This is a genomic window from Pseudomonas sp. TE6283, from assembly GCF_054060555.1.
On record NZ_JBSSDH010000016.1, the window covers coordinates 56080 to 112942 of the forward strand.

Genomic DNA, 56863 nt, shown 5'->3' on the forward strand with positions numbered 1-56863 from the left:
GCGCCCGCTGCCTTGGGTGAGGTCCTTGACCACTACCGGGAACAATGCGCCGAACAGTCCGGCGCCGATGCCATCGAGCAATTGCACGGCCACCAGCCAGAACGGATCGTCCGACATCACGTACAGCACGCCACGCAGCGGCAGGATCAGAAAGCCGGCGAGCAACAGCGGCTTGCGTCCCCAGCGGTCGGCCCTGGCGCCGGCCAGCAGCGCCATGGGCACCATCACCAGCTGCGCCGCGACGATGCACGCCGAGGTCAGCGGCGTGGCCAACTGCAGGTTGGCCTGAGCCAGTTTCTGGCCCACCAGCGGAAGCATTGCCGCGTTGGCCAGATGGAACAACGCGCAGCATACGGCGAACAGCAGCAAGGGGCGATTGTGCAACAGTACGGCAAGGCCGGCGGGGTGAGCGTGCTGGCCCGGCGGCCGCGGGTCAAGGCCGCGCGCGAGGTCATGATCGATGGCTGTCGCCGGCACTCGGCTGATGGCGATCAGGCTGGCCACAGTCATCGCCGCCATCAGGTAGAACACAGCCACCGGTCCGAACAGGTAGGCCAGCCCGCCGGCGAGCACTGCCGAGCAGGCATTGCCGGCATGGTTGAAGGTTTCGTTGCGGCCCATGCGCCGGGTGAATGCCCGCGGCCCGGTCAGGCCCAGTGAAATGGCAGCGATGGCCGGCGCGAACACGGAACCGGCGAGCGCGCTGATGGCTTGGGTCAACGTCACCAGCGCGACGCTGGTGACCCAGGGCAGCACCAGGCAACTGCCGGTCACCAGCAGCGCGGCGATGGCCATCACGGCGCGCTTGGCCGTGGTCCTGTCGATCAGCGCGCCAGCTGGCGTCTGGGTCAGCAATGCCGTGACGCTGGCCAAGGTCATGACCAGGCCGATACTGCCGGGCTCCCAATGGTGCACCGCCAGCAGGTAGATCGCCAGGTAGGGGCCAAGTCCATCACGGACATCGGCCAGGAAAAAATTCAACCCATCGAGCGAACGTTCATGAGCAGGCGAGGCCAAGGAAAACTCCGCAGGGACAAGTGAACAGAGCGCCCTGGATTTCAAGGGCGGTCAATAGCCGCATACGTTAGCACTCCGCGACGCAGGCGCTGATGAACTTTGCGCGGATCCGGCATGCCACCGGCCCAGGGGTCAGCGATTGGGCCATTGCTGCAACAGGATCGATACGAACTTTTCGGCCGCCGGCGACAGCGACGCACCGCGACGAAACACCAAGCCCAGCGTGCGGCTGACCTGCGGCTCGCCCAGCGGCACGCTGACCAACGTCGGATGGTCGGCGCTGGGCATGGCCAGGCTAGGCATTGCCGAGACCCCCAGCCCGGCCTCGACCATGCCCAGCGAGGTCGACAAGTGCTGGACCTCGTAGAACCATTGAGGACGAAGGTTCAGACCGGCCAGCGCATGATCGAGCAACATGCGGTTGCCGCTCAGGCGACCGACCCCGATCAAGCGGTAGTCGGCCAGTTCGGCCCAGGTCACCGACTCGCGCTTGGCCAACGGGTGGTCCCGGCGGCAAGCGAGCACAAAATGCTCCTGTACCAGCGAGACGAACTCGATGTCCGGATGCTGGCCACTCATCATGTTGATGCCAAAATCGGCCTCTGCGCGCAGTACGGCTTCCAGCCCATCGTTGGCACTGAGGTCCAGCAGGCGGATGCGGATCTTCGGGTACTGCGCGTTGTAGTCGCGGATCACCGAGGGCAGAAAGTAGAACGCTGCCGTGGGAATGCAAGCGAGGGTGACCTGCCCCGTCTGGCGCTCGGCCAGTTCGCGGATGCTCAGGATCGAATCCTCGAAATCATCCAGCAGGCGCCTGGCCTTGGGCAGGAAATCCCGACCCACGCTCGTCAGGCTGACCCGGCGCGTAGTGCGTTCGAGTAACGAAGTACCGAGCCCTTCCTCGAGCTTCTTGATTCGTCGGCTCAGGGCGGGTTGGGACAAGTGCAGCGCTTCTGCAGCCTCGTGAAAGCTGCCAAGTTCGGCGATTTTCACGAAAGATCTTATATCTTGCAGTTCATATTCCATCAGACATCGCTCAGTGGGCCGTACGATTATTGATGCTTTTATCGCAATAATGACTACGATATTTGCATTGGATTGATTTATCCATCCCTGTCACTCTTTTGCTCACAACATCAATGATGTCCATTGATCAACAAGAGTGCGAAATCATGCAACGAATTCCTTGCGTACTCATGCGCGGCGGTACCTCCAAAGGGCCGTTCTTCCACGCCTGGGACCTGCCTGCAAACGTGGTCGAGCGCGACGAGTTGCTGATCAACCTGATGGGCTCCGGGCACGAGCTGGAAATCGACGGCATCGGTGGCGGCAGCCCGCAGACCAGCAAAGTGGCGATCATCAGCCCGTCGTTGCACGCCGATGCCGATGTCGACTACCTGTTCGTCCAGGTGATGGTCGCCCAGCGGCGCGTCGACACCGCGCCCAACTGCGGCAACATGCTGTGCGCCGTCGGGCCGTTCGCCATCGAGCAAGGGCTGGTCAAGGCCAACGACGGCAAGACCCTGGTACGCATCCGCAACCTCAATACCGGAACCTTCGTCGATTCACTGGTGCAAACGCCTGGCGGCATCGTCCGCTACGAAGGGCGCACGGCGATCGACGGCGTCCCTGGCACGGCGGCCCCGGTGCACCTGACGTTCCTCGATGCAGTGGGCAGCAAGACCGGCAAGCTGTTCCCTACCGGCAAACCTCAGGATGTGATCGACGGCGTGCCGGTCACCTGCATCGACATGGCGATGCCCATGATGCTCGTCGACGCCCGGCAACTGGGCGTGACCGGCTCGGAAACCCCGGCCGAGCTGGATGCCGACAATGCCTTGCTGCAGCGCCTTGAAGCCTTGCGCCTGAAGGCTGGCAAGGCCATGGGCCTGGGTGATGTCAGCGGCATGGTGATCCCCAAGCCGGTGCTGGTCGCGCCACCTCGGCATGACGGTACGGTGCAGGTGCGCTATTTCATGCCGCACAATTGCCACCGGGCCCTGGCGATCACCGGCGCCGTCGGGTTGGCCACGGCTTGCGTCAGCGCCGGTACGGTGGTCGGCGACCTGCTCGGCGAGGGGGCACAGCACTTGGAGCAGGTGCGCATCGAACATCCCAGTGGTGGCATCGACGTGGCGCTGTCGCGTAGCGGCGTCGATGGCAAGACCCTGCAGGCATCGGTGGTGCGTACCGCCCGTCGGCTCTTCTCAGGGTTCGTCTATGCCCCGTCCTCGCGCAGGCTGGCGGGATAGACCCAGTCCGCCGCCACCATCAGCGCGGCTTCAGCAACAAGCGCATCCGCACAATTTCAACAATGGGTGATGCCTCATGAAACTTGCCAGATCCCTGTACTTCCAGATCCTCTGCGCCGTCCTGCTGGGCGTGGTGGTCGGCCACTTCTGGGCGCAACAGGCCGTTGCCCTCAAACCCCTGGGCGACGCCTTCATCAAGTTGATCAAGATGATGATCGCGCCAGTGGTGTTCTGCACCATCGTCACCGGCATTGCCGGCATGACCGACAAGCGCTCCCTGGGGCGCCTGATGAGCAAGACCTTGCTGTTGTTCCTGCTGCTGACCGTGATCAGCCTGGTAATCGGCCTGGCGGCGGTGTACCTGTTCCGGCCCGGCGCCGGCATGAACATCGATCCTGCCACCCTGAGTACAGAGGGCCTGGGCCAGTACGCCGCCTCGGCGGCGAAACTGGGCGTGGTCGACTTCTTCATGCACATCATTCCGGAGACATTCATCGGTGCCTTCAACAAGGGTGAGGTGCTGCCGGTGCTGTTCATCGCCGTACTCAGCGGCTTCGCCCTGTCGTCCATGGGCGAGAAGGGCCGGCCCGTCCTTGCGGTGCTGGAGTCGGTCTCGATCATGGTGTTCCGTATCTTCGGCTACCTGATGCGTTTCGCCCCGGTCGGTGCGTTCGGTGCGCTGGCCTTCACCGTCGGGCAATACGGCGTCACCTCCCTCGGCGCCCTGGCCAAGCTGGTGGGCACGCTGTACATCGCTTGCGCCTTCTTCGTCCTGGTTGTGCTGGGCGGCATCTGTCGCGCCCATGGCTTCAGCCTGTGGAAGCTGCTGCGCTATTTCCGCGAAGAATTTCTGGTGGTGCTGGGTACCTCGTCCACCGAGCCGGTGCTGCCGCGCATGCTCGAAAAGCTCGAGCGGCTCGGTTGTCGCAAAGGCGTGGTAGGGCTGGTGCTGCCAACCGGGTATTCCTTCAACCTCGATGGCACCGCCATCTACCTGTCGCTGGCGGCCGTGTTCATCGCGCAGGCCTGCAACATCGACCTGACCCTCGGGCAGACGGTGACCATGCTGGCAATCATGCTGCTGTCGTCCAAGGGGGCCGCCGGCGTGACCGGCAGCGGCTTCGTGGCGTTGGCCTCGACCCTCACGGTCATCCACGACATACCGCTGGCCGGGCTTGCCTTGTTGATCGGTATCGATCGCTTCATGTCCGAGGCGCGGGCCCTGACCAGCCTGGCCAGCAACGCCGTGGCCACCGTGGTCATCTCGCTGTCGGAGCATGCCTGCGATCGCGAAACCTTGCTGCGCCGCCTCGACGGCGCGCCATCGGCGGCCGACGAAGCCGTCGACGCTCACCCCGAGTGGTCCGCGCAGCCTCCCCGGCACGGCTGACCAACCGGTTATCGCTCCCATGTTGCAGTAGACTTCCTCCCAGCATCCCTGCGATGCCGGGTGGGGCAGGGGGCCGCCTGCGCGTCGGGCGGCCAAACACAGAATAAAAACAAGAGAAAAAACCATGCTCGCACTCCTGGGCCTGATCATGGTGGTGACGTTCACCTACCTGATCATGAGCAAACGCCTGTCGCCGATCGTCGCGCTCACAGTGGTACCCATCGTTTTTGCCGTGATCGGCGGTTTCGCTCCCGAGCTCGGCAAGATGATGCTCGATGGCCTGAAGATGGTGGCACCCTCGGCGGCGTTGCTGCTGTTCGCCATCCTGTTCTTCGGCCTGATGATCGATGCCGGCCTGTTCGACCCTTTGATCCGCAAGATTCTCAAGCGGGTGAACGGCGATCCGATCAAGATCGCCATAGGCACCGCGCTGCTGTCGTTGCTGGTTGCCCTCGACGGCGACGGCACCACCACCTACATGATCACCTGCGCGGCGATGCTGCCGCTGTACAAACGCATCGGCATGAACCCGATGATACTGGCCACGGTGTCGATGCTATCGCTGAGCATCATGAGCGGCATGAGCCCCTGGGGCGGGCCGGCGACCCGCGCGATCGCCGCCCTTGGCCTGGATGCGACCGAATACTTCATCCCGATGCTGCCCACCGTGATCGGCGGCGCGGTCTGGGTGGTGTTCACCGCCTACCTGTTGGGGCGCGCCGAGCGTCGGCGCATCGGCAATGTCACCCTGGCGTCAGGGGGCGGCAATTGCTACATCAAGGAAATCCTCGGCGACAACCCACACAAGCGTCCGCGCCTGGCCTATGTGAACCTGGTGCTGGTGATCGCCGTGATGACCGCGCTGGTGATGGGCGTGATGCATTCCGCGCTGCTGTTCATGATCGGTTTCGTCGCCGCGTTGATGATCAACTATCCGCAACTGGAGCTGCAGAAGGAGCGCATTCTCGCCCATTCGGGCAATGCCATGACCGTCGTGCTGCTGGTGTTCGCCGCCGGCATATTCGCCGGCATCTTCTCCGGCACCAAAATGGTCGACGCCCTCGCCCAGACCTTGGTGGACTGGATCCCCGACGCCTGGAGCCACTGGTTCCCGCTGGTGGTGGCGCTGACCAGCATGCCGCTGACCTTCGTACTGTCCAATGACGCCTACTACTTCGGGGTGGTGCCGATCCTGGCCAACGCGGCCGCGGCCTATGGCATCGACCCGGTGGAAATCGCCCGGGCCTCGGTACTGGGGCAGCCGGTGCACCTGATGAGCCCGTTGGTTGCCTCGACCCTGTTGCTGGTGGGGATGGTCGACCGCGATATCGGCGACTTCCAGAAAGCCACCGTCAAGTGGGCGGTGCTTACCTCGCTGGTGATCACCGCGCTGGCGCTGCTCACAGGTGCCTTGTCCTTCTTCGTGTGAATCACCGGGCGCCGCGCGGCGCCCACCCACCGCTCATCCAAGAACAACAACAGAGTACCGATCATGTTCCGAAGTGTTTTCCGTGGGGCCACCTGTGGCCTGCTCTGCGGCTGGTTGCCCGTTGCCGGCGCTGGCGGATTCGTCGACGACGGCAAGCTCAAGCTGCAGCTGCGCAACGTCTATTTCAACGAGAACTTCCGTGACGAGCAGGGCCTGTCCCCTCGCGCGGCGGCCTCCGCCAAGCATGAGCGGACCGAGTGGGCGCAGGGCTTTTTGCTCGACTACCAGTCCGGATTCACCCAAGGCACCTTGGGCGTTGGGCTCGATGCCCTGGCCCTGGTGGGCGTGCGGTTGGACTCCGGACGCGGTCGCAGCGGCAGCGGCCTGTTGCCGGTGCACGACGACGGCCGGGCCGCGGACGAGTTCAGCAGCGCCGGCCTGACCGCCAAGGCGCGCCTGGGCCAGACCGTGATCAAGCACGGCACCTTGCTGCCCAAGACCCCGGTGCTGGTCTACAACGACGCGCGGTTGTTGCCGCAGACTTACCAGGGCACGCAGCTGACCAGCACCGACATCGATGGGTTGAGCCTCACCGCCGGTCACCTGGACAAGTTCAAGTTGCGCGACTCCTCGGACAGCACCGGCTTGTACCTGGATGGCTACAGCGGCAACGCGTCCGGTGATTTCTCCTACGTCGGTGCCGATTATGCGGTGGGCAAGCCGCTGCGCCTGAGCTACTTCCACGCCCGGCTCGACGGCTTCTATCGCCAGGACTTCGCCGGCCTGGTGCATGACCTGCCGTTGGCCGGCGGGGTGCTGACCACCGACCTGCGCTACTTCAGGAGCCGCGACAGCGGTGCCGCCCATGGCGGCGCCATCGACAACGACCTGTACAGCGGGCAACTGGCGTATGCGCATTCCGGGCATACGCTCGGTGCCGGCTACCAGGTGCTTGATGGCGAGGCGGGGCTGCCCTATATCAGCGGCGCAACGGTGTATTCGTTCAGCAACGTCGGTATCGGCAAGTTCATCGAGGAGCAGGAAAAAACCTGGATGGCCAGCTATGCCTACAACTTCGCCGCCGCGGGGGTGCCCGGGCTGACCTTCATGACGCGTTACCTCAGCGGCGACAACGGTCGCGCCGGGGAGGCGGGTATCAAGGAGTGGGAGCGTGACGCCGAGCTGGCCTACGTGGTCCAGGGTGGCCCGCTCAAAGGCCTGGGGGTGAGGTTGCGCAACTATGTCTATCGTTCCGACTTCGCCCGCGGTCGCGACAGCAACCGTGTGTACCTGACCTACGACATCGCGCTTTGGTGAGTGTCCATCCTGGGTGGACGGTGCGCGTCCAGGCGTCGGTTGTGGGCATTGATGGCGGGCGTGCGGCGTCCCATCGGCTGGTATCAACGCGATCAATGTTGGCAGACGATGACCTGATGTCCCTCTAGATTGCAAAGGCGTGCTGGAAGCCCCGAACAACAATAACGAGGGACCCGACTATGCCCACCGCCACCCAAGCCTCCAACGCCTGGCGCATCCTGTTCCTGCTGTTCCTGGCCAACCTGTTCAACTTCTTCGACCGCACCATCCCCGCCATCGTCATCGAGCCGATCCGCCTGGAGTGGCACCTGAGCGACTTCCAGATCGGCATCATCGGCACCGCCTTCACCCTGGTCTACGCCATCGCCGGCCTGCCGCTGGCACGAATCGCCGACACCGGCTCGCGCAGCCGGCTGATGGGCTGGGGCCTGCTGGTCTGGAGCGGGCTGACGGCGGTCAACGGCATGGTCGGCAGTTTCTGGAGTTTTTTGCTGGTACGCATGGGCGTGGGCATCGGCGAGGCCAGCTACGCGCCGGCCGCCAACTCGCTGATCGGCGACCTGTTCCCGGCCGGACGGCGGGCGCGGGCGATGGGCATCTTCATGCTTGGCCTGCCGCTGGGCCTGCTGCTGGCATTCTTCACCATCGGTGCGATGGTCCAGGCCTTCGACAGCTGGCGCGCGCCGTTCTTCATCGCCGCCGTGCCTGGCGTGCTGCTGGCGCTGTTCATCTTCATGATCCGCGAGCCCGCGCGCGGCGCGGCGGAGACGGTGGCTACCGCCCAGGCCCCGCTGGACCGCCCCCTGCGCCGGGTGTTGAGCGTGCCCACCTTCGCCTGGCTGGTGCTGGCGGGGCTGACCTTCAACTTCGCCTCGTATGCCTGCAACTCGTTCATGGTGCCGATGCTGCAGCGCTACTTCGCGTTGCCGCTGCACGACGCTGCGGTGGCCACCGGGATGATCGTCGGCCTGAGCGGCCTGGTGGGCCTGACCCTTGGTGGCTGGATGGCCGACAAGGTGCACCAGCGCTTCGCCAACGGCCGCCTGGTGTTCGCCGCGCTGAGCATGCTGGTGGCCACCTTGTGTACCGCCTGGGCGCTGCATGCCGGGCGCATCGAACTGGGGGTGTTCGTGGCGGTGTTCGGGGTCGGCTGGCTGTTCTCCTACAACTTCTACACCTGCGTGTACACCGCCATCCAGGACGTGGTGCAACCGCGCCTGCGGGCCACGGCCATGGCGCTGTTCTTCGCCGGGCTGTACCTGCTGGGTGGCGGCCTGGGGCCGGTGGTGGTCGGTGGACTGTCGGATCATTTTGCCGTGTCGGCCATGGCGGCGGCGGGCGAGGTGGCGATGAGCGAAGCGTTCAAGGCCCAGGGGCTGCATGACGCGATGTACCTGATCCCCGTGGCCCTGTTGCTGACCATGGTGTTCCTGCTGGCGGCCTCGCGGTGTTTCAGCCGGGATGCGCAGCGGATGCGCGAGGGCATGGTGCTGGATGGCGCAGCGGTGGCGGGGCAAGCCGCGCAGGCTTGAGTCCAAGTGTATCGGCCTGGTCGCCAGCACTTGCTGGCATGTCCCTTGGTTTTCTCGCAGACTACCCATCTTTGCGCAAGAGCAGGAGAGCAACAGTCAATGCGCGTGGTGATGGATACCCGGACAGACGAAATACTTCGACTGGAGCATTTGTTGGATGGGATGAACTATACGCTCTGGTTGAACGCGTATGGTCCCTTTGCACTGGACAGACCACTCGAAGCGCAGTTGCGTCATTCGGTGGGCAAAGGTTGTACCGTGGGTGGTGATTCACCGATCTGTGCAAGCGATGCTCGCGGCGAAATCATCGAACACCTGCTGCACCCAGGGGACGGCGGCTACGGGCCGTTGGACCTGCCGGCCAAACGTCCCGAAGTGCTCAGGTTGGTAGAGGTGCTGCTCGGCCAGGTCCGTCTTGACCGGGCCGACATCATCCGCAGGTTCTGGCTTGCCGAAGGGCACCCTGCGTATCCCGTGTGGTGGGATTTTGCCTTCGACATTCAAACCCAGGGGCAGCGGTGGATACTGATGAGCAGCGCGAGTGATTGAGCGGATAGCTTGGTTTCTCAGTACTTGCTTGTCGTCGTGAAGGTTGGCACTGAGGTTCATCGAGACCTGACGCCGCGCCGGTTACTCAAGTCTTGGCGTTGCGGATTCCCCGTTGATAGGCTGCCGTCATGGTTTGCCATGTTTCATCGTCGGCCGGCACCAGATGTTCAATACGTAGCGATGCCACCGTGATGTCCTGCGGCATGCCGAAGGTGGTGAAGGTGGACAGGAACCTAAGTTCGCCCTCGGCAGCACGCACCCGGGTCAGCACCAGCGGTGACGGCGGTGTGTCCGGCGCCAGTGCGGGTGGCACGGGCAAGCTTTGCAGCCGCCGAGCCAATTCTGGATTGCCCACCGCCTCCCTGGCCGCCCGCTGCCAGGCGATCGCCCGTATCTCATCGGCATTGACCAGATGATCTCCCAGTCCGCCCGGGCGCAGCAGTGTGTCCAGCAGGTTGAGTTCCGATGTGCTGGTTGTCGCTACCCCGGCCATGGCGAACAGCAACCCGGCACTGGCATTGGCCGCAGTGATGTCCCAGTTGCTGGCGATGACGATGGCCGGTGCGGGGTTGTTGGCCTGCAGGATGTGCTCCACTGCGTCATGCACCATCTTCATGGCTGGGGCGTCCGGTGCAGAAGCCATGTAGCGCGGTGCGTAACCTGCCGCGAGGAATACTTCGTTGCAGTGCTCGAGTGGTACATCCAGCGCGCTGAGCAGGGCATGCAGGGTACTGGGGCTGGCTTTGGCGCGGCCGGTCTCCACACAGCTCAAGTGGCGTTGCGACAGGCCCGCCAACAGCGCCAGGTCGAGCTGGCTGAGCCCGGCCTGGCGGCGTAGGCGCCGCAGGTGCTCTCCGGCATCGGTGATAGCAGGTGTTTGCGTCGGGTGAAAGGGAGTGGGGCTCATGCGTCGACTCTGGCTGTCCTTGGCTGAAGCGTCCATGACCTGTGAGGTCATTGAGGCGGGGACGACTCTATCACTACCGTGACGGCAACATCGCCCCTGTAGGAATCGGACAATGAACGCACGATGGATCGCGCTGCCAGTTTTGCTGCTGTTTACCCTGTACACCGGTTGGACCCTGATGATTGTGGACCAATCACTTGTCGCCTTTGGCCTTGATCTGCTGTCCCGGCCAGATACGGCCCAGGTCGTTATCGACCTGTATTTGATGGCCGGGCTGGGCTGTTTGTGGATGGTCAGCGACCAGCGCCAGCGAGGCGGCTCGTTGCTCGGGGTCTTGCCCTATCTGTTGCTGACGGCGGTGTTTGTTTCCTTGGGGCCGCTGCTCTACATCGTGGTCAAGGGCTTTGCGCAGAGACGCGGGGCATGAGCGGCGCTCTCGCGGTCTACGCCTGCTGCGTAGTGGTGCTGTTCTTCAAGATGCTGGCGATTTCCTGCTACCAGGGTTACTTCCGCCTGCGCTTCCTGGCCTTCACCAACAGTGAGGATGCGGCGGTGTTCAAGCGCGCGGCGTGCCCTGCGGAACTGCCGCAGGTCACGCGGGCCATGCAGGCCTGGCGCAACGATCTGGAGAACATCCCGATGTTCCTCGCGCTGGGCGGCCTGGCGGTCGTACTGGAGGCGCCGGTTGCCATGACGGCTTGGCTGAGCGGGGTATTCACCGTGGCCAGGGTGTCGCATACGGTGACTTACCTGGCGGGTATCCAGCCGTGGCGGACGGTGAGTTATGGCGTGGGGGTAATCTGTTTGATCGGATTGGCGACCTTGGTCATCGAGGCGCTGGCATCGACGCCTTGAAGGTCTGCCAGGCGTGCAGCAGCCGGCGGCAGGCAAGGTGCCTGAATTCAACTGGTACAGAAAGCATCCGATTTCGGCACAAAGAAGCGAGCAAACAATTCAGACTGCGACTTGATGTTCAACTTGGCGTAAATGTTCCGGCGGTGCACTTTCACCGTTTCCGCCGAAAGTGAAAGTTTCCCGGCAATCTCTTTGTTGGAGAAACCGCTCAGCAGCAGCCTGAGCACATCGCTTTCACGGGTGGTGATCTGCGCGCCCAGCTGGGTCAGTGTTTCCTGCCAGGGCGGTACCTCGACAAGGTCCTTCTCGACATCCACCTCGAAGGCCATGCGCTGGTGCATCAAGGCCGTCACCCAGGGCTTGATCAGGTCGAGGATGGTGATCTGTTCCTGGCTGAAGCGCGCCTTGCTGCCAATGGAGATGCACAGCGTGCGGTCAGCGTCGAGCTGAACGTTGTACTGCGCCTCATCGGCCGAGATGTAGTGCGCGAAGTACTGATGGTAGTACTCGGTTTCGAGAAAGTACTCCGGCGCGATATCCAGCAGGTGGAAGAAACCGCTCTGCGGGTTTTCCCGGTTGGCGATGTAGAACGGGTCCAGCAGGTAGAGCCCCTTTACATAACGATGGATGAACGCGTTGACCTCTTCGGCATCCGCCACCTCGGGCAGGCTCACCACTTCCACTTGCTGGCTGGCGAAGATCAATACCACCCAGTTGTCGATCTGCACGTACTCGTTCAATACCCGAACCAGCGAACTCCAGAACGCCGGACGGTCCAGCTGCATGATCAGCTTGCCGATCGATCGGTGCCAGGCCAGGCTTTGCAGGTCGAACGGCATTATCTACCCCTTTTGGGTTAGGAACTCGCAGGTCAGAGGTAAGTATTCCGAGGTATTTACTATCCGGTCCTGCCCGGTATAGTCGCTCACTGGGCCTAGGATGGCCGTGAAGATACATCGATTCGATAAGGATGTTGCATGAGAAGGTCACGTTTGCGAACCCTTTTTTCCGCCTCGCTGCTCTGCGCAGGGATCAGCACCTCGGTGCTGGCCGCCGAGCCCGGGATGCACCTGTACAACTGGTTCGGGCTGCTCGCACCGGAGACGCCGAAGGCGTTCGAGCAGGAAACCGGCACCCGCGTGCACATGGACGCGTTCGACAGCGCCGACATCATGCAGAGCAAGGTCATGGCCGGACGCACCGGGTATGACGTGGTGGTGGCCACTTCCAACGTGCTGCCCAGCCTGATCGCGGCGGGCGTGCTGCAACCGCTGGACCGTGCGCAACTGGGCAACCTGTCGCATATCGACCCCGATATCCTCGCCCAGCTGGCGGTCAACGACCCCGGCAACCGCTACGCGGTGCCCTACCTGTGGGGCACCACCGGCATCGGCTACGACGTCGACAAGGTCAAGGCCGCGTTGGGCGACCAGGCGCCGGTGGACAGCTGGGACCTGATCTTCAAGGAAGAGAACATCAGCAAGCTCAAGTCCTGTGGCGTGGCGATGCTCGACTCGCCCAGCGAGATCATCTCGATTGCCCTGAACTACCTGGGCCTGCCCAGCAACAGCAGCAATCCGGCGGATTACCAGAAGGCGCAAGACCTGCTGATGAAGATCCGCCCCTACGTGCTGTATTTCGACTCGTCGCGCATCGACACCGACATGGCCGACGGCAATATCTGCGCGGTGGTCGGCTGGGCCAACGGCGCCCTGGCCGCCCAGGCCCTCAACGAGAAGAACAACACCGGGCGCAGGATCAACTACAGCCTGCCGCGCGAAGGCGCGCTGGTGTGGTCGGAAAACCTGGTGCTGCTCAAGGATGCGCCCCATCCCAAGGCAGGCATGGCGTTCATCAACTACATGATGCGCCCGGAAGTGATCGCCAAGACCTCGAACCACACCCTGTACCCCAACGCCAACAAGGACGCCACCCAGTTCGTCGAGCAGGCGCTGCGGGACAACCCGTGGATCTACCCCGACAAGAAGACGATTGCCACGTTGATCCCGCTCGAGCCGCTGCCGTTGAAACTGGAGCGGATCCGCACGCGGGTCTGGACCAAGGTGAAGAGTGGCGTCTGACTTGAGTTGACGTGTCGGCAGCTGCCCGGTGCAAGGGAGTACCGGACAGCGCGTTGACCAAGGTTGCCTGCGGCCCATTGCTCCAAGCACCAGCGAACACCATCGTCTCGCGGTATCCGGCTGCTCAGCCGAGGCGGGTGATGGTCTTGCGTACCTGATTTCATCTTGAGCCGGAGGAGAACAGCGGATGTTCAGCCCAGCCCAGAAGACATATTTGAACTTGACGATCAAAGGTGTGGAGCACGATTTCCAGGTGCTCGGCTACACCGGGGAAGCGGTGGCCAACAGGCCTTTCTTTTTCAACGTGGAACTGGCCAGCGAATGGCCCTACCTGGACCTTGAACGCTTCCTCGACCTCGAGGCGTTCTTCAGCTTCGACATGAACGGCAATGGCATCCATGGGCGGATCTACCACATCGCGCCGATGAAGCAGGCCCCGTGTTCGGCGCGTTACAGGTTGACCCTGGTGCCGCACTTGTCCTACCTGCGTCACCGCATCAACCAGCGGATCTTTCAACAGTTCTCGGTGCCCAGGATCGTCGCCTTGATATTGGAAGAGCATGGGATCGTGGGCGACGCTTACCGCTTCGAGCTGAGTGCGAGCTACCCCGAGCGCGACTACTGCACCCAGTATGGCGAAACGGACCTGCACTTCGTCCAGCGCTTGTGTGAAGAGGAGGGCATCCGCTTTCACTTCCAGCACAGTGCCCAGGGCCACGTGCTGGTGTTTGCCGATGGCCAGGCGGTGCTGCCGTGGGGCGTGCTGTATCGTCCGCCCCTGGTTCATGCCAAACCACGGGTGGCGGGGAGCCAGACCGCCGTGGTCATTGCCGTGGAGGATGACGAGAGCCCGTGTGATCAGAGGCTTGCCCGGATTCAGGTGAAGTTTCCCTGGGATCCTGAGGACAGGTTTGACGACAAGAGCTGTTGTTGGCTGTCGGTGGCGTCCGATTGGCCTTGCGCGGTCACGCCTCCGCGAACGGGGATGGAGGTAATGGTCTCGTTTCTCGGAAACGATCCTGATCAGCCACGGGTCAGTGGGTGCCTGTGCTGCCGATAGCCTCATTCTGGCTACGGCAGCTTTATCCGAAATCCTTTGCGTCCTGCCCAGTCGTGTTCTCCTTTAATCGATAACCAGCTCCCATACGCCACTGGCATGCTCGATCCGCTCACCCGGCAACCGGATGCGTTGGTTGGCGCTGTAGTCATGGAAGGCGCGGGCCTTGCCGATCAGCGACAGGTCCAGGGTCACGCTATGCCGCGACTCGCCACGCCCGGCCTCGAACAGCGTGTGGCCATACGGGTCCACCGCCAGGCTCGCCCCCACGAACACGCAGCCATCCGGCCCTTCGCCCACGCGGTTGGCAACCACAGCGAACACCTGGTTCTCCATCGCCCGGGCCATCACCGACACCCGGTGCACGTGATCCTCCGGTTCGGCCAGGCCATCGGTGATCAGCATCAACTGCGCGCCCAGGGCCTTCAGTGCCCGCGCTGTCTCGGGGAATTCGCTGTCGTAGCAGATCAACAGGCCCAGGCGCACGCCGCGCCATTCGACGGTGGCGAAGCGGTCGCCCGGCACGACGATGCCGTGCTCCGGCAACCACAGGTGGGTCTTGCGGTAGGTGAGCAGGATGCCTTCGGGGGCGATGAACAGGGTGGTGTTGTAGAAGGTGCCGCCGTCGTTCTCGTACAGCCCCAGCACCACCGCGACATTGTGCTGGCGCGCCGCCGCGACCACTGCCTGCACGGCATCGCCGTCGATGGCTTCGGACAGCATGCCGACGTCATCTGCTGTGAGAAAACCGGTCAGGTGCGACTCGGGGAACAGCAGGATATCGGTGTCCGGCGCGCACTGGGCCAGGGCCTCGAGGATACCGCGCAGGTTGTGGGCGGTGTCGCCGTCGCGGGTTGTCGTCTGTACCACTTCGATCTTCATGGGCAATCCGTCTCGCTGGGCCCGACCCTTCCGCGGGCGAGTGACATTTGCGAAGGGTGGTGCAAGTATGAAAACAATCACTGGCAAAACAATCACTTCGACGGGTTAACCCGGGGGTAGGGCATGAGCTTGAGCCTGCAGGATCTTTCGTGGCACCAGGGTGTTGGCCAATGCATCGAGCACCTCGACCGCCCGAGCTTCTGGCGCACACTGGCCACGCTGCTCGGCGACTTCGTCGAGGTGGACACCTGGGTGGCGCTGCTGTTCAGCCACGACAAACCGCTGATCTTCGACCAGAGCCCTTACGAGCGCGAGGGCATCGACCCGCTGGTGAGCGAGTACGCCAACGGCCTGTACCTGCTCGACCCGTTCTACATCAGCAGCCGCGAGCGGCCGCTGACCGGCCTGGTGCGCCTGGCCGACGTGGCCCCGGAGCAGTTCCAGCAGACCGACTACTACCGCCTGTACTTCACCCACAACGTGGTCGCCGACGAGGTGCAGTTCAACCTGGCCCTGGGCGATGGGCGCACGCTGTGCCTGTCGCTGGGCGGGCGCTCACGTTTCGACGCCCAGGCCATCGCCCAGCTGGAGCTGGTGCGCCCCTGGCTGATCGGCCTGCTGCGCCAGCGGCTGCACTTCGAGCAACTGCCCGAGCGCGCACCGGCCAAGCCCGCGCTGGGCCTGGCCCAGGGGCGCGACGAGGCACGCCGGCAGCTGGAGTCGGTGCTCACGGCGCGGGAACTGGACGTGGTGCGGCTGATCCTGTCGGGGCATTCGAACAAGGAGACGGCCATCAAGCTCAAACTGTCGGCCGAGACGGTGAAGGTCCATCGCCGCAACGTGTACCGCAAGCTGGACGTGAACTCCCAGAGCGAGCTGTTCTCGCTGCTGTTTTTGGCCGGCGAAGACCTCGCCAGCCTGCAACCGGCGCCGTGATTCCCCTGCGCCATTACCCCCGGGTTAATCATTCGACGTTATAGGAATCCGCACCGGGATCCGCATACTGGCCCTGCACCTTGTAGGCGCGGGCTTGCCCCGCGATCACCGGCAAAGCCGGTGCCATCCCCCGAGTAACTTGCTGTGCACGCCGTCCCTGCGCCCCCATGCAGCCAGACCGGCTGGGCAATTCCCTAGAACAATCACAAGAGGATGACCCATGGCTCATTTCGCTCACGGCCCGGCCCGTGGCATCGCCCCTGCGCGCCAGGAGGCCACCCATGCCTGACGCCACCCCCGCAAAACTCTCCCTGACCTCCCTGACCGTCTTCGGCCTGGCCTACATGTGCCCGAGCCTGGCCATGGTGATCTTCGGCGTGATCTCCGAGCGCAGCGACGGCATCGCCCCCAGCGCCTTCCTGCTGGCCACCGGCGCCATGCTGCTGTCGGCCCTGAGCTACGCCAAGCTGTCGCGCCTGTTCCCGGTGTCCGGCTCGGCCTACTACTACGCCAAGCGCCTGCTCGGTCCTGGCTGCGGCTTCGTGGTCGGCTGGGCGGTGCTGCTGGCCTACCTGTTCATGCCCATGGTCGCCTGGCTGCTGCAGTCGGTGTTCCTCAACGCCCAGTTCCCGCAGGTGCCCACCTGGGGCTGGCTGCTGATCAATATCGGCCTGACCACGGCGGTGACCGTCAGCGGCATGACCCTGACCGACCGCCTGAACAAAGTGCTCACGGCCCTGAGCGTGGCCCTGGTGCTGCTGTTCATTGGCTACTGCCTGCGCTATGTGGCCGGCCAGCCCCAGCTCGGCTTCACCCACCCCGTATGGAACGAACACAGCACCCTGACCGGCCTCACCGCCGCCGCCGCCATCGCCGCCTATTCGTTCCTCGGGTTCGACGCCGTGACCACCCTGGCCGAGGAGGCCGAGCAGCCCAAGCGCGACATTCCCCGGGCGGTGCTGCTGGTGATCAGCGTGGGCGGGCTACTGTTCACGGCGGTGGCCTACCTGATGCAACTGAGCCACCCCGGCGGCCAGTTCGCCGACCCAGAGACTGCGACCTACGCGCTGTCGATCGAGGTGGGCGGGCAGTTCTTCGCCGACTTCGTCAACCTCGGCGGCATCGTTGCCGGCTTCGCCTCGTGCCTGGCGGTGCAGGTCAGCGCCAGCCGCTTGCTGTACTTCATGGGCCGCGAAGGCGTGCTGCCGCCGCGTTACTTCGCCAAGCTGCAGGGCACGGCGCGCACGCCGGTGTTCAACCTGCTGCTGATTGCCGGGCTGGGCTTGATCGGGGTCGGCGCGGATGTGAGCTCGGCCGCTTCGCTGATCAACTTCGGCGCGTTCCTGGCGTTTGCGGCGGTGAATGTCTGCGTGATTGCGTATTACCTGCGTGAGCGGCGCAAGCAGCGGTTGAGCGGGGTAGGGTTCGTGGTGTTTCCGCTGCTGGCGATTGGGGTGAACCTGTATCTGCTGTCGCTGCTGAGCACGGTGGTGATACTGGCCGGGGTGGCTTGGTTGGTGTGTGGCGGGTTGTACCTGATGTGGCTGACGGCGGGGTTCAGCAAGCCCACGCCGGGGTTGATGGAGGTTGAGTCTTGAGGTGTTGAGCAAGCTACTGCGGCTTTACATGGAATTATTCCAGGCCAATAATTATTGGTATCTCATAATTCAGGATAAACCCATGGCTGACATTTTCCTGCGCCCGGAACTGGCGGCCGACATGGCCAGGCAACTGCTCAAGCCCTCGGCACTGGACATCGGCCTGCGCTCCGGGTTGTTCCTGTCCGGCCTGCGCCGGACGGGCAAGACAACCTTTCTCAAGAACGATCTGATCCCGGCCCTGGAGGCACAGGGCGCACTGGTGATCTACGTCGACCTGTGGAGCGACACCCAGACAAGCCCGGTGAAACTGGTGCTGGCTGCCGTGCGCCAAGCCCTGCTCGAACTGCAGACACCGACCTCGTCGTTCATGCAGCGTCTCAAGCGCGTGCGTGGCGCCGAGGTGGAGGTGGCCGGTTTCAAGTTCGGCTTCAACCTCGATACCCTGGGTGAAGCAGGCGGCGTGACACTTGCCGAAGCGCTGACCGAAGCGGTGGACCAGGCCAAGGCGACTGTCGTGCTGATCGTCGACGAAGTGCAGCATGCCATCACCACAGAAGACGGGCAGCAGATGATGCTGGCCCTGAAGGCCGCGCGTGACGCCATCAACCCAAGGCCCGCGACGCCTGGGCATTTCCTGTTCATCGGCACCGGCTCGCACCGGGCCATGGTCAACGAGCTGACCGCCCGGCGTAACCAGGCGTTTGCCGGCGCCACCAACGTGGCCTATCCGGTGCTGGACGAGGGCTATGTCGCGTTCTGGCTCCAGCGCCTCGCCGCAGATGGCCTCGATAACCTGCCCTCGCTGGAGGTGGCGACCGAGGCGTTCAAGACACTGGGCAGCCGGCCTGAAGAGTTCATCCGTGCGCTGCGTCAGTTGATTCACTCGCCCAGCCTCGGTTCCGGGGCGGATGTAGTGCTGCCGGTGATCGCGGCCACGCTACGCTCGGCGGCGGCCGACCTGGAACTGATGAAGGTCGAGGAACTGGGTGTACTGGCCCAGGCCATTTTCGCCCGGATCGCCTCCGTGGATGGCGAGACGCGGGGCGTGTTTTCCAGCGAGGCGGCGGGGGAGTATTCGACGTTCGTGGGGCGTGAAGTGCGGGTGGAAGAGATCCAACCGGTGGCCAATGAATTGCTGGCGGCGAACCTGATCATTCGCCGGGGGCATGGCCTGTATGGCGTGACCGATCCGTTCGTGCAGGAGATCTGGCGGGAGCGCCAGGCGATGCTGGGCAAGCGCTGAGTCGGCTGCGGTCAATGGCTATATGATTTCGAAGTCATACTGACAAGTGCCTTCCGTGCGCTGGATAAGTCGCATTGCGGATGCGCGCTACATCGTTGTCTCATTGCATGGCAAAACTGCGCAGCGCGCCAGTCGGTCGAGCGCCCTCCGCGCTCGCCGATGGCACGCTGGCCGCGGGATGTCAGGCCGCTACCTTCTCCCGCACGATGACCATCGAGTTGTAGATGTAGCCCTTGTCCTTGGTCTCATGGTCGTATTGCTGGCCGCTGGTAATGTCGTACGTCACGATGATTTCGTATTGGTCGGAACTGGCGCTGGCCTGGCCAGTGGTGTTGAGCCCTTCATTGGCATCGTAGTAATCGACGATATTGTCCTGTTTCCGGGCGGTGGCATTGAGCGAGTTGGTGCCGGTGTAGGGAATGTCGAACATGCAGGCGAAGTCGGCGACCGCGGCCTTGCTATCGGGCTCGCGCAGTGACAGGTTCATCGCCAGGCCGATGCCGGACACATAGGTCTTGCTCTCGGACTTGATGGGAGAGGCGTTGTACCATTTACCGAAAGGCCCACGGTTGTCGTAGCCTTTGATGACAATCTCATTTGGGGTGTCGGTATCGCCGTGCCCCATATGCGGGGCGGACACTACCAGGTCCTTGCTCGTCAGGTTGTAGATCGTCAGGTTGTGCCGGGTGTTGTGCAGGACCAGGGACAGGATCACCGTTGTGGCAATGATGAGTACCGCGCCCCATATTCCCGCAACGACAGCCCCTTCCTCCAGCGGTGCAAACGCACTGCGCCAGCCACGGGCAAGGCCCTGGACACAGCGCCCCATCAAACCATTGAACTGGCCGTTGAAGATGCCCGAGAAAAACACCCTGAGGAAGCGCGAGGCGGCTTGAAGCGTTCCCCGGAGCACGGCTTTGAACAGGCCCCAGGTTTTCGAGACCGCGTCTTTCAAGATTGCTCTGAGGCCGCGCCCGCCCGCGTAGCTCAGCAGTTCCTTCAAGGCACTGGTGACAATGATCGAGCTGCCAAGGGTAATCGTGAAGTTGACCACGGTCCGGGTGACGCCGCCGAAGCCGAAATTGAAGGGGATGTGTGAGTCGACGAAGTAACGCTTGCCATCAATCTCGATGGACATCTCATCGGTCACGATCTTGTACTTCTTTTCCCGCAATGCGACTTCAGCGGCAGTGGCTTCGACCAGTTGCACAGAATCCAGCAAGCTGTTCTGCGAGATGTGTACATGGTGCTGCTCGCCGTCGATGGTTTGCATGCCGACCAGCCAGACATCGCCGTCGTCTTGTGGCACTTGCTGGAACTTGTCGATGTCCATGTCGGAAAAACGCTGCATGAACACCGCTTCGCGAGCTTGCTGGCGCGCAATTGCAGCCGTTGCCTGCCCACCCAACGGGCCTTTGCCGAACAGCGGATGGAGGCTTTGTTCGGTGAAGGTGCTGTTGACCTCATTGATGCTCACGCTTTTTGCGGGGTCGAACTCCAGGTTTTCGGTCGAGAACAAGCTGGTCATGCTGAACTCCATATTCGGCAAATGACGCATTGGGGAAGCCCGACGTGGTGCCGGGCCCGGGATAAAGCCACGAGCGCGCTATGCCATTCCCAGCGGTGGGGCACGCTGGAGCATGCGGTGACATCAATTTGGCATCATCTGGGCACGGCGTGCAAGTGGCCTGAGCGAGGAGGCAGCATGCCAGGCGGCTATCCGTTGCGGTGCAATCCTTCGGCATCTTGCCAATAGAGGGTTTGTTCGAATTGAAAGCTGATCACGAAACGTGAACCGGTCCGTGCAATCGTCTTGGCAATTGTTTCCAGGTCTGCCATGGGGGAATGCTCCTGCGGTCCGGGTCCTTTGATCCTGATGCCGCAACGCGTGGCGACGCTGAAGTCGAGCCCTTTGGTATCTTCGGCATAGAGGGCGGGGTCGGTGATGACGAAGTCTGCGGTCAGCGTCAGCCATGACGCGAAGTAGGCTTGCAGGCTGTCGCTTGTGCGCGTGACTTCAATCGCGCCGGCCTCTTGCAGGGCGTCTGCCAGTGCCGCTGCGTCAAGTGCTGCGTCAGCTTCCAGAAACAGATCAATGCTCAACGACGTTACTCTTGATTGAAATGCTCATTCGTAGCCCATCTTGAGGTTCTGGGCCTGGGCTGCGAGTTCGTCCATCGCGGCACGGCTGGCATGGCGAAGTCTGTTACGGTAGGCAACCAAATCTGAGAGTGCAATACCGCGTTCGCCGTCAATGCGGATATGGGGAATTGCCCCCTCATCCATCAGCTTCGCCAGATACTCGCAAGAGACGTTGAGCGCGTGTGCCGCTTCCGAAATGGTCAGCGTGGACTTTTCCATGACGATGGTGCGCTCTACACCATGGAATTCATCACGAAGTTTCCGATACCCCAGTCGCGCGTAGAAGCCTTGGGCCGTGATGGACGAAGGAACGCGCAATGCTGTGGCGCCGGCTTTGATCGCCGCTGTGTGGATTGCCCTCATCAGCTGTCTGCCAATACCTGCCCCATGATGGATCGGCGCGACAAACACTGTCCTGACAACCCCGCCATCGAGGCTTGCCGTCCCCAGCAGATCGTTCTGCTTGACCGCCACGAATACCAGCCGGTTATCGAGCAAGGCACTGACAGCCGCAGGTGAAAAACTCTGCTCCACCTGGGCAATCACCTCTGCCGGGTAATCCTGCGAGTTGGATTCGCGCAGTGCCGCGATCACGATGCGGCTGATGGCTTGTGCGTCTTCGCGCTGAGCGCGGCGGATATGACATTCCATGGACGTATCCCGAACTGATGTCCCCCAAAGCCTAACCCGTGTCGAGCGGTCTTGTATTACGAAAGGGCCGCAAAGCGGCCCTATGCACCTGTGACCTCAGTGCTTCATCCCCAGCTCCGCATCATCTATCAGCGCCTTGGCCAGCGCGCTCAGGTAATACGACGCCCAGATCAGCTGAGGCTTCTCCTCCATGATCCCGGTGATGGTCAGGTCGCACACGCAGCCCATCAACTCTGAGGCCTGTTCCCGTGCGTGCTGGCAAGGGATGCCGGGTTCGATGCAGAACAGCGGGTCGGTATGCCCTTCACCTTGATAAAACCGGGTCTTGCCCACCGTGGTGTGGGGTGTGGTGTCGTCTGTGCTCATTGCTCAATCTCCCTGAAATGATCGGTGCCTGGGTGAGCTCTCGCAGTTAGATCCGCTATCAGCTACACAGCATCTGCCGCGCAGCCACGCCGATCCCCTGTGGGAGCCGGCTTGCCGGCGATGAGGCCAGTCCAGGCAACCCATTGCTAACGCCTAGTGCAACGTCCGAGGCTCCACCTGCGGCATCTGCACCTGAATCAACGCCGATTCGAGCAGCGCCCGCAGCGCCTCCATTTCATGCATCGCGGCCAGGACCAGAATCGAAACGGGCGACTTGGGATGCAGCAGAACAGCCTGATGCGCCACGGTCTGCGCGCACAGGGCGTACTCCGTGGCCTGGATGATGGTGTCTTCGAGGGAGTGGTGGTTGTGGGGTGGATCGGGGACGATCTTTAGCATCTTCTTATTCCTTTTTGGGACTGCCACCTTTCTGCTGTCAAACAGAAGGGTGGCAGCTGTACGTGGGTTGACAGACCGGCGGAATAAGCAAAGTTCCGGCGCACGCAAGCGTGCCCGCACGTACAGCTACCATTGAGGGCTAGCCGTATGCTTAATACCGTTGCGACCTGTCAAAGTCGATCGCTGAACATCAGCGACTCGCTGAGACTAGAGTGGTGTCGTAGAGACCGCAATGAGTAAAAAGCTAAAGGAGTATGTTTGGGAAAAGGACTACAAGATATAGGGAGAATCTGATTTTTAGCCCATGGCTCAAGAAGCCCGGCCCTTGGAAAGGGCTACGGTCATGGCTAAGGCTCAAAATCAGCACATGCTGGAAATCCAAAAATAGAAGCCGACAGCTGGAGGGATTATCGCTGCTACCACAAACGTAACTTGGTTTGCATGATATGATAATAAAGTCAGTTTTGGATTTTTTACCTTGTTTTTAAGATCATCTTGCTGAAGCAAGAAGTAGTTGTAGTCTGTTGGTGTGTGGTTGTGCGGGCAGGAATTGATTAGTCTGTCGTAAGTGTTGCTAATTTTCTGTGTGTTTTCTCTGATGCTATGGGAGTCTTGAGCTATAGTTTTTAGCTTGTCGACCAATTTGGAAATGTTTTTTGCATTGTCTTCTAGTGAATTTGCAGTCAGTTCATGGCCGCCTTTGCCCTCGATTACGCTTACAATCAAGATCAGAAGTGAAAGCGAAATTGTAATTAAATTGATTGCGGAAACTGAACTTGGTGGCAGATTAGGTGTAATGGCGGAAAATATTGTTGCTATCAGAGTGTAGGCAGAGTAGAGGCTGATGAGGCATAGCGACAGATGAGCTCGCCTCCGTAAGCGCCTGGCGCTGTTGAAGCGTGCTCCTCGTGTTTTCCAGATTTTCTTTGATAGATCGGTGGCTAGGGATGAATCGGTAACTTGTTGATTCATAAGTAGTGCCCCCTCAGGATAACCCTAGTTAAAGTCCTCGCAGATGCGAAGTGGAAAGCCATAAAGGCAAGATGACCGATACCCATTAATAAATGGATCTGTACAAGCACACAATGCGTGCCGTACAAGGGGGCTAGGAGAAGCTACCTAAGTCCACTTCTAATTGCAAGAGGTTTTTGTTCTTTTTGTAGTCAAACATCCGTTCTATCTGGTCTTGCGAATACGAAGTTGCTGAGTCGGGATCGATTACGCCCATTTTTATTAGGTAGCTTAGTTTTTCTTGAAGATTGCTATAGTTGTTGTAGTTGTGAATGTAGGTGCCGTGGGCGTTGTATTTGACTTCTCGATATGCGCGTGCAAGACGTTTAAGTCGAGGTAGGTGTTCTTCCAAACCTGACTTTTTTATTTGGCGACAGAGGATGGAGTCAATTTCGTGGAGGAGTTTTATGTCGTTGATTTCGCTGAAGTAGAACATCCAGCCATACCTCTTTTTTTCGCTAATTGCTCCAGTTATTTTTTCGTTCAAGGTTTCAAATAAGATGGTTATTCTGGCGTCGTCATTCAACCATTCTTTTGCGTGGGGTTTGGTTTTTGATTTCTTATATCTGGTTATTGGGGCTATCAGAGACCTAATGAACTTTTCTTTGGAGGAGGTTCTGACTGAGACTAAGTTGCTTCCCTTGAAAACATAGCCTAAATACTCCAGTCCGTCAGAGATTTTCCCCTCCGATGACTTACTGTTTGCTTTTAGGCCTAGCTTAGCTAGATCTGTTTGAATTGATGTGGATATCTTGTTATTTTTTTTGTGTGAAATTACTAGTATATCGTCTACGTATCTGTGGTATTTGTATTTCGAGTATTTTTTGTCAATTTTCCCGAGGTAAATATCGGAGAGTAAGTTTGAGATGCAAAGTCCTTGAGGGACGCCAAGAGTATTTTTCTCAGGGTAGTCTGAACGTGATAAGTTGCTGCTGACGGTTATGTTTGTAATGGCTTCGCTGATCAGCCAGCGCGCTTCAGGGGTAATTGTTTTTGATAGCTTATTCAATAGTATTTTGTGTGCAATGTTGTCGTAAAATGCTTCGATATCTAGCTTGACGTAGTTAAGGTCGGTTTTGGAGCGCGCGATACTTGATTTTATGTTTCTAATCAGCTGGTTTGGAAGCTCTTTTTTAAGTGTGTCGTGATGGTGTGCTTGTAAAGTATTTAATACTGCGAGCAGGATGATTCTGTCTCGAATTGTTGGTTTTGAAATTATTCTTGGGTATTTCTTCTTCCCTTTACTTTTTATTTCTTCCAGGTATGGAGTGAATTTAAAGCTTCTATTGTTTATTTTTTGCAGTGCGGTGGATAGTGTTTTTACACATTCTTCTTCAAAAGATTCGACTGTTTTTCCGTCAAGCCCAATAGACGGCCTTAATGATATTTTTTTCTTGAAAATATCTAAGAGGTTCGCAAGATTAAAAACTTCAAGGTGTGTAGTAGGTTTGAGATCAAGTGCTTTATTCATAATGAAATTCAATGAGCTAAGTCGTTGGATTGCATTCGGGGTATGATGTGATTGGATCCTATATCATTTTGTGGCACATGGCTAGCGTTGGATAGGGACGCAGTCAAATTTTTAGGAGGTGCGGATGATTATTAAGTGCAATTGACTGAACGAAAGGTGTTCCTTTTAAGCGAAGAGTCTACTTTGGTGTCGGAGAACTGCCTGCACTAAAACTTTAATGGGTTTCTAATGGAGTGGGCTGTTGTCGTTCGAGGTCGATGCTAGTTGAGGACTAAGCTGGTGCGCTTTAGACAGTAATCATTCTGTCTGTAGTTGGGGAAGGTGTGCGCGTGTTACGAGGTGATGTCCATTAGTGAGGGGTAAGGAGTTGCTCTGCTAGGCTATAATTTAAGGCTCTGATAGGAGTGGTGGTAAACTAGCTGCTTTGCTCGATTAGTGCGAACCTGTTTATTATGGTTGAATAAATTCTTTCGCTAGTATCTAGTTGTTAGGGTTGATGGGGCCTGATATTTTGATCTGTTTTTATAGGAGCTCATCAGGATTACTCCTCAAATATAATGTCTTCGTAGGTGATGTTTGCTTTTATTAGCCTGGTCTCAATTTGGTTTTTTATCCAGTGCCATGTGTCAATGCCTTGGTCCGCGCAAGTCGAGATGTCGATGCATAGCTCAGTGACATATTTGTCAAATATTTCATCTCCGTTTTCGTCGTAATAATATATCTGCTCTACTGATCTATGGTCTTTGCCGTCATGCTGGGTATATACAAGAAAGGATTTTTTCATTTTCTATTCTCGAGAGTGAATGGGTTCGTGGGCTTTTATAGCGTGCGTCAAGTAATGCGGTTGTAATGTTGTGTAGAGAAACTTATTTTGCAGCCTCCATTTCTAAAAACGCCGCCTCCAACAATTGCCTCGTATACCCATGCCGCGGCTCATGAAATATAGCCCCCGCATCCCCCTGTTCCACCACCTGCCCATGCTTGATCACCATCAACTGATGACTCAACGCCTTGACCACCGCCAGGTCATGACTGATAAACAGATAAGTCAGGTTGTACTTAACCTGCAAATTCCGCAAAAGCTCCACCACCTGCCGCTGCACCGTCCGATCCAGCGCCGAGGTCGGCTCATCCAGCAGAATCAACGCCGGCTTCAACACCAACGCCCGAGCAATCGCAATCCGCTGCCGCTGCCCCCCAGAAAACTCATGGGGATACCGATGCCGTGTCCTCGGATCCAGCCCCACTTCCTCCAACGCCGCAATAATCGCCGCTTCCTGCTCAGCCGGCGTGCCGATCTTGTGAATCCGTAACCCCTCGCCAACGATATCCGCCACGCACATACGCGGGCTCAGGCTGCCAAAGGGATCCTGAAACACCACCTGCATCTCCCGCCGCAGCGGCCGCACGGCTTTCTGGTTCAGCCCTTCAAGATTCTGCCCATGGAAGCGAATGCCACCCTGGCTGGAAATCAACCGCAGGATGGCTAGTCCCAAGGTGGACTTGCCCGACCCACTCTCGCCAACAATCCCCAGCGTCTGCCCCTGGGGCAGGCTGAAGTTCACCCCATCCACCGCCTTTACATGGTCCACGGTCCGGCGCAGCAGCCCCTTCTTGATCGGGAACCACACCTTCAGGTCCTTCACTTCCAGCAACGGCGCCCCTTCGGCATTCGCGGCGGGCGCGCCGCTGGGCTCGGCATTGATCAGCATCTGCGTATACGGATGCTGCGGCTTGCTGAACAGCGTGGCGCAGTCGGCTTGCTCGACGATCTTGCCGCACTGCATCACGCACACGCGGTGAGCGATGCGGCGCACCAGGTTGAGGTCGTGGCTGATCAGCAGCAGGGCCATGCCGAGGCGCGCCTGCAGCTCCTTGAGCAGGTCGAGAATTTTCAACTGCACGGTCACGTCGAGCGCCGTGGTGGGCTCGTCGGCAATCAACAGTTCGGGCTCGTTGGCCAGGGCCATGGCGATCATCACCCGCTGGCGCTGGCCACCGGACAGCTCATGGGGCAGGGCTTTCAGGCGCTTCTTGGGCTCGGGAATGCCCACCAGCTCCAGCAGCTCCAGCGTGCGCGCAGTGGCGGCCTTGCCGGTGAGGCCCTTGTGCAGCAACAGGATCTCGTTGATCTGCTTCTCGATGCTGTGCAGCGGGTTCAGCGAGGTCATTGGCTCCTGGAAGATCATCGCAATGCGGTTGCCGCGAATCCGCTGCATGGGCTTCTCGCCCAGGTGCAGCAGGTCCTTGCCGCCGTACTGGATGGTGCCGGAAGGATGCCGGGCCAGCGGGTAGGGCAGCAGACGCAGGATCGAATGGGCGGTCACCGACTTGCCCGAGCCGCTTTCGCCGACCAGGGCCAGGGTTTCGCCCTTGCGGATGTCAAAGCTGATGCCGTCGACCACGCGGTTGACCTGCTCGCCAGTGACGAACTCCACCGCCAGGTCGCGGACTTCGATCAGGGTGTCTTGGCTCATGTCATTTCCTCGGGTCGAAGGCGTCGCGGGCGGATTCGCCGATGAATACCAGCAGGCTCAGCATCACTGCCAGCACGGCGAAGGCGCTGATGCCCAGCCACGGGGCTTGCAGGTTGGACTTGCCCTGGGCCACCAGCTCGCCCAGCGACGGCGAACCGGCAGGCAGGCCGAAGCCTAAGAAGTCCAGGGCGGTGAGGGTGCCGATGGCGCCTGTGAGGATGAACGGCATGAAGGTCATGGTCGAGATCATGGCGTTGGGCAGGATGTGGCGGAACATGATCGGGCCATTGCGCATGCCCAGCGCGCGGGCGGCGCGCACGTACTCGAGGTTGCGCCCGCGCAGGAACTCGGCGCGCACCACGTCCACCAGGCTCATCCACGAGAACAGCAGCATGATGCCCAGCAACCACCAGAAGTTGGGCTGCACGAAGCTGGCAAGGATGATCAGCAGGTACAGCACCGGCAGGCCGGACCAGATCTCCAGGAAGCGCTGGCCGGCGAGGTCCACCCAGCCGCCGTAGAAGCCCTGCAAGGCGCCGGCGATCACGCCGACGATGGAGCTGGCGATGGTCAGCGTCAGGGCAAACAGCACCGAGATGCGGAAGCCGTAGATCACCCGGGCCAGCACGTCGCGGCCCTGGTCGTCGGTGCCCAGCAGGTTGTCGGTGGAGGGCGGCGCGGGGGCCGGCACCTTCAGGTCGTAGTTGATGCTCTGGTAGCTGTAGGGGATCGGCGCCCACAGCACGAAGGCGTCCTTTTTCTCCAGCAGCTCGCGGATGTACGGGCTCTTGTAGTTGGCCTCCAGCGGGAACTCGCCGCCGAAGGTGGTCTCCGGGTAGCGCTTGAAGGCGGGGAAGTACCACGCGCCGTCGTAGCGCACGGCAATCGGCTTGTCGTTGGCGATGAATTCGGCGCCCAGGCTGAGCACGAACAGCACCAGGAAGATCCACAGCGACCACCAGCCGCGGCGGTTGGCCTTGAAGCGCTCGAAGCGCCGGCGATTGAGGGGGGACAGGGCCATGTCAGTGCTCCCGGCTGGCGAAGTCGATGCGTGGATCGACCAGGGTGTAGGTGAGGTCGCCGATCAGCTTCACCACCAGACCCAGCAGGGTGAAGATGAACAAGGTGCCGAACACCACCGGGTAGTCGCGGTTGATCGCCGCCTCGAAACTCATCAGGCCCAGGCCGTCGAGGCTGAAGATCACCTCGATCAGCAGGGACCCTGTGAAGAAGATGCCGATGAACGCCGAGGGGAAGCCGGCGATCACCAGCAGCATGGCGTTGCGGAACACGTGGCCGTACAGCACCCGCGAACGGCTCAGGCCCTTGGCCTTGGCGGTGACCACGTACTGCTTGTTGATCTCGTCGAGGAAGCTGTTCTTGGTCAGCAGGGTCATGGTGGCGAAGTTGCCGATCACCAGCGCGGTGATCGGCAGCACCAGGTGCCAGAAGTAGTCGAGCACCTTGCCGGTGGTGGACAGCTCGTCGAAGTTGTTGGAGGTCAGCCCGCGCAGCGGGAACCAGTCGAAGTAGCTGCCGCCAGCGAACAGCACGATCAGCAGGATGGCGAACAGGAACGCGGGGATGGCGTAGCCGACGATGATCGCCGAGCTGGTCCAGACGTCGAAATGGCTGCCGTGGCGCACGGCCTTGGCGATCCCCAGGGGGATCGACACCAGGTACATGATCAGCGTGCTCCATAGCCCCAGCGAGATGGACACGGGCATCTTCTCGGCGATCAGGTCGATGACCTTGGCGTCGCGGAAGAAGCTGTTGCCAAAGTCCAGCTGGGCGTAGTTCTTGACCATGATCCACAGCCGCTCGGGCGCGGACTTGTCGAAGCCGTACATGCGCTCGATCTCGGCGATCAGCGCCGGGTCCAGGCCTTGCGCGCCGCGGTAGTTGGAGCCGGCCACCGACACTTCGGCGCCGCCGCCGGCGATGCGGCTGGTGGCGCCGTCGAAGCCTTCGAGCTTGGCGATCATCTGCTCCACCGGGCCGCCGGGGGCGGCCTGGACGATGATGAAGTTGATGATCAGGATGCCGAACAGGGTCGGGATGATCAGCAGCAGGCGCCGCAGGATATAGGCCAGCATGTCAGTGGGCCTCTTCCACGGCGGGGGCTTCGCTCACGGCAGGCGTGACGTCGGGCTTGATCCACCAGGTGTCGATGCCGATGTCGTACTTGGGTGACACGGCGGGGTGACCGATGTGGTTCCAGTAGGCTACGCGCCAGGTCTTGATGTGCCAGTTGGGGATCACGTAGTAGCCCCACAGCAGCACCCGGTCCAGGGCGCGGCAGTGGTCGACCAGGCTCTGGCGCGAATCGGCGTTGATCAGCTGTTCCACCAGCTGGTCGATGGCAGGATCGCGCAGGCCGATGAAGTTGCGGCTGCCGGGGTTGTCGGCGGCGGCGCTGTTCCAGTACTCGCGCTGCTCGTTACCGGGCGAGTTCGATTGCGCGAAGCCGCCGACGATCATGTCGTAGTCCCGCGAACGCAGGCGGGTGATGTACTGCGACACGTCCACCCGGCGGATCTCGAGGTTGATGCCCAGGTCCGCGAGGTTGCGCTTGAACGGCAGCAGCACGCGCTCGAACTGGGTCTGGGCCAGCAGGAACTCGATGCTCAGCGGCTTGCCGTCCTTGTCGACCATCTTGTCGTCGATGATCTTCCAGCCGGCGTCCTGCAGCAGCTTGTAGGCCTGGCGCTGCTGGTCGCGGATCATGCCGCTGCCGTCGGTGACGGGGTTGCGGAAGGCGCCGTTGAACACCTCGTCGGGCACCTTGCCGCGCAGCGGTTCGAGAATCTTCAGCTCGGTGGGCGAGGGCAGGCCGCTGGCGGCCATCTCGGAGTTCTCGAAGTAGCTGCCGGTGCGGGTGTAGGCGCCGTTGAACAACTGCTTGTTGGTCCATTCGAAGTCCAGCAGCAGGCTGATGGCCTGGCGCACGCGGATGTCCTGGAACATCGGCTTGCGCAGGTTGAAGATGAAGCCCTGCATGCCCACCGGGTTGCCGTTGGGGATCTCTTCCTTGATCAGGCGGCCGTCGCGCACGGCGGGCACGTCGTAGGCGGTGGCCCAGTTCTTCGCGCTGACTTCCAGGCCGTAGTCGAACTGGCCGGCCTTCAGCGCCTCGAGGGCGACAGTGTTGTCGCGGTAGGAGTCGAAGGTCATCACATCGAAGTTGTAGAAGCCGCGGTTGATCGGCAGGTCCTTGGCCCAGTAGTCCTTGACCCGCTCGTAGCGGATCGAGCGGCCGGCCTTCACCTCGGCGACCTTGTACGGGCCGCTGCCCAGCGGGATCTCCAGGTTGCCGCGGTTGAAGTCGCGGTTGGCATACCAGTGCTTGGGCAGCACCGGGAGCTGGCCGAGGATCAGCGGCAGCTCGCGGTTGTTGCTGTGCTTGAACTTGAACAGCACCTTGAGCGGGTCTTCGGCGACCACGTCGGCGACGTCGGCGTAATACTGGCGGTACAGCGGGGCGCCGTCCTTGATCAGGGCGTTGAAGGTGAACACCACGTCTTCGGCGCGCATCGGGTGGCCGTCGTGGAAGCGCGCCTCAGGGCGCAGGTAGAAGCGCACCCAGCTGTTGTCGGGGGCCTTTTCGATCTTGCCGGCCACCAGGCCGTACTCGGTGAAGGGCTCGTCCAGGCTCTGGCGCATCAGCGTGTCGTAGATGCTGCCGATGTTGTCGGCGGGCACGCCCTTGTTGATGAACGGGTTGAGGCTGTCGAAGCCGCCGAAGCTGGACTGGCGGAAGGTGCCGCCCTTGGGCGCGTCGGGGTTGACGTATTCGAAGTGCTTGAAGTTGGCCGGGTATTTCGGCGCTTCGCCGTACAGGGTCAGGGCGTGTTGCGGGGCGGCCACGGCCGGGAGCGTGAGGCAGGCCAGCAGCAGGCTGCCGGCCAGGCGGCGCAGGGTGGGCGTCATTTGGCTTTCTCCGAAGTCTTCTTGATCCACCAGCTGTTCAGCCCAAGGGTGTAGGGCGGCGTGGTGACGAAGGCGAACCGGTTGCGGTAGGCCAGGCGGTGATTGTCGAGGTACCAGTTGGGGATCATGTAGTACTGCCATGAGAGCACGCGGTCCAGGGCGCGCGCGGCGGCGATCTGGTCATCGCGGCTGCGGGCGGCGAGCAGGGTGTCGAGCAGGTGGTCGACCACCGGGTCCTTCACGCCAGCATAGTTCTTGCTGCCCTTGACGGCGGCTTGGCTCGAGTGGAAATACAGCCACTGTTCGAGGCCCGGGCTCAGGGTCTGGTTCAGGGTCATCAGGATCATGTCGAAATCGAACTGGTCGAGCCGTTGTTTGTACTGGGCGCGGTCGACAGTGCGCAAGCGCGCATCGATGCCGATGCTGGCCAGATTTTCGACATAAGGTTGCAGGATGCGTTCGAGGTTCGGGTTCACCAGCAGCAGTTCCATCCGGAACGGCTGGCCCTTGCCGTCCACCAGGCGCTGGCCGTTGAGCTTCCAGCCGGCCTGGGCGAACAGGTCGAGGGCCTGGCGCAGGGCCGCGCGGCTGATGCCGCTGCCGTCGGTGTGGCTGACCTGGTAGGGCTGGGTGAACAGCTTTTCGGGCAGTTGGTCGCGGAACGGCTTGAGCAGCAGCCACTCCTTGCCGGTGGGCAGGCCGCTGGCGGTGAACTCGCTGTTGGGGTAGTAGCTGGTGGCGCGCCGGTAGGCGCCGTTGAACAGGGCGCGGTTGGTCCATTCGAAATCGAGCATCAGGCCCAGCGCCTGGCGTACCCGTGGGTCGCTGAAGGCGGCGCGGCGGCTGTTCATGAACAGGCCTTGGGTCTGCGTGGGGATCTGGTGCGGGATCTGCGCCTTGATCACCTCGCCCCGGCGCACGGCGGGGAAGCTGTAGCCGTTGGCCCAGTTCTTCGCCTGGTGCTCGATATAGATGTCGAATTCGCCCGCCTTGAAGGCTTCGAAGGCCACGGTGGCGTCCCGGTAGAACTCGTATTCGACGCGGTTGAAGTTGTACTTGCCGCGGTTCACGGCCAGGTCCTTGCCCCAGTAGTCCTTCACCCGCTCGAACACCAGGCGCCGGCCCGGTTGCACCTCGCTGATGCGGTAGGGGCCGCTGCCCAAGGGCGGCTCGAAGGTGGTGGCCTTGAAGTCGCGTTTTTCCCAGTAGTGCTTGGGCAGCACCGGCATCTCGCCCAGGCGCAGGATCAGCAGCGGGTTGCCGGCGCGCTTGAACACGAAGCGGATGCGCAGCGGGCCGAGGATGTCGACCCGGGCCACTTCCTGCAGGTTGGTGCGGTAGATCGGGTGGCCGTCCTTGAGCAGGGTGCGGTAGCTGAAGGCGACGTCGGCGGCGGTAATCGGCACGCCGTCGTGGAAGCGTGCCTCGGGGCGCAGGTTGAACACCACCCAGCTGCGGTCCTCGCTGTACTCGACGGAGCGGGCGATCAGGCCGTAGCTGGAGGTGGGTTCGTCCCCGGAGGGGTCGTACATGCCGGTGCCGACCATCAGCGGCTCGTTGAGCTCGTTGATGCCGTACTGCAGGAAGTTGGGCGTGGTGACCGGGCTCGAGCCCTTGAAGGTATAGGGGTTGAGCGTGTCGAAGGTGCCGAAGGCCATGGCCCGCAAGGTGCCGCCTTTCGGGGCTTGCGGGTTGACCCAGTCGAAGTGGGTGAAGCTGGCCGGGTACTTGAGCGAGCCGAACTGCGCGTATCCGTGGCTTTCGCTCACCATCGCGACGGCGGGGAAGCTCAAGGCCAGGCTGAGAGACAGCAGGAGGGGACGTATCAAGTCGGCATCCGATCCAGAAGGCGTTGGGCTTGGTTCGGGGTACAGTAACAGCTTGTCTGGAATGGAAAAAGAGTACGGGTCGGTCGGATGGATGTGGCTGATTGGGGCTGCTTTGCAGCCCTTTCGCGACACAAGGCCGCTCCTACAGGGATTGCGCAGACCCTCAGGCTGGTGCAATGCCTGTGGGAGCGGCCTTGTGTCGCGAAAGGGGCGCGAAGCGCCCCCCAGGATTCACATCAACGCGACAGGTAGACGGTCAGCGTCTGCCCCGGCTTGAGCGCATGCCCGCTGCGCGGATTCCAGCGCTTGAGGTGCTTCATCTCGACGTTGAAGCGCTTGGCCACCAGGTAGTACGAGTCGCCCTTGCGCACCTTGTACTGGGTGGAGCGTTGCTTGGCATCGGCCACGCGCTTGGCCGCCGCGCTCGGCGCGTTGCCGCCACGCAGGGCCAGCACCTGGCCGACCTTGAGGCTGTTGCCGCGCAGGCTGTTCCAGCGCTGGATGTCCTTGACCGCGACGCGGTTGGCCTTGGCGATGCTGCCCAGGTTGTCGCCACGCTTGACCCGGTAGCTGCGTGCCGCCGGCGCCCTGGCATCGGCCAGGGCGGCCTGGAACACGGCCTTGTTCGGCTGCAGGGCGACCAGTTCCTCGGGCTTGAGGTTGGACATGCGGTCGCTGAGCAGCTGCGCCTTGGCGGTGGGCACCAGCAGTTGCTGCGGGCCGTCCACGGTCATGCGCTTCTTGAAGGCGGGATTGAGCTGGATCAGCTCGTCTTCGTCGATGTCGGCGAAGGCTGCGACGCGGGACAAATCGAGGCGGTCGTTGATGGCGACGGCTTCGAAATAGGGCTCGTTGGCGATCGGGTTCAGGTTGATCCCGTAGGCGGCAGGGGTGTTGACCACCTGCGACAGGGCCAGCAGCTTGGGCACGTAGTCGCGGGTTTCCTGCGGCAGCGGCAGGTTCCAGTAGTCGGTCGGCAGGCCCAGGCGCTCGTTGCGCTCGATGGCGCGGCTGACGGTGCCTTCGCCGGCATTGTAGGCCGCCAGGGCCAGCAGCCAGTCGCCGTTGAACATGTCGTGCAGGCGGTTCAGGTAGTCCAGTGCGGCGTTGGTCGAGGCGGTGACGTCGCGACGGCCGTCGTAGAAGTTGGTCTGGCGCAAGTTGAAGTGGCGCCCGGTGGACGGGATGAACTGCCACATGCCGGCGGCATGCGCGCGGGAGTAGGCCATCGGGTTGTAGGCACTCTCGATGGCCGGCAGCAGGGCCAGCTCCAGCGGCATGTCGCGTTCTTCGAGGCGCTCGACGATATAGTGCAGGTAAAGGCTGCCGCGCTCGCCGGCGTTCTCGAGGAACGACGGGTTGCTGGCGAACCACAGGCGTTGCTGTTCGATGCGTGGGTTGACGTCCATGCCGTCCTGCAGGGCGAAGCCCTGGCGCATGCGCTCCCAGACGTCCTGGGGCGGTGCTTCCTTGGGCTTGACCACCAGCGGCGCGGGTTTGTGCTTGATCCGCGCCTGGTAGTTGTGCGCGCGAACGCTGTCGGATTCGTCGAGCTGACGGGTGCTCTGGCAGCCGACCAGGGTGGCGGCCAGCGCCAGTGCACTGATCTGTGCCAGTCGCGTCAGGGCGACCGAATGAGCGGTTCTGCGGCTAGGGGAAGACATCGGCTGGAACGGTTATCCGGGCAAAAAAGTTGGGCGATTCTAGAAACCGGCCCCGGCCGGGTCAACCTTTGGGCGTGTGTCACGATATATCTTGAGGTTATCAGAACACGTCCTTCCAAGATCTCAAGGCAGCAAAAACAGTGGCTTGGGTAGGGTTGGAATGACCCTTCCATTCGTCTGCTTTTTGTTTAACGAATGTTTCAGCGGTGCGCAAAAACGGGTTGGTCAGGCGCTCGAGGCCGATGGTGGAGGGCAAGCTGATGCGATTGTCGGCGCGCAGGCGCGTAACGTCTTCGAAGCGTTGCAGAACGTGCGGGTTTTCCGGCTCAACGGCGCGGGCGAAGCGCAGGTTGCTCAGGGTGTACTCGTGGGCGCAGTACACTTCGGTCTCGGCGGGCAGGGCGGCCAGGCGCTGCAGCGAATGGTGCATCTGTTCGGGCGTGCCTTCGAACAACCGCCCGCAACCGGCGGCGAACAGGGTGTCGCCACTGAACAGTAGCGGCGTGGGCGATTGCGCAGTGTAATAGGCGATGTGGCCCAAAGTGTGGCCGGGCATGGCCATGACCTCGAAGGTCAGGCCCAGTGCCTGGACCTGCGCGCCGTCCTCCAGGGCGACGTCGCGGCCCGGGATGCGTTCGCTGGCCGGGCCGTAGACGGTGGCGCCGCTGGCCTGCTTCAGGGCTTCGACGCCGCCGACGTGGTCATGGTGATGGTGGGTGACCAGGATCGCCTCCAGCACCCAGTCGGGATGCTGGCCGAGCCAGGCGAGCACCGGCCCGGCATCGCCGGGATCGACCACTGCGCAGCGGCGATTGGCAGTATCCTGTAACAACCAGATGTAGTTGTCGTTGAAAGCGGGTAGGGCATCGATCTGTATCATGTGCGGATCCGTATCGCCAAGCCTGGACATTGGGGGCATCTTAGCCGCGATGGCGCGGCCGGAGAACCTTCGAGGGAGAACGCAATGACCGACCAAGCCTTCGCCCAGGCCGACCCCGACTGGGTCGAACTCATCAGCCTGGCCCGCGACTGGTTCAATGGCCCCCTTGGGCAGTTGATGCTCAAGGAAGAGGAAAAGTTGCTCGAAGAAGAGCTGCGGCGCTTCTTCGGTGGTTACCTGGTGCACTACGGCCCCTGCGCCGAACCCCCGCCCAATGCGCCACAGGTGCAGCGCAACGTGCGCCTGGGCGCGCCGTTGCCGGGGGTGGAGATCGTCTGCGAAGAGCAGGCCTGGCCGTTGTCGGAGCATGCCGCCGACGTGGTGGTGCTGCAGCATGGCCTGGACTTCAGCCTGTCGCCCCATGGCCTGCTGCGCGAGGCGGCCAGCGCGGTGCGCCCGGGCGGCCACCTGCTGATCGTCGGCATCAACCCGTGGAGCAGCTGGGGGCTGCGCCATTTCTTCAGCCAGGGCGCCTTGCGCAAGGCCCGCTGCATCTCGCCGTCGCGGGTCGGCGACTGGCTCAACCTGCTGGGCTTCGCGCTGGAGAAACGCCGCTTCGGGTGCTATCGTCCGCCGCTTGCCTCGCCGGCCTGGCAGCAGCGTCTGGCCGGCTGGGAGCGGGTGGCGGGGGGCTGGCAGAGTGCCGGGGGCGGCGTCTACCTGCTGGTGGCGCGCAAGATGGTGGTCGGCCTGCGGCCGCTGCGCCTCGAGCGCCGCGAGCCGATGGGCAAGCTGCTGCCGCTGCCATTGGCCAAGGTCAACCGCAGCGCCACCCACCCCGATTCCGAAAAGCACTGAACACGAGTGGTACATGAGCGATAGCGTCGAGATCTACACCGATGGTGCCTGCAAGGGCAATCCTGGCCCGGGCGGCTGGGGCGTCCTGATGGTTTTCAAGGGCGTCGAGAAGGAACTGTGGGGCGGCGAGCGCGAGACCACCAACAACCGCATGGAACTGATGGCCGCGATCGAAGGCCTGAAGGCGCTCAAGCGCGAGTGCGAGGTGGTGCTGACCACCGACTCCCAGTATGTGATGAAGGGCATCAACGAGTGGATGACCAACTGGAAGAAGCGTGGCTGGAAGACCGCCGCCAAGGAGCCGGTGAAGAACGCCGACCTGTGGATGGCCCTCGATGAACAGGTCAACCGGCACAAGGTGACCTGGAAGTGGGTGCGCGGGCATATCGGCCACCCGGGCAACGAGCGGGCCGACCAGTTGGCCAATCGTGGGGTTGATGAGGTTCGCGCGCAACGTTGATTGTGTTGCGGGCCATCGCGGGGCAAGCCCGCTCCCACGAGATGACTGCTGGCTGCGTGGGAGCGGGCTTGCCCCGCGATGACCGCAAAACGGCCCCGATTTCGTTATACTCCCACCCCGAATTCAAGCACCGCCAGTTGGAGTCCCCGCGTGGAGCAGCAGCAAGACAAACGGTTCGTCATCCTCGACACCGAGACCACCGGCATGCCGGTGGCCGAAGGCCACCGCATCATCGAGATCGGTTGCGTCGAAGTCGTGGGCCGGCGCCTGACCGGGCGGCACTTCCACGTCTACCTGCAGCCCGACCGCGACAGTGACGAGGGCGCGATCAACGTCCACGGCATCACCGACGCTTTCCTGGTCGGCAAGCCGCGTTTCGGCGATGTGGCCGAGGAGTTCTTCGAGTTCATCCAGGGCGCTACCCTGGTCATCCACAACGCGGCGTTCGACGTCGGCTTCATCAACAACGAGTTCGCGCTGATCGGTCAGCAGGACCGCGCCGACATCTCGCAGCACTGCCCGATCCTCGACACCCTGATGATGGCGCGCTCGCGCCATCCGGGGCAGCGCAACAGCCTCGATGCGTTGTGCAAACGCTACGGCATCGACAACTCCGGCCGTGAACTGCACGGCGCATTGCTCGACTCGGAACTGCTGGCCGACGTCTACCTGGCGATGACCGGTGGCCAGACCAGCCTGTCGCTGGCAGGGGATGGCGCACAGGACGAAGAGGGGCAGGGCAGCACCGGCAGTGAGATCCGTCGGATTAGCGGTCGTGCTGCCGGTAAGGTGATCATGGCCAGCGATGAAGAGCTCGAGGCCCATGCCGAGCGCTTGGCGGCCATTGCCAAGTCGGCAGGTGGGCCGGCGATGTGGCAGGTGCTGACCGAGCCGACCGCCAGCTGATCCAAAGACAGTACCGGCCCTATCGCGGGGCAAGTCGCAGCGGCGATGGCATCAACTACCCTGAGGGAAATTACCCGCAGAGGTAGCCGCCCGATGTACAAGGACCTCCAGTTCCCCATCCTCATCGTCCACCGGGCGATCAAGGCCGACAGCGTCGCCGGCGAGCGGGTACGCGGCATCGCCGACGAACTGGCCAGGGACGGCTTCGCCATTCTCGCCGCCGCCGACCAGGCCGAGGCGCGGCTGGTGGCCGCCACCCACCACGGCCTGGCCTGCATGCTGATCGCCGCCGAGGGCGTCGGCGACAACAGCCACCTGCTGCAGAACATGGCCGAGTTGATCCGCCTGGCCCGGCTGCGCGCACCCAACCTGCCGATCTTCGCCCTGGGCGAGCAGGTCACCCTGGAGAACGCCCCGGCCGAGGCCATGGGCGAGCTCAACCAGCTGCGCGGCATCCTCTACCTGTTCGAAGACACCGTGCCCTTTCTCGCCCGCCAGGTGGCACGGGCCGCGCACAGCTACCTCGACGGCCTGCTGCCGCCGTTCTTCAAGGCCCTGGTGCAACACACCGCGCAGTCGAACTATTCGTGGCACACGCCGGGCCACGGCGGTGGCGTGGCCTATCACAAGAGTCCGGTGGGGCAGGCCTTTCACCAGTTCTTCGGCGAAAACACCCTGCGCTCGGACCTGTCCGTGTCGGTCCCCGAGCTGGGCTCGCTGCTCGATCACACCGGCCCCCTGGCCGCCGCGGAGGCGCGGGCGGCGCGCAACTTCGGCGCCGACCATACCTTTTTCGTCATCAACGGCACCTCCACCGCCAACAAGATCGTCTGGCACGCCATGGTCGGGCGTGGGGACCTGGTGCTGGTGGACCGCAACTGCCACAAGTCGGTGGTGCACGCGATCATCATGACTGGCGCCATCCCTCTCTACCTGTGCCCGGAGCGCAACGAACTGGGCATCATCGGGCCGATTCCGCTCAGCGAATTCACCCCGGCGTCGATCCAGGCGAAGATCCAGGCCCACCCGCTGGCCCAGGGGCGGTCGGCGAAGATCAAGCTGGCGGTGGTCACCAACTCCACCTACGATGGGCTGTGCTACCACGCCGGCCTCATCAAGCAGACCCTCGGCGCCAGTGTCGAGGTGCTGCACTTCGACGAGGCCTGGTTCGCCTACGCCGCCTTCCATGAATTCTTCGCCGGCCGCTACGCCATGGGCACGCCGCGCGGCGATGAGGGCCCGCTGCTGTTCAGCACCCATTCGACCCACAAGCTGCTCAGCACCCATTCGACCCACAAGCTGCTGGCCGCCTTCAGCCAGGCGTCGATGATCCATGTGCAGGACGGCGCCTCCCGCCAGCTGGACCGCGACCGTTTCAACGAAGCGTTCATGATGCATATCTCCACTTCGCCGCAGTACAGCATCCTCGCATCGCTGGACGTGGCCTCGGCGATGATGGAGGGCCCGGCCGGACGCTCGCTGCTGCAGGAGATGTTCGACGAGGCCCTGAGCTTTCGCCGGGCGCTGGCCAACCTGCGCGAACACATCGCCGGCGACGACTGGTGGTTCAGCATCTGGCAGCCGCCGCAGGCCCAGGGCGGCGAGCGGCTGGAGGCGGCGGACTGGCTGCTGCAGCCGGGAGCCGAATGGCATGGCTTTGCCGAGCTGAGCGACGACTATGTGCTGCTTGATCCGCTCAAGGTCACCTTGGTGATGCCAGGGGCCGGTGGCGGCGCGGGCGAGCACGGCATTCCGGCCGCGGTGGTCAGCAAGTTTTTGTGGGAGCGGGGGCTGGTGGTGGAGAAGACCGGCCTGTACAGCTTCCTGGTGCTGTTCTCGATGGGCATCACCAAGGGCAAGTGGAGCACGCTGCTGACCGAACTGCTGGAGTTCAAGCGCCACTACGACGCCAATACCGCGCTGGCCGACTGCCTGCCCAGCGTGGTGACGCCGCAGCCGTCACGCTACCAGGGGCTGGGGCTGCGCGAGCTGTGCCAGCAACTGCATGCCTTCTACCGCGGCAATGCCACGTCCAGGCAGCTCAAGCTGCTGTTCACCCGTTTGCCCGAGGTGGCGATGACCCCGGCCGAGGCCTATGACCGGATGGTGCGTGGGGAGGTGGAGGCGGTGCCGATCGAGCAGCTGCTGGGCCGGGTCGCGGCGGTAATGCTGGTGCCCTATCCGCCGGGAATCCCCTTGATCATGCCGGGCGAGCGCTTCACCGAGGCGACCCGCTCGATCCTGGTCTACCTGGACTGTGCCCGGGCCTTCGACCAGGGCTTCCCGGGTTTCGTCGCCGACGTGCATGGCCTGCAGCGCGAGGGGGCGCTGTACACCGTCGACTGTGTCAAGGAATGCGGATGATCTCGACGCCGGTCTGGGCCAGCTCGAAGCGGTCGTCGCCCAAGTGGTTGACGCGGTCGCCGATGGCCAGCCGATAGCTGGTGACCGGCGCGCCGAGGGTGCTGCCGTCAGCCTGCAGGGTGGACTCCTGGAATTCGTGGACGGGGTAGATACGGCCTTCGGCGTCGCGGGCGTGGAACTGGCCGACCATTACTGCTGCCATTTAGGTGGAAACCTCTGAATCGTGTAGGAAATGTCTGTAGGCATAGACCAGTGAAACGCCCGGGAAGTTTTCAGCCGAATGGAAAAAAACCGCGAAGCCGAGGAACGGTCATCTATAACTAACAGGTCCCATTCCCAGAGCAGAGGTTGCAAAACGCCATGAGCCAAGTCTATTCGGTAGCGGTCGTCGTCGGCAGCTTGCGCAAGGAGTCCTATAACCGCAAGGTGGCCCGCGCGCTGTCTGAGCTGGCACCGTCCAGCCTTGCCCTGCGGATCGTCGAGATCGGCGACCTGCCGTTGTATAACGAGGATGTCGAGGCCGAGGGCGCGCCCGAGGCGTGGAAGCATTTTCGCGACGAGATCCGCCGCAGCGACGCGGTGCTGTTCGTTACCCCGGAGTACAACCGTTCGGTGCCGGGCGGGTTGAAGAACGCCATCGACGTGGGGTCGAGGCCCTATGGGCAGAGCGTGTGGGGCGGCAAGCCGGCGGCGGTGGCCAGCGTGTCGCCGGGGGCGATCGGCGGGTTCGGCGCCAATCATGCGGTGCGCCAGTCGCTGGTGTTTCTCGACATGCCGTGCATGCAGATGCCCGAGGCGTATATCGGCGGGGCGGCGACGCTGTTCGATGACAGCGGCAAGTTGAGCGACAAGACCCGGCCGTTCCTGCAGGGCTTTATCGACCGGTTCGCGTCGTGGGTGAAACTGAATCGGGCGGTCTGACCTCCCGAAGTCATCGCGGGGCAAGTCGCAGCGGCGAACCGCCGCTCCCACACCAGGCGGCATGTATGCTGGGGCGTGGGAGCGGGCTTGCCCCGCGATGTTTTTCGACATCACGCGCTCTGCGGCATCTCCCCCTTGGCCAGCCGCCGGTTGATATCGGCAATGACCTCGGGCAGCTCGTTGATGGTATCGATCAGGTAGTGCGGGCGGGAGCTGGCGAACATCCCATGGATCCGCTTGCGCTCGCTCTCCAGCTTCTCCGTGCTCAACGCCCGGTAGCCTTCCCAGGTCAGCCCCAGGGCATTGCCCGAGCACACCAGCGCCACGGTCCACATCCCGGCGCGGCGACCTTCGAGAATCCCCGGCACGGTATCGTCGACCTTCACGCAGGCGGCGACGTCATCGATGCCCAGGGCAATCACGTTGGCCAGCGCCTGGGCCGGCCACGGGCGGCCGTTCGGCGTCTCGTCGGTGGCCACCACATGGTCGGCCACGTAGCCGTTCTGCGCGGCCAGCTCGACCACCTTGTCCATCACCACCTTCGGGTAGCCCGAGCAGGAGCCGATCTTCAGGCCGCTTTTGCGCAACCCGGTCAGGGTCTCCAGGGCGCCGGGGATCAGCGCCGAGTGCACGGCGATCTTCTCGATCTGCAACGGCATGAAGCGCTCGTAGATGGCGGTGACGTCGTCGTCGGTGGGCGTGCGGCCGAATACCTTGCGGTAGCGCTCGGCGATCTCCGGCTCGTCGCACAGGGTGCGGATATGGTCCCACTTGCCCATGCCCATCGGGCCACGGGCTTCTTCGATGGACACCTGCACGTCGAACTCGGCGAAGGCTTCGACGAAGATCTGGGTCGGGGCGAACGAGCCGAAGTCGACCACGGTGCCGGCCCAGTCGAGGATGGCGGCTTGCAGCTGGGTGGGGTTGCTGTAGTTCATGTGCGCATTTTCCTTGAATTGGGTGGGCAGAGGGTCAGATGTCCAGCACTTCCATTTCCCGCAGCACCTCGGCCACGGCATTCACGGCGGCCTGCATGCCATCGGCGCCGACCACGCCGATGCAGCCGACGCGGAAGGTCTCGACCTGGGTCAGCTTGCCCGGGTAGAGGATGAAGCCCTTGGCCTTGACCCGCTCGTAGAAGTCCTTGAACTGGTAGCGCGGGTCCTTCGGCGCGTGGAAGGTGACGATGATCGGCGCCTGGATGTCGGCGGGCAGGAAACTCTGCAGGCCGATTTTCGCCATGCCGTCGAGCAAGGTCCTGCAGTTATCGGTGTAGCGTTGGTGGCGGGCGGGCAGTCCACCCTCTTCGTTGTATTGCTGTAGCGCTTCGTGCAGGGCAGCGACCACGTGGGTCGGCGGGGTGAAGCGCCACTGGCCGGTCTTGGCCATGTAGGCGTGCTGGTCGTGCAGGTCCATGGCCAGGGAGTGGGCGTTGCCTTCGGCGGCGGCCAGGGCGGCTTTTTCGGCGAAGACAAAGCCCATGCCCGGCACGCCTTCCAGGCACTTGCCGGAAGCGGCGATCAGCGCTTCGAAGGGGATCTGGCGGGCATCGATCGGCAGCGCGCCGAACGAGCTCATGGCGTCGATGATCAGGCGCTTGCCGTGGCGGCGGATCACCTGGGCGATCTCGGGCAGCGGGTTGAGGATGCCGGTGCTGGTCTCGCAGTGGATCAGCGCCACATGGGTCACGGCGGGGTCGGCGGCCAGCAGGCGGTCGACGTCGGCGGCGGTGGTCGGCTGGTCCTCGGCGGTCTCGAAGGTGCTGTAGGCGCGGCCCAGCACCTTGCAGATCTTCGCCAGGCGCTGGCCGTAGGCGCCGTTGATCAGCACCAGCACCTTGCCGTCACGGGGGACCAGGGTGCCGATGGCGGCCTCGACGGCGAAGGTGCCGCTGCCTTGCAGGGGCACGCAGTGGTGGCTGGCGCTGCCGTCGATGATGGCCAGCAATTGTTCGCACACGCTGGCGGTCAGCTGGTTGAAGTCGCGGTCCCACGAGCCCCAGTCCACGAGCATGGCCTGGCGGGTACGGATCGAGGTGGTCAATGGACCGGGGGTCAGCAGGATCGGGGCGTTGCTCATTCCGTGGTTCCTCACTATGCGGTGGGCTGGAAACTAGTGGGGCTAGGTTGCAATTCGCTGTGTCATCAATCAAATTGTTTGTAGATATGCCAGCCATAAGTCAGGCCGATAGATATGAACCTGTTCCAGCTCCGCGCCTTCGACGCCGTCGCCCGCGAGGGCAGCTTCACCCGCGCCGCCGAGCGCCTGTTCATCAGCCAGCCGGCGGTGACCGGGCATGTAAAGGCGTTGGAGGAGCACTACCAGATCACCTTGCTGCGCCGTACCGCCCGGCGGGTCGAGCTGACGGAGGAGGGTACGCGCCTGGCGGCCATCACCCGGGCCATGTTCGGCCTGGCCGAGGAAGCCCAGGCCATGCTCGAGGCTAACCGGCAGTTGCTGACCGGGCGCCTGGAGGTGGCGGCTGACGGCCCGCACCGGGTGATGCCGATGCTGGCGCAGCTGCGCGAGCGCTATCCGGGCATCACCGTCAACCTGCGCCTGGGCAATGCCCAGGAAACCCTGGCCGCGCTGTTGTCGGAACATGCCGATGTGGCCGTGCTGACCGAGATCGAGCCGCGCAAGGGCCTGCACCTGCAGGCGTTGCGCGAGTCGCGGTTGTGTGCACTGTTGCCCGTGGGGCATGCCTGGGCGGGTGCCGGGGGAGACTTGCCGCTGGCCGAGCTGGACAGGCAGATCATGGTGCTGCGCGAGCCCAGTTCGACCACCCGGCGTACCTTCGACAAGGCCTGCGCCGACGCCGGCGTGCAACCTCGGGTGCTGCTGGAACTGGACAGCCGCGAAGCGGTCACCGAGGCGGTGGCGGCGGAACTGGGCATCGGCGTGGTGTCCTCCACCGAAGTGGCCCATGACCCGCGGGTGGTGGCCCGCCCCCTGGCCGGTCAGGGCCTGGTCAACCAGCACATGGTCGGTTGCCTGGAGCGCCGTCGCGAGCTGCGCCTGATCCAGGCGTTCCTGGGCCTGGCCGCCGGCCAGTGATCGGCGGCTGACGTTTTCCCCGTGGCGGCCTAAGATGGCCGCCACAGCGCAGACTGGATTGTCGATGAGCGAGAAGGACACCATTTCCATGCAACTGGTGCGCGAAGCCCTGTTGCAGACCTGCCCGGCCGGCGAACCCGATGCCGGGCTGCTGGCGCGTGCCGGGATCGCGGCCGAGCAGCTGGACTTGCCCGAGGCGCGGGTGACGGCAGAGTCCTACGCTAGGCTCTGGCGCCTGTTGGCGCGGCGCTGCAACGACGAGTTCTTCGCCATGGACCGGCGCGGCCTGCGCAGCGGCAGCCTGGCCTTCATGGCCCGCAGCGCCATGGCCCAGCCGACCCTGGGCGCGGCCCTGGACAATCTGCTGGCGTTCCTGTCGCTGATGCTCGAAGACCTGCAGCCGGGCCTGGTGCGCCAGCAGAGCCTGGCCGAGATCGTCATCAACGAGCCTGGCGACACGCCGCGCCGGGCGTTCACCTACTTCACCTTCTGGATGATCGTGCACGGCCTGGCCTGCTGGCTGGCCGGGCGGCGCATTCCGATCCTGGCCATCGACCTGCGCTGTGCCGAGCCGCCTTTCTGTGACGACTACCGGGTGATGTTCTCCGAGAACCTGCACTTCGAGCGGCCCCGCACCCGGATGATCATTACCGCCGACTGTCTCGACTTGCCGTTGCGGCGTAACCCCGAAGAACTGCAGCGTTTCCTTGCCGAGGCACCGGCCAACATCCTCGTCAAGTACCGCGACCCTGCCAGTCTGGGGAGGCGCATACGCCACGATCTGCTGGCCATGGATCCGGGATGTTGGCCCGATGCCGACAGCCTGGCCCGGCGTTTGTGCCTGTCCACGGCGACCTTGCGCCGACGGTTGGGCGAGGAGGGGCAGACCTACCAAGGACTCAAGGACAGTGTCCGGCGTGAGCTGGCCATTGCCTGGCTGTCCGAACCTGGGCTGGGGCTGGTGCAGATCGCCGAGCGCCTGGGTTTTGCCGACAACAGTTCATTCTATCGGGCGTTTCGCAAATGGTTCGGTTGCAATCCCGGCCATTACCGTAATCTGGTATTGCAGGAGCAGGACCTGCACTAGGCCCGGCCCTTCCCTCTGCCTCGGCCAGACAGCGCTGCCTATGCTCGTGGCTCCCTCTGGAGAGCCACGAGCATGTCCCATGTACTTACCCACCAGCTTGAAAATCCCACGGATAAATTCCTTGCCGCACGCCTGCCGGACTGGCTGCGACAGGCCTCGGCGGCAAGCATCAATATGCTGCGCGATTGTTATGCGAGTTATCGGGACAGCCACGACCAGCTGACTGCGGCATTGCAGGTGCTACCGTCACCGCAGCAATACGCCCTGATGGCGTTGCAGCCGATGCTTGAAGGCGCCGCCGCCGACGTCGGGCTCGCACGGCTGGACTGGCTTGAGGTACGCCGTCGCTTCAGTTCGACTATCGGAATCGGACTGCCGAATGACGAGCCGTATACCGTGCGTACCCCGGCATTGGCGCGGTTGATGCACAACTTCGCCGCAAATGAGTCGTTTTATGTAGGCAGCGGCCTGGCTCGCAGTGGCCAGACCCAGGTTTTGACCCGCGATGTCGAACGAATCGTCAGTCGCCGTCGCCAACTCGATGTCGGGAAAGACTACCAGGCGCTGCTGGTGCAACACGACACCCCCGCAATACGCCAGTTGCTGGCCAGTCACAAGCGTGCAAGCCTGCGCCTGGCTGTGGAAGTGGCAACGCTGCGCGGGCAATTGTCCGCCGCCCAGCAACAGGCTTTGCGTGTGCTCGCCGGTTCGGCTCCACAGCAGCATCCACAAGGGCTGCATGCGTACGCCGGGCAGTTGAAGGTTCTCCAGGTTGAGGTTCACGACAGCCTGCTGATCCAACTGCGTGGGCACGATGGACACAACCACGGTGTGGTGTTGTACCTGCCGACCGAACCCGAATATCCACTACGCCATTTTGCCGATGTGAGCGCGCTGGCCGCAGCACTGGCCACGCAGCTTGCCGAGGCCGCGGCACGCCAGCGAATCGTAGAGCTGGTCCGACTGCAGGATCGGGCGCGACTCCTCGACTTGCTCAATACCCGGCTGAAAGATCCCGTACCGGATCTGGCGCTCGAAGGTGCGACTTTGCATGCGGATATCTTCGCCCGGCTGGCCGAGGCTCACATCGAGCGCCTTAGGAATGACGCTCGCCTGCTGTTGGTATCAAATGCTGATGCGGATGCAAGCGCCAGCCATGCACGACTGGCATTCTGGGAGGGGGTTGCCATGGGCGCGGCAGGGATCGCGGGTCTGTTCGTTCCCGTGTTGGGCCAGCTGTTGCTGGCACAAATGGTGGTGCAGACCTTGGGGGATGTCTATGAAGGCGTGTCCGATTGGGCCCAGGGCCATCGGCACGAAGCGGTGGAGCACCTGCTGGGCGTTGCCGAGGTGGTGGCGGTCACGGCGATCACGGCCGCAGGTATTGGCGTCGTGGCGCGAGGATTCGCGCGCAGTGGTTTGGTCGATGCGCTCGAACCTGTAGTCGGTACGGGTGGGCAGGCTCGGTTGTGGCGGGGTGAAGTGGAGCCGTTCGAGGTGTCACCAGGCGAGGGGCTGCAATTGCAGGAGGACGGGCTGTTTGACGACGACGGACGGCGTCTGGTTCGCCTGGAGGGGCGCTACTACGAAGTTCATCGCCCCGACCCTGATCGGCCCTTGCGCCTGCGCCATCCGAGCCGGGCGAACGCCTATGAGCCGGTATTGCTGCATAACGGCGAGCGCGGTTGGCGCCTGCACAGCGAGCGCCCACTGGAATGGGATGACAGCGTGAAGATGCTTGATCGGCTGTGGCCTTGCCATCCTGCGTTGGCACCGAGCCGCGCCATGCAGATATTGCAGGTTGCCGGCGTGGACGCTGCGGCACTCAGAGGCTTGCTGGTGGAAAACAGCCCATTGCCGTTTACCTTGCGCGACACCTTGCAGCGGTTTGCTGCCGACGAACGGGTAAGTGAACTGTTCGCCAATCTTCGCCAGGCTCCGCCCCGGCTGGGCGATTCGAAGGTCCTGGCTTGGTGTCGGCAACAGGCAGACTTGGCAGCCTTGTCCGAAGAACAGATTGCCGCCCGCCTTTTGGCGCAGCCGGCACACTGGCGCGCGATGTTGGTCGATTGGCTGAGCACGCCATCGATCCCGGCCGATCCGCTGTTGGCTTTGCTTGAGCGGGATTTTCCGGGGCTGCCGCGACTCTACGCGGGGGCCGTGTTGGAGGACCTGTCACCCCAGTTGCGTCGAGTGGCGGAGCTGGAAGGCAAATTGCCCCTTTCGCTGATGACCAAGGCTCGCTCGATGCTGCAACTGGCCAGGACCAACCGCGCGATCGAGGGTTTGTTCCTGCAAGGGCAATACACTGCCGCAACGGGGGAGCTGGTCTTTGCCATACTGCGGCGCTTGCCGGGCTGGCCCTTGGAACTGAATCTTGAACTGCGTGAAGGCACGGAGCACGGCCCGTTGCTGACAACCCTGAACCCCGCGGCATCCGAGCAGACGCGCACTACCCTGGTGGAGCGCCAGGGGCGCTTCAGCCTGTACGACCACCGAGGGCTGCCCCTGGAAGTAGAGGTGCAGGAACCTGCAGGCCTGTTCGAGACCCTGGCTGCCTTGCTCAGCCCTCACCAGCGCAGCATGCTGGCGCTGCCCGAAAGAGGCACGGCTGATGCACTGCGTGAACGGGCCAAGACACTCGTGCCGGCGACCCGGCAAGGGGTTCTGAACCTGCTGGGCTGGCGTATGGAGCCCGCCTCGTTCAACCCGGCCATCCGCCTTGGCAGTGGTCGGCTGGGGTACCCTCTGGGGGGGCGGCAATCGACCCACCGTACGTTCATGTCCACCTTAAGGGATCGGGTTCGTGCCTTGTATCCGGGATTCAACAATGACCAGGTCGAGAGCTTCATGCGCACCTTGCTGCTTCATGAGGGTTCGCCACTCGACCGGTTGTTGTCGCATGAGCACAACCTGGAGCTGCTCGACCAGTCGCTGACCACCTGGCAGGACGCGGCAAGGGGGCAGTTGGCACGCAGCCAGCGCATGCACGTCGCCAACCAGCTACGGGCCGCCTGGCGGCTGATCGGCGAAGTGGTGGTCGAGGCCGATGGTACGAACAGCATGAGGTTGAATATCAGTGGCTGGCGTATCGGAAGTCTACCCTCGCTGTCGGCCCAAATCGACATGAGCCACGTCAGCGAGCTGGTGCTGGCCGGTCTGGATCTGGAGGACGTTCCAGCCAACTTCCTGCGTTGTTTCAACCAGGTGCGCTCGCTCAGCCTGATCAACAACAGGTTGACTCACCTGCCGGAGGAGCTTTCCCATTTGACCCGACTGCGATCATTGAACCTGATGGCCAACCGTATCAGGATGAACCCGAGTAACCAGAACGTGCTCAGTGGCCTGGCGCGGGTCGAATCACTCAACCTCAGCCACAATCCATTGCGCTCGATCGACCTGCGTTTCGCACAGCCGTCGCAACTGCGTGAGCTGAATCTTACCTACTGCAGCCTTGTGGCCATGCCCTCGCGGCTGGCGCAATGCCAGGCGTTGGAGGTCGTCCAGCTTTCCAGCAACCTGATTTCCACGATTCCTGAGGGATTGATGCAACTGCCTTGGCGTTTCCGGGCCCGGATCAACCTCAGCAACAACCGCATCCCAAGGGCTGCCGCGACAGCGTTTCACAGTGCAGGGCAGCGCGCAGCCCTGGTTCGGGAGCAGCCATCCTCGTTGCTGCGGGTCGAGTCCTGGCTACTGGGTGAGCCGAATCAGGTGCAGGAAGCCCTGGCGCAACGATGGAGCCGAGTACAGTCCCAGGATGGCAGCTCCGGGCTATTCCGCCTGTTGCAAGCCCTTACCGCGAGCAATGATTTCGCTGAAGCCGGGGAGTACGTGCGCGGCCAGGTCTGGGCGCTACTCGAAGCCTTGGATACGGACGCGGCGCTGCGCGAGCAGATCTTTGCAAGTGCGCACGAGACGCTGGGGTGCGTCGACAGTGTTGCCGAGCGTTTCAGCAGGCTTCAGATCGAAGTGCTGACCTACAAGGCTCGGCAACGCACCGGCGACTCGGATGCCGGACCTGAGCTGCTTGATCTCGGGCGACGGTTGTTTCGCCTGGAACAGGTGGATCGATTTGCCTTTGCGGCGGTTGATCGTCGCAGGGCGGCGGGCGAGACGGTGGATGACCTGGAGGTGGTCCTCGGCTATCGTGTCGAGTTGGCCGATGAACTGGGGTTGCCTTGCCAGCCCCGCACGATAAGGTTCCGTACGCTGGCAGGCATCACCCCGGCCTGTCGTGCCGAGGCGCTGTCGGCGGTGCTCGCGGCGCAGACGCCCGAAGCCGTGGCCCAGAGCGTGGCCAGTCAGGCGTTCTGGACCGATTTTCTGCGTACCCAGCATCCCGGTCCGTTCTCTGAGGTGGCCGATACTTTCGCCGCACGTGGAGAAGCGCTGGAAAACCGCGCCGAGAACCTGAGCAGCGAGGCCTACCGCCAGGCGTGGGAAGCGCTTGCCGCCGAGCGAGAGGCTGCGATGCACTCCTTGGAGCTGCAGCTTACCCGGGATGCCCTGGGGTAAGAGGGCCTGCCCGGCCAGGCGCCTGCAGCCAAACCGCTCAGCGATGTTGAGCGGTTTGGCCATTGTCGGCATGTCCCATCGGAGGGACCATCCTTGGATGATTGTGCGATTCCTACAATAACAATCCAAGGAGTCTGACCATGTCCGATTACGCCGAGGCCGTGCGAACGTTCGTCCATGCCGATGCGGTGCGCCAGGCGCTGCAGGGCAGCCTCACCGCAGTCAATGCCTGTGTCGAGTGCTGCGACCGTCATGTGGGCGAACAGCGGATTGCATTGCTGTGCGAAGCCCATGACGGTTCCAGTAACCGCTACAGCTTCGAGCAGCTTCAAGGGTTGGCAGCACGCTTTGCCAATGTGCTCAACGCCTATGGGGTTGGCCCTGGGGATCGTGTGGCGGGCTTGTTGCCACGCACCGTGGAACTGATGGTGACCATTCTGGCCACCTGGCGGCTGGGTGCCGTCTACCAACCGCTGTTCACCGCTTTCGGCCCCAAAGCCATCGAGCACAGGTTGCATGCCTCCGCTGCAAAGGTGGTGATCACTGATCGTGGCAACCGTGGCAAGCTCGAGGGCGTGGCGCAGTGCCCTCCTTGCATCACGGTGGGCGCCGGCGTCGACGAGGCGGATTTTCACGAGTTGCTCGGCGCGGCAAATGCTATATGCGAACCTGTACCGCGCAATGGAGACGATCCCTTTCTCCTGATGTTCACTTCCGGCACCACGGGCCCGGCCAAGCCGCTGGAGGTACCCCTGCGCGCCATCGTCGCGTTCCAGGGCTACATGCGCGATGCCATAGGCCTGCGCCCGGAGGACAACTTCTGGAACCTGGCCGATCCGGGTTGGGCCTACGGCTTGTACTACGCGGTTACCGGCCCGTTGTCCCTTGGGCATGCCACGACGTTCTACGATGGGCCATTCAGCGTCGAGAGCTGTGCGAGCATCATCGACAGGCTGGGTATCACCAATCTGGCTGGATCACCCACCGCCTACCGTCTGTTGATCGCCGCCGGCAAGGCCTTCTCCAGGCCCGTCAAGGGCCGGCTGCGGGTCGTCAGCAGCGCTGGCGAACCGCTCAATCCGGAGGTGATCCGCTGGTTTGCCGATGAACTCGGGGTGACCATCCACGACCACTATGGCCAGACCGAGCTGGGCATGGTGCTGTGCAACCACCATGCGTTGCTACACCCCGTGCACCCTGGATCGGCAGGTTTCGCCATTCCCGGCCACCGCATCGTGGTGGTGGACGAGCAGGGCAACGAACTGCCTGCCGGCCAGCCCGGCATCCTCGCGGTGGACCGTGAGCAATCGCCGCTGTGCTGGTTCGCCGGTTACCACGGGCTGCCGACCAAGGCCTTCGTTGGCAAGTACTACCTGTCCGGCGACACCGTCGAGCTCAATCAGGACGGCAGCATCAGCTTCGTCGGTCGCAGCGACGATGTGATCACCACCTCGGGCTACCGGGTCGGCCCGTTCGATGTTGAAAGCGCACTGATCGAGCACCCGGCGGTGGTCGAGGCGGCGGTGATCGGCAAACCCGACCCGGAACGCACCGAGTTGATCAAGGCTTTCGTGGTGCTGGCCCAGGGTTACCAGGGCAGCGCCGAACTTGAGGAAACCCTGCGCCAGCACGTGCGCCAGCGCCTCTACGCCCACGCCTACCCGCGTGAAATCGAATTCGTCGGCGAGCTGCCCAAGACCCCGAGCGGCAAGCTGCAACGCTTCATCCTGCGCAACCAGGAAATCGCCCGACAACAAGCCGCGCAGCCGATCGCTGCGGGCGCCTGAAGGAAAACCGACATGCACATCACTCAAAAGAATTTCATCGTCAGCGGCGCGGCCTCGGGCCTGGGCGCCGCCACCGCGCAGATGCTCATCGAGGCCGGCGCCAAGGTCATGCTGGTCGACCTGAACGCCGCGGCCGTCGAGGCCAAGGCCGCCGAACTGGGTGCCAATGCCCGCTTCGCGGTGGCCGACATCAGCGACGAACAGGCCGCCAAGGCGGCGGTCGATGCCGCGGTCAGCGCCTTCGGCGGCCTGCACGGGCTGGTCAACTGCGCCGGCATCGTCGGCGCCGAGAAGGTCCTGGGCAAGAATGGCCCGCACGCCCTGGGCAGCTTCGCCAAGGTCATCAACGTCAACCTGATCGGCAGCTTCAACCTGTTGCGCCTGGCCGCCGCGGCCATGGCCGAAGGTCCGGCGGACGAGGGTGGCGAACGGGGCGTGATCATCAATACCGCTTCAATTGCCGCCTATGACGGCCAGGTCGGCCAGGCCGCCTATGCCGCCTCCAAGGGCGCCATCGCCAGCCTCACCCTGCCGGCGGCCCGTGAGCTGGCGCGCTTCGGCATCCGCGTGATGACCATCGCCCCGGGCATTTTCGAAACCCCGATGATGGCCGGCATGACCGACGAAGTCCGCGCCTCGCTGTCCGCCGGCGTGCCGTTCCCGCCGCGCCTGGGGCGCCCGCAGGAGTACGCAGCGCTGGCCCGTCATATCATCGAGAACAGCATGCTCAACGGTGAAGTGATCCGTCTCGACGGCGCGCTGCGCATGGCTGCCAAGTAAGGAGAACCCAGCATGAGCCTGAACCACGATCCGATTGTCATCGTCAGCGCCGTGCGCACGCCCATGGGCGGCCTGCAGGGCGACCTCAAGAGCTTGACCGCGGCGCAATTGGGCAGCGCAGCCATTCGTGCCGCCGTCGAACGCGCCGGCATCGATGCCGCCAGTGTCGAGCAGGTGCTGTTCGGCTGCGTGCTGCCGGCCGGCCAGGGTCAGGCACCGGCGCGCCAGGCGGCGCTGGGTGCCGGCCTGGACAAGCACACCACCTGCACCACCCTGAACAAGATGTGCGGCTCGGGCATGCAGGCGGCGATCATGGCCCATGACCAGTTGCTCGCCGGCAGCGCCGACGTGATCGTCGCCGGTGGCATGGAAAGCATGACCAACGCCCCGTACCTGCTGGACAAGGCCCGTGGCGGCTACCGCATGGGCCACGGCAGGATCATCGACCACATGTTCATGGACGGCCTGGAAGACGCCTACGACAAGGGACGCCTGATGGGCACCTTCGCCGAGGACTGCGCGCAGAAGGGCGACTTCAGCCGCGAGGCCCAGGACGCCTTCGCCATCGCTTCGCTGACCCGTGCCCAGGAAGCGATCAAGAGCGGCCGCTTCGCCGCCGAGATCGTTCCGGTGGAAGTCACCGAGGGCAAGGAGAAGCGCGTCATCAAGGACGACGAGCAGCCGCCCAAGGCGCGCCTGGACAAGATCCCGCAGCTCAAGCCGGCCTTCCGTGAAGGCGGCACCGTCACCGCGGCCAACTCAAGTTCGATTTCCGACGGCGCCGCCGCGCTGGTGCTGATGCGTCGCTCCGAGGCCGAGAAACGCGGCCTCAAGCCCCTGGCGGTGATCCATGGCCATGCGGCTTTCGCCGACACCCCGGCACTGTTCCCCACCGCGCCCATCGGTGCCATCGACAAGCTGCTCAAGCGCACCGGCTGGAACCTGGCCGAGGTGGACCTGTTCGAGATCAACGAGGCCTTCGCCGTGGTCACCCTGGCGGCCATGAAGCACCTCGACCTGCCCCATGAAAAGGTCAATATCCACGGCGGCGCCTGCGCCCTGGGCCACCCGATCGGCGCCTCGGGCGCGCGCATTCTGGTGACCCTGCTGTCGGCCCTGCGCCAGAACAACCTGCGCCGTGGCGTGGCGGCCATCTGCATTGGCGGTGGCGAAGCGACGGCCATGGCGGTCGAGTGCCTGTACTGAGGTGAATCATGCTGGTAACTGAAGAGCAACAACAGATCGCCGACGCCGTGCGCGACTTCGCCCAGGAGCGTCTGAAACCGTTTGCCGAACAGTGGGACAAGGAGCACCGCTTCCCCAAGGAGGCCATCGAGGAGATGGCCGGCCTGGGCCTGTTCGGCATGCTGGTGCCGGAGCAGTACGGCGGCAGCGACACCGGCTATGTGGCCTATGCCATGGCCCTGGAGGAGATCGCCGCCGGTGACGGCGCCTGCTCGACCATCATGAGCGTGCACAACTCGGTGGGCTGCGTGCCGATCCTCAAGTTCGGCAGCGAGGCGCAGAAACAGCAGTTCCTGGCGCCACTGGCCAGCGGCGCGATGCTCGGCGCCTTCGCCCTGACCGAGCCCCAGGCCGGCTCCGACGCCAGCAGCCTGAAGACCCGGGCCCGCCTGGACGGCGACCACTACGTGCTCAATGGCAGCAAGCAGTTCATCACCTCCGGGCAGAACGCCGGGGTGGTGATCGTCTTCGCCGTCACCGATCCGGACGCCGGCAAGCGCGGCATCTCGGCCTTCATCGTGCCCACCGATTCACCGGGTTACCAGGTGGCGCGAGTCGAGGACAAGCTTGGCCAGCATGCCTCCGACACCTGCCAGATCGTCTTCGATAACGTGCGTGTGCCGGTGGCCAACCGCCTGGGTGAAGAAGGGCAGGGCTACAAGATCGCCCTGGCCAACCTCGAGGGCGGGCGGATCGGCATCGCCTCGCAGTCGGTGGGCATGGCCCGCGCCGCCTTCGAGGCGGCACGCGACTACGCCAACGAGCGGCAGACCTTCGGCAAGCCGTTGATCGAGCACCAGGCCGTGGCCTTCCGCCTGGCCGACATGGCAACCAAGATCGCCGTGGCCCGGCAGATGGTGCTGCACGCCGCGGCCCTGCGCGATGCCGGGCGCCCGGCGCTGGTGGAAGCCTCGATGGCCAAGCTTTTCGCCTCGGAAATGGCCGAAAAGGTCTGTTCGGACGCCTTGCAGACCCTCGGCGGTTATGGCTATCTGAGCGACTTCCCGCTGGAGCGGATCTACCGCGACGTGCGGGTCTGCCAGATCTACGAAGGCACCAGCGACATTCAGCGCATGGTCATTGCGCGCAATCTTTGAAGGAGCAGACTGCATGGCATTCGAAACCATCCTGTTGGACATCCACGGCAAGGTCGGCCTGATCACCCTCAATCGCCCGCAGGCGCTGAACGCGCTGAACGCGCAGATCGTCGGCGAGATCAACTTGGCCCTGGACCAGCTGGAGAAGGATCCAAACATCGGCTGTGTGGTACTGACCGGTTCCGCCAAGGCCTTCGCCGCCGGCGCCGACATCAAGGAAATGGCCGAGCTGCAATACCCGCAGATCTACGTCGAGGACCTGTTCAGCGATGCTGACCGCATCGCCAACCGGCGCAAGCCGATCATCGCCGCCGTATCGGGCTTTGCCCTGGGCGGTGGCTGCGAGCTGGCGATGATGTGCGACTTCATCCTGGCCGCCGACAACGCCAAGTTCGGCCAGCCGGAAATCAACCTCGGCGTGCTGCCGGGCATGGGCGGCACCCAGCGCTTGACCCGTGCCGTGGGCAAGGCCAAGGCCATGGAGCTGTGCCTGACCGGTCGCCTGATGGGCGCCGAGGAGGCCGAGCGCGCCGGCCTGGTGGCGCGTATCGTGCCGCAGGCCGAGCTGGTGGAGGAGGCGCTGAAGGTGGCCGCGACCATCGCCAGCAAGTCGATCCCGGTGAGCATGATGGTCAAGGAGAGCGTCAACCGCGCCTTCGAGGTCACCTTGAGCGAAGGCGTGCGCTTCGAGCGCCGGGTGTTCCATGCCGCGTTCGCCACCGAAGACCAGAAAGAGGGCATGGCTGCGTTCATTGCCAAGCGCGAGGCGCAGTTCAAGGACCGCTGACGGGAAGGGGGCGCAGCCTGGGCCGCGCCCCCTGGCTTACAGGCCGAAGAAGTATCGGGCGGCGGCCGTGCTGGTGATCGGTGCTCGATAGACGTCGAACACCCTGCCGCTGCCATCGCTGTAGCGCTGGCCGGGCATGTGCCGTTGCTCCGCTGTTTTCAGATGCCCGGCGGTGAAGTCGGCCTTGGCCGTGGTCATTGACGGATAGTGGAAGTGCGCATACCACAGAACCTTGCCTTCATGGCTGATGCTGTATTCGTCGAGAAAATCGGCGGGTCGGCCCTTGACCCTGGCCAGTCGACTGCGGGCTCCCTCGGCACGCACTTGCACGTGTCCGCCATCGACCAGGTACATGACTTCACCCATGCGCGGCTTCTGCGTGAGGGCGGCTGAAACGCGTAGCCGCGTTGCCGTTTCCGGCAACTCCTGCGCCAGCCTGCGCAGGGATCCGGCGACCAGCTCGGCATCCTTGCCGGCACGGGCTTCGTCGGTTTCGTTGTCCTCGGTCAGACGTGCCTCGATGGCATCGACCCTTTCGAGCAGGCGGGTGCGTTGATGAAGCACGCTCTCCTCGATCTCAACCGGCAGATAGCGATTCGGGTGCGCTTGCAGGCTCGACACCTCGTCGTGGGCCTGCGCAATCAACCTGTCACTGTCCTTGAGCAGGCGTTTGAGGCTCATCTGCGTCGCGAGAGCGGGGGCGCGGCTGGGCCTGAGCTCCACCCAGTCGCCCTGCTTGAGGTGGTAGGTGCGCGCGGGTGTCTTGTCGTCCGGCCCGGGAATATCGACGGTGTTGGCATCGTCGCTGCGCGGATCGGCCAGGAGCAGCCCGTGCTCGGTGGTTTCGATCAGCCCGGGCACCTTCTTGCGCAGTTGCCCCAGTGTGCTGATCGGTGGGTAGTCGGGCAATTCGCTGAGGTCCTTGCGGTTTCGTTCCAGCAGCCAGTCGAGTTGTTCGTTCATCTGTCGCACGGTCTGTAGCGGCGAGTCGCCACGGATCAGCGTTGTGAAAATCTGCAGTTGTCGTGCTGCTGTCTCGAGGTGTCCGATGATGCTGCGCAGCAGCCTGGCGGTGATTTCGTCATCGGCGTTTTGCAGCTTGAAAAGCCTGGCACGCTGGGCGATACC

General features: G+C 62.9%; 48 protein-coding genes and 1 pseudogene (2 of these 49 running past the window's edge). 26 read left to right on the forward strand and 23 right to left on the reverse strand.

Annotated elements, in window-relative coordinates; all coding sequences use genetic code 11:
- Both ACVWZ5_RS19525 and ACVWZ5_RS19530 read right to left on the reverse strand, forming a co-directional pair.
- Nucleotides 1-1017, reverse strand: the 5' portion of a protein-coding gene (locus ACVWZ5_RS19525; protein ID WP_028690498.1) for an MFS transporter. 237 nt of this gene lie to the left of the window's left edge; 1017 of the gene's 1254 nt are visible here — the first part of the coding sequence; it begins with the start codon at nt 1015-1017; its stop codon lies off the left edge, out of view.
- 132 nt (nt 1018-1149) lie between these two features.
- Nucleotides 1150-2043 (reverse strand): LysR family transcriptional regulator, encoded by an 894-nt coding sequence (locus tag ACVWZ5_RS19530; RefSeq protein ID WP_028690499.1) that lies wholly within the window; start codon nt 2041-2043, stop codon nt 1150-1152.
- Between the two features lie 146 nt (nt 2044-2189).
- On the opposite strand from ACVWZ5_RS19530, the gene ACVWZ5_RS19535 reads away from it, so the two are divergent.
- From ACVWZ5_RS19535 to ACVWZ5_RS19560, 6 genes are all read left to right on the forward strand, one after another.
- Nucleotides 2190-3269 carry a 4-oxalomesaconate tautomerase gene (locus ACVWZ5_RS19535; RefSeq protein WP_343582090.1) on the forward strand — a complete coding sequence of 360 codons (1080 nt, stop codon included), beginning with the start codon at nt 2190-2192 and terminating at the stop codon, nt 3267-3269.
- Between the two features lie 76 nt (nt 3270-3345).
- Nucleotides 3346-4659 carry a C4-dicarboxylate transporter DctA gene (gene dctA, locus ACVWZ5_RS19540; protein WP_028690501.1) on the forward strand — a complete coding sequence of 438 codons (1314 nt, stop codon included), beginning with the start codon at nt 3346-3348 and terminating at the stop codon, nt 4657-4659.
- Nucleotides 4660-4783: 124 nt separating this feature from the next.
- The gene (locus ACVWZ5_RS19545) at nt 4784-6088 is read left to right on the forward strand and encodes a CitMHS family transporter (RefSeq protein WP_062573380.1); all 1305 of its coding nucleotides are present in this window, start codon (nt 4784-4786) and stop codon (nt 6086-6088) included.
- Nucleotides 6089-6151: 63 nt separating this feature from the next.
- On the forward strand, nt 6152-7405 hold the full coding sequence (locus ACVWZ5_RS19550) for an OprD family porin (protein ID WP_062573381.1): 1254 nt from the start codon (nt 6152-6154) through the stop codon (nt 7403-7405).
- A 179-nt stretch (nt 7406-7584) separates the two neighbouring features.
- Nucleotides 7585-8937: a spinster family MFS transporter gene (locus tag ACVWZ5_RS19555; RefSeq protein WP_028690504.1), complete on the forward strand. Its 1353-nt coding sequence runs from the start codon at nt 7585-7587 to the stop codon at nt 8935-8937.
- 99 nt (nt 8938-9036) lie between these two features.
- A complete protein-coding gene (locus ACVWZ5_RS19560; protein ID WP_084942532.1) occupies nt 9037-9486 on the forward strand; it encodes a hypothetical protein in 450 nt (149 codons plus the stop codon).
- Nucleotides 9487-9571: 85 nt separating this feature from the next.
- On the opposite strand, the gene ACVWZ5_RS19565 is transcribed toward ACVWZ5_RS19560, so the two are convergent.
- Nucleotides 9572-10393 carry a helix-turn-helix domain-containing protein gene (locus tag ACVWZ5_RS19565; protein ID WP_301142463.1) on the reverse strand — a complete coding sequence of 274 codons (822 nt, stop codon included), beginning with the start codon at nt 10391-10393 and terminating at the stop codon, nt 9572-9574.
- Nucleotides 10394-10505: 112 nt separating this feature from the next.
- Here ACVWZ5_RS19565 and ACVWZ5_RS19570 point away from each other — a divergent pair, with 112 nt between their 5' ends.
- Both ACVWZ5_RS19570 and ACVWZ5_RS19575 read left to right on the forward strand, forming a co-directional pair.
- Nucleotides 10506-10820, forward strand: coding sequence for a DUF2834 domain-containing protein (locus ACVWZ5_RS19570; RefSeq protein ID WP_301142420.1), 315 nt, complete (start codon nt 10506-10508; stop codon nt 10818-10820).
- Complete coding sequence (locus ACVWZ5_RS19575) at nt 10817-11248, forward strand: MAPEG family protein (protein ID WP_343582096.1); 432 nt, start codon at nt 10817-10819, stop codon at nt 11246-11248. The genes ACVWZ5_RS19570 and ACVWZ5_RS19575 overlap by 4 nt, the downstream gene beginning before the upstream one ends.
- A 47-nt stretch (nt 11249-11295) precedes the next feature.
- On the opposite strand, the gene ACVWZ5_RS19580 is transcribed toward ACVWZ5_RS19575, so the two are convergent.
- Nucleotides 11296-12087, reverse strand: a complete 792-nt coding sequence (locus ACVWZ5_RS19580) for a helix-turn-helix transcriptional regulator (protein ID WP_028690508.1) — start codon at nt 12085-12087, stop codon at nt 11296-11298.
- 138 nt (nt 12088-12225) lie between these two features.
- Between ACVWZ5_RS19580 and ACVWZ5_RS19585 the strand changes: the two genes are divergently transcribed.
- On the forward strand, nt 12226-13329 hold the full coding sequence (locus ACVWZ5_RS19585; RefSeq protein WP_023629237.1) for a polyamine ABC transporter substrate-binding protein: 1104 nt from the start codon (nt 12226-12228) through the stop codon (nt 13327-13329).
- A gap of 187 nt (nt 13330-13516) precedes the next feature.
- On the forward strand, nt 13517-14389 hold the full coding sequence (locus ACVWZ5_RS19590; protein WP_457340793.1) for a contractile injection system protein, VgrG/Pvc8 family: 873 nt from the start codon (nt 13517-13519) through the stop codon (nt 14387-14389).
- A gap of 63 nt (nt 14390-14452) precedes the next feature.
- On the opposite strand, the gene ACVWZ5_RS19595 is transcribed toward ACVWZ5_RS19590, so the two are convergent.
- Nucleotides 14453-15268, reverse strand: coding sequence for a carbon-nitrogen hydrolase family protein (locus tag ACVWZ5_RS19595; RefSeq protein ID WP_028690513.1), 816 nt, complete (start codon nt 15266-15268; stop codon nt 14453-14455).
- Nucleotides 15269-15391: 123 nt separating this feature from the next.
- Between ACVWZ5_RS19595 and ACVWZ5_RS19600 the strand changes: the two genes are divergently transcribed.
- From ACVWZ5_RS19600 to ACVWZ5_RS19610, 3 genes are all read left to right on the forward strand, one after another.
- A complete protein-coding gene (locus ACVWZ5_RS19600) occupies nt 15392-16204 on the forward strand; it encodes a LuxR C-terminal-related transcriptional regulator (protein WP_062363637.1) in 813 nt (270 codons plus the stop codon).
- Between the two features lie 281 nt (nt 16205-16485).
- Nucleotides 16486-17802, forward strand: coding sequence for an APC family permease (locus ACVWZ5_RS19605; protein WP_186600714.1), 1317 nt, complete (start codon nt 16486-16488; stop codon nt 17800-17802).
- 82 nt (nt 17803-17884) lie between these two features.
- Complete coding sequence (locus tag ACVWZ5_RS19610; protein WP_028690516.1) at nt 17885-19048, forward strand: AAA family ATPase; 1164 nt, start codon at nt 17885-17887, stop codon at nt 19046-19048.
- A 181-nt stretch (nt 19049-19229) separates the two neighbouring features.
- Here the strand turns inward: ACVWZ5_RS19610 and ACVWZ5_RS19615 are convergent, their stop codons facing one another.
- From ACVWZ5_RS19615 to gloB, 14 genes and pseudogenes are all read right to left on the reverse strand, one after another.
- A complete protein-coding gene (locus tag ACVWZ5_RS19615) occupies nt 19230-20576 on the reverse strand; it encodes a hypothetical protein (protein WP_062573389.1) in 1347 nt (448 codons plus the stop codon).
- Nucleotides 20577-20764: 188 nt separating this feature from the next.
- A complete protein-coding gene (locus ACVWZ5_RS19620; protein WP_457340794.1) occupies nt 20765-21151 on the reverse strand; it encodes a hypothetical protein in 387 nt (128 codons plus the stop codon).
- Between the two features lie 249 nt (nt 21152-21400).
- A pseudogene (locus ACVWZ5_RS19625) lies at nt 21401-21841 on the reverse strand (GNAT family N-acetyltransferase); the annotation flags it as partial.
- Between the two features lie 96 nt (nt 21842-21937).
- Nucleotides 21938-22207 (reverse strand): DUF3077 domain-containing protein, encoded by a 270-nt coding sequence (locus tag ACVWZ5_RS19630; RefSeq protein ID WP_457340795.1) that lies wholly within the window; start codon nt 22205-22207, stop codon nt 21938-21940.
- 153 nt (nt 22208-22360) lie between these two features.
- Nucleotides 22361-22606, reverse strand: coding sequence for a hypothetical protein (locus ACVWZ5_RS19635; RefSeq protein ID WP_457340796.1), 246 nt, complete (start codon nt 22604-22606; stop codon nt 22361-22363).
- A 360-nt stretch (nt 22607-22966) separates the two neighbouring features.
- A complete protein-coding gene (locus ACVWZ5_RS19640; RefSeq protein WP_457340797.1) occupies nt 22967-23578 on the reverse strand; it encodes an SLATT domain-containing protein in 612 nt (203 codons plus the stop codon).
- 133 nt (nt 23579-23711) lie between these two features.
- Nucleotides 23712-25088 carry a reverse transcriptase domain-containing protein gene (locus ACVWZ5_RS19645; RefSeq protein WP_457340798.1) on the reverse strand — a complete coding sequence of 459 codons (1377 nt, stop codon included), beginning with the start codon at nt 25086-25088 and terminating at the stop codon, nt 23712-23714.
- Nucleotides 25089-25954: 866 nt separating this feature from the next.
- Nucleotides 25955-27565: an ABC transporter ATP-binding protein gene (locus tag ACVWZ5_RS19650; protein ID WP_457340799.1), complete on the reverse strand. Its 1611-nt coding sequence runs from the start codon at nt 27563-27565 to the stop codon at nt 25955-25957.
- Nucleotide 27566: 1 nt separating this feature from the next.
- Entirely contained in the window at nt 27567-28586 is a 1020-nt protein-coding gene (locus ACVWZ5_RS19655; RefSeq protein ID WP_011534685.1) for an ABC transporter permease, read from the reverse strand.
- A gap of 1 nt (nt 28587) precedes the next feature.
- On the reverse strand, nt 28588-29661 hold the full coding sequence (locus ACVWZ5_RS19660; RefSeq protein ID WP_011534684.1) for a microcin C ABC transporter permease YejB: 1074 nt from the start codon (nt 29659-29661) through the stop codon (nt 28588-28590).
- 1 nt (nt 29662) lies between these two features.
- A complete protein-coding gene (locus tag ACVWZ5_RS19665) occupies nt 29663-31495 on the reverse strand; it encodes an extracellular solute-binding protein (protein WP_457340800.1) in 1833 nt (610 codons plus the stop codon).
- The gene (locus tag ACVWZ5_RS19670) at nt 31492-33324 is read right to left on the reverse strand and encodes an extracellular solute-binding protein (protein ID WP_280070701.1); all 1833 of its coding nucleotides are present in this window, start codon (nt 33322-33324) and stop codon (nt 31492-31494) included. Before ACVWZ5_RS19670 ends, ACVWZ5_RS19665 begins: the two co-directional genes overlap by 4 nt.
- A gap of 236 nt (nt 33325-33560) precedes the next feature.
- Nucleotides 33561-34988 (reverse strand): lytic transglycosylase domain-containing protein, encoded by a 1428-nt coding sequence (locus tag ACVWZ5_RS19675; protein ID WP_028690526.1) that lies wholly within the window; start codon nt 34986-34988, stop codon nt 33561-33563.
- Between the two features lie 100 nt (nt 34989-35088).
- Nucleotides 35089-35868 (reverse strand): hydroxyacylglutathione hydrolase, encoded by a 780-nt coding sequence (gloB, locus tag ACVWZ5_RS19680; RefSeq protein ID WP_028690527.1) that lies wholly within the window; start codon nt 35866-35868, stop codon nt 35089-35091.
- Between the two features lie 84 nt (nt 35869-35952).
- Here gloB and ACVWZ5_RS19685 point away from each other — a divergent pair, with 84 nt between their 5' ends.
- The 4 genes from ACVWZ5_RS19685 (at nt 35953) to ACVWZ5_RS19700 (ending at nt 40456) form a co-directional block, all read left to right on the forward strand.
- The gene (locus ACVWZ5_RS19685; RefSeq protein ID WP_028690528.1) at nt 35953-36726 is read left to right on the forward strand and encodes a class I SAM-dependent methyltransferase; all 774 of its coding nucleotides are present in this window, start codon (nt 35953-35955) and stop codon (nt 36724-36726) included.
- A 13-nt stretch (nt 36727-36739) separates the two neighbouring features.
- Nucleotides 36740-37186, forward strand: a complete 447-nt coding sequence (rnhA, locus tag ACVWZ5_RS19690; RefSeq protein ID WP_028690529.1) for a ribonuclease HI — start codon at nt 36740-36742, stop codon at nt 37184-37186.
- A gap of 150 nt (nt 37187-37336) precedes the next feature.
- Entirely contained in the window at nt 37337-38092 is a 756-nt protein-coding gene (gene dnaQ, locus ACVWZ5_RS19695) for a DNA polymerase III subunit epsilon (protein ID WP_028690530.1), read from the forward strand.
- A 93-nt stretch (nt 38093-38185) separates the two neighbouring features.
- Entirely contained in the window at nt 38186-40456 is a 2271-nt protein-coding gene (locus ACVWZ5_RS19700) for an Orn/Lys/Arg family decarboxylase (protein ID WP_457340801.1), read from the forward strand.
- Here the strand turns inward: ACVWZ5_RS19700 and ACVWZ5_RS19705 are convergent.
- Nucleotides 40440-40658 carry a hypothetical protein gene (locus ACVWZ5_RS19705; protein ID WP_028690532.1) on the reverse strand — a complete coding sequence of 73 codons (219 nt, stop codon included), beginning with the start codon at nt 40656-40658 and terminating at the stop codon, nt 40440-40442. The genes ACVWZ5_RS19700 and ACVWZ5_RS19705 overlap by 17 nt on opposite strands.
- A gap of 158 nt (nt 40659-40816) precedes the next feature.
- On the opposite strand from ACVWZ5_RS19705, the gene ACVWZ5_RS19710 reads away from it, so the two are divergent.
- Nucleotides 40817-41377, forward strand: coding sequence for an NADPH-dependent FMN reductase (locus tag ACVWZ5_RS19710; protein WP_062573397.1), 561 nt, complete (start codon nt 40817-40819; stop codon nt 41375-41377).
- A 110-nt stretch (nt 41378-41487) separates the two neighbouring features.
- On the opposite strand, the gene phnX is transcribed toward ACVWZ5_RS19710, so the two are convergent.
- Nucleotides 41488-42315 carry a phosphonoacetaldehyde hydrolase gene (phnX, locus tag ACVWZ5_RS19715; RefSeq protein ID WP_062573398.1) on the reverse strand — a complete coding sequence of 276 codons (828 nt, stop codon included), beginning with the start codon at nt 42313-42315 and terminating at the stop codon, nt 41488-41490.
- A gap of 34 nt (nt 42316-42349) precedes the next feature.
- On the reverse strand, nt 42350-43456 hold the full coding sequence (locus ACVWZ5_RS19720) for a 2-aminoethylphosphonate--pyruvate transaminase (protein ID WP_084942551.1): 1107 nt from the start codon (nt 43454-43456) through the stop codon (nt 42350-42352).
- Nucleotides 43457-43570: 114 nt separating this feature from the next.
- Between ACVWZ5_RS19720 and ACVWZ5_RS19725 the strand changes: the two genes are divergently transcribed.
- The 8 genes from ACVWZ5_RS19725 (at nt 43571) to ACVWZ5_RS19760 (ending at nt 55735) form a co-directional block, all read left to right on the forward strand.
- Nucleotides 43571-44434: a LysR substrate-binding domain-containing protein gene (locus ACVWZ5_RS19725; RefSeq protein ID WP_062573400.1), complete on the forward strand. Its 864-nt coding sequence runs from the start codon at nt 43571-43573 to the stop codon at nt 44432-44434.
- 64 nt (nt 44435-44498) lie between these two features.
- On the forward strand, nt 44499-45521 hold the full coding sequence (locus ACVWZ5_RS19730) for an AraC family transcriptional regulator (protein ID WP_062573401.1): 1023 nt from the start codon (nt 44499-44501) through the stop codon (nt 45519-45521).
- Nucleotides 45522-45593: 72 nt separating this feature from the next.
- The gene (locus ACVWZ5_RS19735) at nt 45594-50039 is read left to right on the forward strand and encodes an NEL-type E3 ubiquitin ligase domain-containing protein (protein ID WP_457340802.1); all 4446 of its coding nucleotides are present in this window, start codon (nt 45594-45596) and stop codon (nt 50037-50039) included.
- A gap of 140 nt (nt 50040-50179) precedes the next feature.
- Nucleotides 50180-51826, forward strand: coding sequence for an AMP-binding protein (locus ACVWZ5_RS19740; RefSeq protein ID WP_084942557.1), 1647 nt, complete (start codon nt 50180-50182; stop codon nt 51824-51826).
- A gap of 12 nt (nt 51827-51838) precedes the next feature.
- Nucleotides 51839-52606: an SDR family NAD(P)-dependent oxidoreductase gene (locus ACVWZ5_RS19745; RefSeq protein ID WP_062573405.1), complete on the forward strand. Its 768-nt coding sequence runs from the start codon at nt 51839-51841 to the stop codon at nt 52604-52606.
- Nucleotides 52607-52618: 12 nt separating this feature from the next.
- On the forward strand, nt 52619-53812 hold the full coding sequence (locus tag ACVWZ5_RS19750) for an acetyl-CoA C-acyltransferase (protein WP_062573406.1): 1194 nt from the start codon (nt 52619-52621) through the stop codon (nt 53810-53812).
- Between the two features lie 8 nt (nt 53813-53820).
- Nucleotides 53821-54948: an acyl-CoA dehydrogenase gene (locus tag ACVWZ5_RS19755; RefSeq protein ID WP_301142454.1), complete on the forward strand. Its 1128-nt coding sequence runs from the start codon at nt 53821-53823 to the stop codon at nt 54946-54948.
- Nucleotides 54949-54961: 13 nt separating this feature from the next.
- The gene (locus ACVWZ5_RS19760; RefSeq protein WP_186600655.1) at nt 54962-55735 is read left to right on the forward strand and encodes an enoyl-CoA hydratase; all 774 of its coding nucleotides are present in this window, start codon (nt 54962-54964) and stop codon (nt 55733-55735) included.
- Between the two features lie 36 nt (nt 55736-55771).
- Here the strand turns inward: ACVWZ5_RS19760 and ACVWZ5_RS19765 are convergent, their stop codons facing one another.
- On the reverse strand, nt 55772-56863 hold the 3' end of the coding sequence (locus tag ACVWZ5_RS19765) for a hypothetical protein (protein WP_457340803.1). It continues 3456 nt past the right edge of the window; 1092 of the gene's 4548 nt are visible here — the last part of the coding sequence; its start codon lies off the right edge, out of view; the stop codon is at nt 55772-55774.

What these genes read in the sequence shown, in the direction of transcription:
- ACVWZ5_RS19545 (WP_062573380.1), top strand. Translation starts at nt 4,784, where the DNA reads ATGCTCGCACTCCTGGGCCTGATCATGGTGGTGACGTTCACCTACCTG.
- rnhA (WP_028690529.1), top strand. Translation starts at nt 36,740, where the DNA reads ATGAGCGATAGCGTCGAGATCTACACCGATGGTGCCTGCAAGGGCAAT.
- ACVWZ5_RS19565 (WP_301142463.1), bottom strand. Translation starts at nt 10,393, where the DNA reads ATGAGCCCCACTCCCTTTCACCCGACGCAAACACCTGCTATCACCGAT.
- ACVWZ5_RS19600 (WP_062363637.1), top strand. Translation starts at nt 15,392, where the DNA reads ATGAGCTTGAGCCTGCAGGATCTTTCGTGGCACCAGGGTGTTGGCCAA.
- ACVWZ5_RS19530 (WP_028690499.1), bottom strand. Translation starts at nt 2,043, where the DNA reads ATGGAATATGAACTGCAAGATATAAGATCTTTCGTGAAAATCGCCGAA.
- ACVWZ5_RS19560 (WP_084942532.1), top strand. Translation starts at nt 9,037, where the DNA reads ATGCGCGTGGTGATGGATACCCGGACAGACGAAATACTTCGACTGGAG.
- ACVWZ5_RS19730 (WP_062573401.1), top strand. Translation starts at nt 44,499, where the DNA reads ATGAGCGAGAAGGACACCATTTCCATGCAACTGGTGCGCGAAGCCCTG.
- gloB (WP_028690527.1), bottom strand. Translation starts at nt 35,868, where the DNA reads ATGATACAGATCGATGCCCTACCCGCTTTCAACGACAACTACATCTGG.
- ACVWZ5_RS19660 (WP_011534684.1), bottom strand. Translation starts at nt 29,661, where the DNA reads ATGCTGGCCTATATCCTGCGGCGCCTGCTGCTGATCATCCCGACCCTG.
- ACVWZ5_RS19550 (WP_062573381.1), top strand. Translation starts at nt 6,152, where the DNA reads ATGTTCCGAAGTGTTTTCCGTGGGGCCACCTGTGGCCTGCTCTGCGGC.
- ACVWZ5_RS19535 (WP_343582090.1), top strand. Translation starts at nt 2,190, where the DNA reads ATGCAACGAATTCCTTGCGTACTCATGCGCGGCGGTACCTCCAAAGGG.
- ACVWZ5_RS19750 (WP_062573406.1), top strand. Translation starts at nt 52,619, where the DNA reads ATGAGCCTGAACCACGATCCGATTGTCATCGTCAGCGCCGTGCGCACG.
- dctA (WP_028690501.1), top strand. Translation starts at nt 3,346, where the DNA reads ATGAAACTTGCCAGATCCCTGTACTTCCAGATCCTCTGCGCCGTCCTG.
- ACVWZ5_RS19755 (WP_301142454.1), top strand. Translation starts at nt 53,821, where the DNA reads ATGCTGGTAACTGAAGAGCAACAACAGATCGCCGACGCCGTGCGCGAC.
- ACVWZ5_RS19610 (WP_028690516.1), top strand. Translation starts at nt 17,885, where the DNA reads ATGGCTGACATTTTCCTGCGCCCGGAACTGGCGGCCGACATGGCCAGG.
- ACVWZ5_RS19640 (WP_457340797.1), bottom strand. Translation starts at nt 23,578, where the DNA reads ATGAATCAACAAGTTACCGATTCATCCCTAGCCACCGATCTATCAAAG.
- ACVWZ5_RS19720 (WP_084942551.1), bottom strand. Translation starts at nt 43,456, where the DNA reads ATGAGCAACGCCCCGATCCTGCTGACCCCCGGTCCATTGACCACCTCG.
- ACVWZ5_RS19675 (WP_028690526.1), bottom strand. Translation starts at nt 34,988, where the DNA reads ATGTCTTCCCCTAGCCGCAGAACCGCTCATTCGGTCGCCCTGACGCGA.
- ACVWZ5_RS19580 (WP_028690508.1), bottom strand. Translation starts at nt 12,087, where the DNA reads ATGCCGTTCGACCTGCAAAGCCTGGCCTGGCACCGATCGATCGGCAAG.
- ACVWZ5_RS19725 (WP_062573400.1), top strand. Translation starts at nt 43,571, where the DNA reads ATGAACCTGTTCCAGCTCCGCGCCTTCGACGCCGTCGCCCGCGAGGGC.
- ACVWZ5_RS19595 (WP_028690513.1), bottom strand. Translation starts at nt 15,268, where the DNA reads ATGAAGATCGAAGTGGTACAGACGACAACCCGCGACGGCGACACCGCC.
- ACVWZ5_RS19575 (WP_343582096.1), top strand. Translation starts at nt 10,817, where the DNA reads ATGAGCGGCGCTCTCGCGGTCTACGCCTGCTGCGTAGTGGTGCTGTTC.
- ACVWZ5_RS19605 (WP_186600714.1), top strand. Translation starts at nt 16,486, where the DNA reads ATGCCTGACGCCACCCCCGCAAAACTCTCCCTGACCTCCCTGACCGTC.
- ACVWZ5_RS19665 (WP_457340800.1), bottom strand. Translation starts at nt 31,495, where the DNA reads ATGACGCCCACCCTGCGCCGCCTGGCCGGCAGCCTGCTGCTGGCCTGC.
- ACVWZ5_RS19615 (WP_062573389.1), bottom strand. Translation starts at nt 20,576, where the DNA reads ATGACCAGCTTGTTCTCGACCGAAAACCTGGAGTTCGACCCCGCAAAA.
- ACVWZ5_RS19655 (WP_011534685.1), bottom strand. Translation starts at nt 28,586, where the DNA reads ATGGCCCTGTCCCCCCTCAATCGCCGGCGCTTCGAGCGCTTCAAGGCC.
- ACVWZ5_RS19685 (WP_028690528.1), top strand. Translation starts at nt 35,953, where the DNA reads ATGACCGACCAAGCCTTCGCCCAGGCCGACCCCGACTGGGTCGAACTC.
- ACVWZ5_RS19585 (WP_023629237.1), top strand. Translation starts at nt 12,226, where the DNA reads ATGAGAAGGTCACGTTTGCGAACCCTTTTTTCCGCCTCGCTGCTCTGC.
- ACVWZ5_RS19635 (WP_457340796.1), bottom strand. Translation starts at nt 22,606, where the DNA reads ATGCTAAAGATCGTCCCCGATCCACCCCACAACCACCACTCCCTCGAA.
- ACVWZ5_RS19590 (WP_457340793.1), top strand. Translation starts at nt 13,517, where the DNA reads ATGTTCAGCCCAGCCCAGAAGACATATTTGAACTTGACGATCAAAGGT.
- ACVWZ5_RS19745 (WP_062573405.1), top strand. Translation starts at nt 51,839, where the DNA reads ATGCACATCACTCAAAAGAATTTCATCGTCAGCGGCGCGGCCTCGGGC.
- ACVWZ5_RS19700 (WP_457340801.1), top strand. Translation starts at nt 38,186, where the DNA reads ATGTACAAGGACCTCCAGTTCCCCATCCTCATCGTCCACCGGGCGATC.
- ACVWZ5_RS19650 (WP_457340799.1), bottom strand. Translation starts at nt 27,565, where the DNA reads ATGAGCCAAGACACCCTGATCGAAGTCCGCGACCTGGCGGTGGAGTTC.
- ACVWZ5_RS19710 (WP_062573397.1), top strand. Translation starts at nt 40,817, where the DNA reads ATGAGCCAAGTCTATTCGGTAGCGGTCGTCGTCGGCAGCTTGCGCAAG.
- ACVWZ5_RS19760 (WP_186600655.1), top strand. Translation starts at nt 54,962, where the DNA reads ATGGCATTCGAAACCATCCTGTTGGACATCCACGGCAAGGTCGGCCTG.
- ACVWZ5_RS19645 (WP_457340798.1), bottom strand. Translation starts at nt 25,088, where the DNA reads ATGAATAAAGCACTTGATCTCAAACCTACTACACACCTTGAAGTTTTT.
- ACVWZ5_RS19570 (WP_301142420.1), top strand. Translation starts at nt 10,506, where the DNA reads ATGAACGCACGATGGATCGCGCTGCCAGTTTTGCTGCTGTTTACCCTG.
- phnX (WP_062573398.1), bottom strand. Translation starts at nt 42,315, where the DNA reads ATGAACTACAGCAACCCCACCCAGCTGCAAGCCGCCATCCTCGACTGG.
- ACVWZ5_RS19555 (WP_028690504.1), top strand. Translation starts at nt 7,585, where the DNA reads ATGCCCACCGCCACCCAAGCCTCCAACGCCTGGCGCATCCTGTTCCTG.
- ACVWZ5_RS19630 (WP_457340795.1), bottom strand. Translation starts at nt 22,207, where the DNA reads ATGAGCACAGACGACACCACACCCCACACCACGGTGGGCAAGACCCGG.
- ACVWZ5_RS19735 (WP_457340802.1), top strand. Translation starts at nt 45,594, where the DNA reads ATGTCCCATGTACTTACCCACCAGCTTGAAAATCCCACGGATAAATTC.
- ACVWZ5_RS19740 (WP_084942557.1), top strand. Translation starts at nt 50,180, where the DNA reads ATGTCCGATTACGCCGAGGCCGTGCGAACGTTCGTCCATGCCGATGCG.
- ACVWZ5_RS19705 (WP_028690532.1), bottom strand. Translation starts at nt 40,658, where the DNA reads ATGGCAGCAGTAATGGTCGGCCAGTTCCACGCCCGCGACGCCGAAGGC.